40 protein-coding genes and 1 pseudogene (2 of these 41 only partly in view) are annotated in these 57,671 nt (G+C 68.6%); 21 read left to right on the top strand and 20 right to left on the bottom strand.

All coding sequences use genetic code 11. The annotated features are described in order from the left end of the window. From leuA to KPB06_RS02320, 4 genes and pseudogenes are all read left to right on the top strand, one after another. A protein-coding gene (gene leuA, locus KPB06_RS02305; protein WP_059574803.1) for a 2-isopropylmalate synthase crosses the window boundary here: on the top strand, window positions 1-147 show its end. Its footprint begins 1,563 nt before the window's first position; only the last 147 of its 1,710 coding nucleotides appear in the window; the start codon falls outside the window, past its left edge; it ends in the stop codon at window positions 145-147. An 80-nt stretch (window positions 148-227) separates the two neighbouring features. Further along, window positions 228-851: pseudogene (locus KPB06_RS02310) on the top strand (putative Na+/H+ antiporter); the annotation flags it as partial. Between the two features lie 205 nt (window positions 852-1,056). Beyond that, window positions 1,057-1,494: a cation:dicarboxylate symporter family transporter gene (locus KPB06_RS34530; RefSeq protein ID WP_143328770.1), complete on the top strand. Its 438-nt coding sequence runs from the start codon at window positions 1,057-1,059 to the stop codon at window positions 1,492-1,494. Continuing rightward, window positions 1,467-2,468 carry a glycoside hydrolase family protein gene (locus tag KPB06_RS02320; RefSeq protein WP_059574705.1) on the top strand — a complete coding sequence of 334 codons (1,002 nt, stop codon included), beginning with the start codon at window positions 1,467-1,469 and terminating at the stop codon, window positions 2,466-2,468. The genes KPB06_RS34530 and KPB06_RS02320 overlap by 28 nt, the downstream gene beginning before the upstream one ends. On the opposite strand, the gene KPB06_RS02325 is transcribed toward KPB06_RS02320, so the two are convergent. The 9 genes from KPB06_RS02325 to KPB06_RS02365 form a co-directional block, all read right to left on the bottom strand. Then, window positions 2,451-3,533 carry a hypothetical protein gene (locus KPB06_RS02325; protein WP_059574800.1) on the bottom strand — a complete coding sequence of 361 codons (1,083 nt, stop codon included), beginning with the start codon at window positions 3,531-3,533 and terminating at the stop codon, window positions 2,451-2,453. The genes KPB06_RS02320 and KPB06_RS02325 overlap by 18 nt on opposite strands. Beyond that, complete coding sequence (locus KPB06_RS02330; RefSeq protein ID WP_059574703.1) at window positions 3,523-4,806, bottom strand: polysaccharide biosynthesis protein; 1,284 nt, start codon at window positions 4,804-4,806, stop codon at window positions 3,523-3,525. The genes KPB06_RS02325 and KPB06_RS02330 overlap by 11 nt, the downstream gene beginning before the upstream one ends. Continuing rightward, window positions 4,803-5,966 carry a polysaccharide pyruvyl transferase family protein gene (locus KPB06_RS02335; RefSeq protein WP_089465907.1) on the bottom strand — a complete coding sequence of 388 codons (1,164 nt, stop codon included), beginning with the start codon at window positions 5,964-5,966 and terminating at the stop codon, window positions 4,803-4,805. Before KPB06_RS02335 ends, KPB06_RS02330 begins: the two co-directional genes overlap by 4 nt. After that, window positions 5,963-7,180: a glycosyltransferase gene (locus KPB06_RS02340; RefSeq protein ID WP_059608927.1), complete on the bottom strand. Its 1,218-nt coding sequence runs from the start codon at window positions 7,178-7,180 to the stop codon at window positions 5,963-5,965. The genes KPB06_RS02335 and KPB06_RS02340 overlap by 4 nt, the downstream gene beginning before the upstream one ends. Next, the gene (locus tag KPB06_RS02345) at window positions 7,177-9,459 is read right to left on the bottom strand and encodes a polysaccharide biosynthesis tyrosine autokinase (RefSeq protein WP_059608926.1); all 2,283 of its coding nucleotides are present in this window, start codon (window positions 9,457-9,459) and stop codon (window positions 7,177-7,179) included. Before KPB06_RS02345 ends, KPB06_RS02340 begins: the two co-directional genes overlap by 4 nt. Next, window positions 9,456-9,962, bottom strand: a complete 507-nt coding sequence (locus KPB06_RS02350) for a low molecular weight protein-tyrosine-phosphatase (protein ID WP_059574699.1) — start codon at window positions 9,960-9,962, stop codon at window positions 9,456-9,458. The genes KPB06_RS02345 and KPB06_RS02350 overlap by 4 nt, the downstream gene beginning before the upstream one ends. Continuing rightward, entirely contained in the window at window positions 9,959-11,167 is a 1,209-nt protein-coding gene (locus KPB06_RS02355; RefSeq protein ID WP_059574698.1) for a polysaccharide biosynthesis/export family protein, read from the bottom strand. Before KPB06_RS02355 ends, KPB06_RS02350 begins: the two co-directional genes overlap by 4 nt. A 127-nt stretch (window positions 11,168-11,294) precedes the next feature. Then, the gene (locus tag KPB06_RS02360) at window positions 11,295-12,683 is read right to left on the bottom strand and encodes an undecaprenyl-phosphate glucose phosphotransferase (protein ID WP_059574695.1); all 1,389 of its coding nucleotides are present in this window, start codon (window positions 12,681-12,683) and stop codon (window positions 11,295-11,297) included. 485 nt (window positions 12,684-13,168) lie between these two features. Further along, on the bottom strand, window positions 13,169-14,824 hold the full coding sequence (locus tag KPB06_RS02365) for a trimethylamine N-oxide permease (protein ID WP_059608925.1): 1,656 nt from the start codon (window positions 14,822-14,824) through the stop codon (window positions 13,169-13,171). 288 nt (window positions 14,825-15,112) lie between these two features. On the opposite strand from KPB06_RS02365, the gene KPB06_RS02370 reads away from it, so the two are divergent. After that, window positions 15,113-16,642 (top strand): catalase, encoded by a 1,530-nt coding sequence (locus KPB06_RS02370; protein ID WP_059578074.1) that lies wholly within the window; start codon window positions 15,113-15,115, stop codon window positions 16,640-16,642. An 83-nt stretch (window positions 16,643-16,725) separates the two neighbouring features. Here KPB06_RS02370 and katG read toward each other — a convergent pair whose 3' ends face one another. Together katG and KPB06_RS02380 are read right to left on the bottom strand one after the other, a co-directional pair. After that, window positions 16,726-18,912, bottom strand: a complete 2,187-nt coding sequence (gene katG, locus KPB06_RS02375; RefSeq protein WP_275905308.1) for a catalase/peroxidase HPI — start codon at window positions 18,910-18,912, stop codon at window positions 16,726-16,728. A 35-nt stretch (window positions 18,913-18,947) separates the two neighbouring features. Then, the gene (locus tag KPB06_RS02380; protein ID WP_081066550.1) at window positions 18,948-19,730 is read right to left on the bottom strand and encodes a carbonic anhydrase; all 783 of its coding nucleotides are present in this window, start codon (window positions 19,728-19,730) and stop codon (window positions 18,948-18,950) included. A 518-nt stretch (window positions 19,731-20,248) separates the two neighbouring features. Here KPB06_RS02380 and KPB06_RS02385 point away from each other — a divergent pair. Then, window positions 20,249-21,085 (top strand): peptidylprolyl isomerase, encoded by an 837-nt coding sequence (locus KPB06_RS02385; protein ID WP_059576345.1) that lies wholly within the window; start codon window positions 20,249-20,251, stop codon window positions 21,083-21,085. 133 nt (window positions 21,086-21,218) lie between these two features. Here the strand turns inward: KPB06_RS02385 and KPB06_RS02390 are convergent, their stop codons facing one another. Beyond that, on the bottom strand, window positions 21,219-21,638 hold the full coding sequence (locus KPB06_RS02390; RefSeq protein ID WP_059576363.1) for an NUDIX hydrolase: 420 nt from the start codon (window positions 21,636-21,638) through the stop codon (window positions 21,219-21,221). 407 nt (window positions 21,639-22,045) lie between these two features. On the opposite strand from KPB06_RS02390, the gene KPB06_RS02395 reads away from it, so the two are divergent. Together KPB06_RS02395 and KPB06_RS02400 are read left to right on the top strand one after the other, a co-directional pair. Next, window positions 22,046-22,363, top strand: coding sequence for a hypothetical protein (locus tag KPB06_RS02395; RefSeq protein ID WP_059576341.1), 318 nt, complete (start codon window positions 22,046-22,048; stop codon window positions 22,361-22,363). After that, window positions 22,360-23,130, top strand: a complete 771-nt coding sequence (locus KPB06_RS02400) for a glycosyltransferase family 25 protein (RefSeq protein WP_059576337.1) — start codon at window positions 22,360-22,362, stop codon at window positions 23,128-23,130. The genes KPB06_RS02395 and KPB06_RS02400 overlap by 4 nt, the downstream gene beginning before the upstream one ends. Before the next feature lie 108 nt (window positions 23,131-23,238). Here the strand turns inward: KPB06_RS02400 and KPB06_RS02405 are convergent, their stop codons facing one another. Continuing rightward, a complete protein-coding gene (locus KPB06_RS02405; RefSeq protein ID WP_059576333.1) occupies window positions 23,239-23,559 on the bottom strand; it encodes a helix-turn-helix domain-containing protein in 321 nt (106 codons plus the stop codon). Window positions 23,560-24,305: 746 nt separating this feature from the next. Then, window positions 24,306-27,341 carry an ATP-binding protein gene (locus KPB06_RS02410; RefSeq protein ID WP_059576331.1) on the bottom strand — a complete coding sequence of 1,012 codons (3,036 nt, stop codon included), beginning with the start codon at window positions 27,339-27,341 and terminating at the stop codon, window positions 24,306-24,308. 470 nt (window positions 27,342-27,811) lie between these two features. Between KPB06_RS02410 and KPB06_RS02415 the strand changes: the two genes are divergently transcribed. The 3 genes from KPB06_RS02415 to KPB06_RS02425 all read left to right on the top strand — a co-directional run bounded on the left by KPB06_RS02415 (window position 27,812) and on the right by KPB06_RS02425 (window position 39,040). After that, a complete protein-coding gene (locus tag KPB06_RS02415) occupies window positions 27,812-37,177 on the top strand; it encodes a YadA-like family protein (protein ID WP_275905309.1) in 9,366 nt (3,121 codons plus the stop codon). Between the two features lie 102 nt (window positions 37,178-37,279). Beyond that, the gene (locus tag KPB06_RS02420; RefSeq protein ID WP_059576328.1) at window positions 37,280-37,987 is read left to right on the top strand and encodes an OmpA family protein; all 708 of its coding nucleotides are present in this window, start codon (window positions 37,280-37,282) and stop codon (window positions 37,985-37,987) included. A gap of 327 nt (window positions 37,988-38,314) precedes the next feature. After that, a complete protein-coding gene (locus tag KPB06_RS02425; RefSeq protein ID WP_059576325.1) occupies window positions 38,315-39,040 on the top strand; it encodes a LuxR C-terminal-related transcriptional regulator in 726 nt (241 codons plus the stop codon). 90 nt (window positions 39,041-39,130) lie between these two features. Here KPB06_RS02425 and KPB06_RS02430 read toward each other — a convergent pair whose 3' ends face one another. From KPB06_RS02430 to KPB06_RS02445, 4 genes are all read right to left on the bottom strand, one after another. After that, a complete protein-coding gene (locus KPB06_RS02430; RefSeq protein ID WP_059576322.1) occupies window positions 39,131-39,826 on the bottom strand; it encodes a response regulator in 696 nt (231 codons plus the stop codon). Window positions 39,827-40,043: 217 nt separating this feature from the next. Further along, window positions 40,044-43,673 (bottom strand): YadA family autotransporter adhesin, encoded by a 3,630-nt coding sequence (locus KPB06_RS02435; RefSeq protein WP_059576319.1) that lies wholly within the window; start codon window positions 43,671-43,673, stop codon window positions 40,044-40,046. A 201-nt stretch (window positions 43,674-43,874) separates the two neighbouring features. Beyond that, complete coding sequence (locus KPB06_RS02440) at window positions 43,875-46,871, bottom strand: sensor histidine kinase (RefSeq protein ID WP_060010386.1); 2,997 nt, start codon at window positions 46,869-46,871, stop codon at window positions 43,875-43,877. A 67-nt stretch (window positions 46,872-46,938) separates the two neighbouring features. Continuing rightward, on the bottom strand, window positions 46,939-47,751 hold the full coding sequence (locus KPB06_RS02445; protein WP_059576313.1) for a response regulator transcription factor: 813 nt from the start codon (window positions 47,749-47,751) through the stop codon (window positions 46,939-46,941). A 445-nt stretch (window positions 47,752-48,196) separates the two neighbouring features. Between KPB06_RS02445 and KPB06_RS02450 the strand changes: the two genes are divergently transcribed. The 10 genes from KPB06_RS02450 (at window position 48,197) to KPB06_RS02495 (ending at window position 56,653) form a co-directional block, all read left to right on the top strand. Further along, the gene (locus KPB06_RS02450) at window positions 48,197-49,639 is read left to right on the top strand and encodes a sensor histidine kinase (RefSeq protein ID WP_060010383.1); all 1,443 of its coding nucleotides are present in this window, start codon (window positions 48,197-48,199) and stop codon (window positions 49,637-49,639) included. After that, window positions 49,636-50,295 (top strand): response regulator transcription factor, encoded by a 660-nt coding sequence (locus KPB06_RS02455; protein ID WP_060010379.1) that lies wholly within the window; start codon window positions 49,636-49,638, stop codon window positions 50,293-50,295. Before KPB06_RS02450 ends, KPB06_RS02455 begins: the two co-directional genes overlap by 4 nt. Before the next feature lie 107 nt (window positions 50,296-50,402). Next, window positions 50,403-51,119 carry an outer membrane protein gene (locus KPB06_RS02460; RefSeq protein ID WP_060010375.1) on the top strand — a complete coding sequence of 239 codons (717 nt, stop codon included), beginning with the start codon at window positions 50,403-50,405 and terminating at the stop codon, window positions 51,117-51,119. 175 nt (window positions 51,120-51,294) lie between these two features. After that, entirely contained in the window at window positions 51,295-52,311 is a 1,017-nt protein-coding gene (locus KPB06_RS02465; protein WP_275920322.1) for a serine protease, read from the top strand. 113 nt (window positions 52,312-52,424) lie between these two features. Continuing rightward, complete coding sequence (locus KPB06_RS02470; protein ID WP_059576298.1) at window positions 52,425-52,772, top strand: ArsR/SmtB family transcription factor; 348 nt, start codon at window positions 52,425-52,427, stop codon at window positions 52,770-52,772. Window positions 52,773-52,794: 22 nt separating this feature from the next. Then, the gene (locus KPB06_RS02475) at window positions 52,795-53,289 is read left to right on the top strand and encodes an arsenate reductase ArsC (RefSeq protein ID WP_104013174.1); all 495 of its coding nucleotides are present in this window, start codon (window positions 52,795-52,797) and stop codon (window positions 53,287-53,289) included. Window positions 53,290-53,352: 63 nt separating this feature from the next. Further along, complete coding sequence (gene arsB, locus KPB06_RS02480) at window positions 53,353-54,450, top strand: ACR3 family arsenite efflux transporter (RefSeq protein WP_104013173.1); 1,098 nt, start codon at window positions 53,353-53,355, stop codon at window positions 54,448-54,450. Beyond that, window positions 54,447-55,169 carry an arsenical resistance protein ArsH gene (arsH, locus tag KPB06_RS02485; RefSeq protein ID WP_104013172.1) on the top strand — a complete coding sequence of 241 codons (723 nt, stop codon included), beginning with the start codon at window positions 54,447-54,449 and terminating at the stop codon, window positions 55,167-55,169. Before arsB ends, arsH begins: the two co-directional genes overlap by 4 nt. 220 nt (window positions 55,170-55,389) lie before the next feature. After that, window positions 55,390-55,842, top strand: a complete 453-nt coding sequence (gene arsN2, locus KPB06_RS02490; protein WP_230951141.1) for an arsenic resistance N-acetyltransferase ArsN2 — start codon at window positions 55,390-55,392, stop codon at window positions 55,840-55,842. A gap of 148 nt (window positions 55,843-55,990) precedes the next feature. After that, a complete protein-coding gene (locus tag KPB06_RS02495; protein WP_059576287.1) occupies window positions 55,991-56,653 on the top strand; it encodes a MarC family protein in 663 nt (220 codons plus the stop codon). Between the two features lie 54 nt (window positions 56,654-56,707). Here KPB06_RS02495 and KPB06_RS02500 read toward each other — a convergent pair whose 3' ends face one another. Further along, complete coding sequence (locus KPB06_RS02500; protein ID WP_099316999.1) at window positions 56,708-57,559, bottom strand: ion transporter; 852 nt, start codon at window positions 57,557-57,559, stop codon at window positions 56,708-56,710. A gap of 65 nt (window positions 57,560-57,624) precedes the next feature. Next, window positions 57,625-57,671 carry the 3' portion of a TlpA family protein disulfide reductase gene (locus KPB06_RS02505; RefSeq protein ID WP_099317000.1) on the bottom strand. 763 nt of this gene lie beyond the right edge of the window, so 47 of the gene's 810 nt are visible here — the last part of the coding sequence; its start codon lies off the right edge, out of view; the stop codon is at window positions 57,625-57,627.

Below are 57,671 nucleotides of genomic sequence, written 5' to 3' on the forward strand. Positions count from 1 at the left end.
GCGTTCGGCGTCGGCGTCGACGCGAACCTGACGACCGCGTCGATCCGTGCGGTGATCAGCGGCGTGAACCGCGCGTATGCGCGTGCGGATGAGGTTGCGCGGGCAACGTTCTTCGACGCGGAGCGCGCGGTGACGGCCGTGGCGTAACCGCGGCAGGGGCGGACGTGCAGCCGGGCGGGTCGATTTCCGGCGTGCACGAGCGTGTGCCCGGGCTCGTGAATCGGCGCGTGATGCGTGGCGTGATGCGCGGGGCCCTGCCGATGGCGTACGGTGCGCTGGCCGGCGCGCCGGCGGTCGCGTCGGCGGCGCAGGGCGAGCGGGTGCCGGCGGGCGTGACGCTCGTTCACGTCGGTTTTCTGGTCGGCGTCGTGCTCGGCGCGCATCATCCGGCCGTGTTCATCGGTCTGCTGCTGTTCTTTCTCGGCTTCACGGCCGCGTACGAACGCTATCAGTCGCCGCTGATGCTGCGCGAGAGCCTGCTCGTCGCGTTCTTCCTCGGCGGGCTCGTCGTGCTCGGCGGCCTGCAGCAGTGGTGGCTGCAGCCGATCGTCGCATCGATGGACGCGTACGCGCTCTATGCCGGCGCGCTCGGCCTGACCGCCGTGATGGACAACGCGGCGATCACCTATCTCGGCTCGCTGATCGCCGGCATGCCCGACGGCGCGAAATACATGCTGGTGTCGGGCGCCGTCGCGGGCGGCGGCCTGACGGTGATCGCCAACGTGCCGAATCCCGCCGGGCTCGCGATCGTGCGACGCGGCTTCGCGGACGAATCGGTCAGCGTGGCCGGCCTGCTCGCCGCGGCGATCGGGCCGACGCTGGTCGCGACGGGTGCGCTGTTGCTGCTCTGAGCGACGGCGTCGCGTGAAATAGGACCTGGCTGATTCACGTCGTCGGGCCGTTACGCAATAATGAATTCGTCGGCGGCGAGTGGGCCGCCGGTGGGTGATTTGGGTTGGGCCGCCTGTCACGGGCGGCCCCTTTTTCACCGGCACGACGAGTGTGCAGGCGCGAGTGTCCCATGGCGGCCGGTGGGCGCGGCCGCAAGCCGGTTTCATGTCGGCTGCCGTTCGGAAAATCACGCTGCCAGATGCGAGCACCGGGCATTCGCGCGTGCGCGTTCGACGCGTATGGCGGCCGCCGTGCGGCCGTTTCTTCGCGAGAAGGACGCTTGATCAACGACACCATCCGTACCGAGCCGACGCCGCCGCGCCGCAGCCGCTCGGCGGCCTCTTCATTCCGTTGATCCGGATCTGCGTGATTCCGGTCGCGTTCGCGTCGCTCGCGTGCGCGATCATGTCGTTGTCCGATCTCGCCGCGAGGCGGCGGATCGCCTGGAAGCCGATCGCGATCCATGCGGCGCCGACGGCCTTCGCCGCCGGGCTCGCGACGGCCGCCGCGACGCGCCTTTTTTCCGCTTCCGCGTGTTCGTGCATCGGCACGTCGCGCTTCATCGCAGGACATCCATGCATGTCGTCTTTCGCTATCCGTTGATCGCCGCGCTCGCGCTGGCGGCCGGATGCGCGTGCGCCGGCGCGCGCGCGCATTGGCCGGCGCCGTCGCGCGACGGTGCGCCGCTCGTGGGCGTGCAGGTCAAACTGCCGTCGTTCAGCGCGGACGACGCCCGGCGCATCCGCGTCACCGGCTTCGATTTCGTGCGGATCGGCGTCTGGACCGACCGGCTGGATCGGCCCGCGTATCGCCGCGCAGTCGATGCCGCGATCGCGGCGGCGCACGACGCGCAATTGCCGGTGCTGCTGACCATCCGCACGCTCGAACCGCTCGCGCCGCGCGATGTGCCGGCCGAACGGCGCATGGCTGCGCTCGCCGAAGCGGGCGCGACGCTGGCGGACACGGTGACGCGGCTTGCCGACCGATACCGCGCGCAACTGCTGGCCATCGAGCTGTGGAACGAGCCCGACCTCGACAAATACTGGCCCACCGGCGAGGTCGATTCGACGTTCGCGCCGTTCATGCGGGCCGTCTGCGTGCGTTTGCGCGAGCGCCGCCCACATGTGCCGGTGATCGGCTTCGCATTCTCGCGCGCGCCGTTCGCCGGCTCGGTGCCGGATCGGCTGCTGAAGCCGCTCGTGCCGTCGCTGGCCGGATGCGTCGACGCGATTTCGTACCACGCGTACGGCATGGCGCCGGCGCGGATTCGCGCGGCCGCGCGCGACGTGCAGGCGCGCTATGGGCTGCCGGTTGCGATCACCGAGGACGGCGCGACGTCGGTCGGCCCCGCCGGCGACGCGCGCCAGGCGAAACGCCTGACGACTGTGCTCGCCGCGTCGAATGAATCGATGACGCCGCTGATCTCGATCTACGAATGGGCCGACACGCCGAACGGGCCGGATGCCGCGCAGCGGAACTACGGCCTCGTCCGCGCGGACGGGACGCCCAAGCCGGCGCTCGACGCGGTGGCGCGGGCGCTGCGCGATCGCCGGGGCCCGCTACGCGGGCCCGACTGACGCGGCCGGCGGCGCGGCCGGGGCCGCCGCACGAGCGGTGCGCAACGGCCACAGCACGGCGGCGAACAGCGCGACGCTCGACAGATGCCGTGTGTAGCTGCCCAGATCGGGTTCGAACAGCATCGACACCGCGACGTGCGCGAGTACCAGACACGCGAGCGTGTCGCCGCCGCGCAGCGACGCGGCGCGCGTGTCGGCCGGCGGCGCGACGCGCGGCCACGCGGATGCGAGCACGAGCGCGATGAAGCCCTGCATCGCGATGCCCTTCACGTCGAACGAGAACAGGATCGGCAGGTTGAGCCGCGCGACCGAGTACGCGTAGTTGCCGGCGAAATGCAGGAACGAATCGGGCGGATACGGATTGTAGAAGCTCGTCCGCGCGCCGAACGGCGATTCGTACACCAGGTAGTCGACCGCCACGTCGCGCGGGTGCTGAAGCAGCGTGTAGACCGAATCGGGCAGCGCGACGAATGCCGCGCCGGCCAGCAGCAGCGCGACGATCTTCAGCGGCAACGGCGCGCGGCGGAACGCCCACGCGCTGCCCGCGCACAGCACGATCAGCGCGAAATAGCTGCGGATGAGCGCCGCGTAGCCGGCATACAGCACGACGGCGATAGCCAGCGTGCGCACCGTGCCGAACCGGCGCGCGGCGAGCGCGACCAGCACCGCGATCAGCACGACGAGCGTGTCCTTGCTGGCGACGAACAGGTTGAAGAACAGGCAGGGTGCGATCAGCACGAGGTTGGCGAACAGCGAGCCGGCGCGACGCGTTTGCCGCAGCGCGAGCCAGATGAACAGCACGCCGAGCGCGGCGACGAACACGCTGGTGCCCGCGCCGCCGAGCGCGCGATAGAAGCGGCCGACCGCATCGAACGACGTGCCGTCGTAGGTTGCGCCGCCGCTGATCTGCGTATCGATCTTGTCGGCATCGCGGAAGATGAACTCGGGCAGCAGCGCCCGTGCGTTCGCATAGACCGCGAGATACAGCAGCGCGACGCACGCGGCGATCGCATCGACGAGCCGACGGCTCAGCAGCGGCCCGCTTGCCATCAGCTTACGAAGCATCGGCGGCTCCCGGTAACGCGCCGGCCGTGCGGGCACGGCGCGACGCGACGATGCACGCGAGCGCGGCCGTCATCGCGACGCTCGCGGCGAGATGGGCGTACGCCGCGCCGAGCGCGCCGAGGCCGCGAACCAGCGCGATCGACACCGGCAGGCAGGCGAGCGTCAGCGCCACCATCGCGAGCGCGACCGGCCGGCCCGCGCGCAGCGCGACGGCCGCCGCCCACAGCACGTCGGCGAGCGCGCGCAGCACGAACGACGTCGACAGGATCGCGAGGCCGGCCGTCTGCAGTGTCCCGGCGCGCTGGTGCGCGAGCTGGAAAACCGGCCCGTGCAGCGCGGCGATCGCGACGGCGGCGGCGGCCGTCAACGCGAACGATGCGCCGATCGAGCGGGCGAGTTCGCGTCGGAACGCGGCGCGCGCCGCGCCGAGCGCGCTCACGAAGCGCGGCGCGGCGACCACGACGACGGTCGCCGCCGCGACGGTCTGGATCGCATTCGCGATCGACCAGACGAACACGTACCGGCCCAGTTCGGCGGCCGGCAACGCGCCGGCCGCGACGAAGCGCTCCAGATATTGCAGGACCGACATCAGCAGCAATGCGACGAAGAACGGCAGTCCGTCGCGCCACACGGCCGCCAGGCTGCCCGCGGGCGGGCGGGCCGCGGTGCGCGACGCGGGCTGGGCGCGCGCGATGCGCGAGATGACCGCCCAGCCGATGGCGACCACCGCGACATCGGCCGTCAGCCACAGCACGAACAGCGCGTCGACCGACCCGATCGCACCGGCCGCGAGCGCCGCGATCGCGACGCCGGCCCACGCGCCGGTCCGCACGAACAGCAGCCACGACGCGACGCGGGCGCGATGCAGCGAAAACAGATAGGTATTGATTTCGAGCGCCGCGTGTTCGGCGCATGCGATGAATGCAACGAGCACGAGCGGCAGGTCGGGCAGCGCCGCGACGTGCAGCACGCGAGCCGCCCAGCCGGGCACCGCGAGCGGTGCGCAGAGCGCCGCATATACGACGCCGTAGCGCGCGAACACGCGCGTCGCGGTGCGGATCGCATTCGCCGGCGCATCGCCTGAAAGCCGCCGGTTCAGCTCGGTGCTGAAGCCGAGCCCGAGCACTTTCGACGCGACGACCGACACGGCGACGGCGAAGCCGTAGGCGGCGACGGCATCGAAGCCGAGCGTGCGCGCGACCGCGAGCGTCAACGCGAACTTCATCGCGAGCGCGGCGATGCGCAGCGCGAGCCGGGAGCCGAGCGCCGTCATCGCGCGGCCGGCCGGGACACGGCGTTACGCAGCGACGCGACGAGGGCGTCGCGCGCCGACTGCAGGCGCGTCAGTCCGCCGTGCGTCGCGTCGCGAAAGCGCGCGAGCGCGCCGGGGGCGAGCAGCGTTCGCGCGACGGCCGCCGCGTCGAAGTCCGCCGCGTTCGCGACCCAGTCGGCCACGCCGAGATCGGCGTATGCGCCGAAACCCTTGCGTTCGTAGCTCAGGTGGTATGCCGGCACGCCGTGCAGGATCGATTCGAGCGCGCCGTGCAGGCGCACCGATACGACGGCGTCGGGCGTGTCGTGCGCGAGGACATGCTTGAGTGAACTCGGCGCGTCGATGCCGAGCGTGCGGTAGTACGCGCTGTCGTCGTTGCCGCGGCCGGTGCTCTGAACCGCGAACGTCAACCGGCACGCGGGACGCAGCAGCGCGATCAGCGCGACGGTCGACGCGTGATAGCGTGCGCGCTGCGCGTCGTTCCACGCGGGCGGCTTGCGCAGCACGATCGCGATGTGCGCGGGCCGTGTGTCCGCGGCCGGGCGACGCGGGGCGACGCCGGCGTGGCGGCGCGCGAACTCGAGTACCGCCAGGTCCGGCGCGCGGCGCGTGTTCGCGTTGCCGGCGAGGAAGGCGACCGACCGGTCGTCGCGCACGAACACGTCGTCGAACGATCCGAGCATCGTCCGCAGATGCGCGGCGAGCCACGGCCGGTTCGCCGCGGGCCCGATGCTTTGCGGCAGGTAGACGGTCGGCTTGCGCGCGGCGCGCGCGAGCCGCATCTGCAGCAGGTGGCCGGCTTCGAGCTTCAGCGCTTCGATCGCGGTGCGCGCGCGCAGGTAGCCGCCGCCCACGCCGACGATCAGGTCGACGCCGTCCAGCAGGTGGCCGAGCGCGCCGAGCGAAGGATTGAGCGCGACCGGCAGCGGCGCCGCGCCTGCCTGCACGACGCGGGCCGCGCCGCGCGCCGCGAGCACCGGAGCCGGATGAACGTCGGGCAGATGCGCAAACGATGCCGGATCGGCGGCGACCACGGTGACCCGCACGTGCGGGCCGAACGCGTCACGCAGCAGGCCGATCGACAGGTCGACGAGCAGGCCGTCGCCGGAATTGCGCGTGCTGTATGCGTGCAGCAGCGCGACATGAACGGGGGCGCTCATCGGGGGGCCTCCTCGAGGCGTTCGCGGTAGACGGCGAGCGTGCGCTCGACCATCGTGTCCGCCGAGTAATGACGGGCGGCGAGCGCGCACTGCTCGCGCATGCTCGCGAGCCGTGCCGGAGAGCCGGCGAGATGCGCGAGCGCGGCGGCGAATTCGCGCGGGTCGTCGTCGTTGGCGACGCTCAGGCCGACCTGGTGGCCGTCGACGAGTTCGGCCGCGCCCGCGACGCGGGTCGCGACGATCGGCACCTGCGCGGCGACGGCCTCGATGCATACGTACGGGAACCCTTCGTAGCGGCTCGGCAGCGCGAACACGTCGAACGCGGAGAAGTAGCGCCGCGCGTTGTCGATACGCCCCGCGACGCGCAGGTTCAGCGGCAGGTCGTCCGCTTCGGCCCCCGCGGCGCGGTTGAAGTCGCCGGAGCCGATCGCGACGATGTGCAGCCGGCCGTCGTCGCGCGCGGCGAGCGTGCGCGCGATGCGCACCAGCCGGTCGACGCCCTTCTGCGCATCGAAGCGGCCGACGAAGCCGATGACGAACGCGTCGTCCGGCACGCCGAGCGCGGCGCGCGCGGCTTCGCGCGGCAGCAGCGCGGGCGGCGTCACGCCGTTCGGGATCGTGCGGATCCGGTCGCGCGCGATGCCGAGGGCGTGCAGGTGGTCGGCTTCGTCGCCGGAGACGGCGATCACCGCGTCGGAGCGGCGATTGCCGAGCCAGCGCTCGATGCCGCCGTAGACGCGGCGCTTCACGGCCGACAGCGTCGGGTTCAGCGTATACACGGCGTGCGGCGTGTAGATCTGTTTCCACGGCCCGCCGCACAGGCGCGCGAGCGCGCCGGCTTTGGAACTGTGGCTGTGGACCACATCCGGCCCGATCTCGTGCAGCAGCCGGGCGAGCGCGCGTGCAGCGCCGACGTCGTGCAGGCCGACCGAACGGCGGAACGGCAGCCGATGAAACGACGCGCAACGCAGGGGCGTGTCGGCGAGGATGGCTTCGTCGAAACGCGCGCCGCGCGGCGCGATCAGATGGATCTCGACGTTCGCGCGCGCGTGGAGGCCGGCAATCAGGTCGACGAGATGCACGGCGACGCCGCCGCCGGCCGCCTCGACCACCATCGCGATGCGCAACGGCGGCCCGGCGCGCTCGGGTGCGCGCGTGGGCGCATGGGCGGCCCCGTGTCGGGAGGCGGGCGTGGCCAGATCGGCGACCGTCATGCCGCTCTCCCGGTCAGGCGGCGCAGCGCCGCGCGCCAGCCGCGCGCGGACGCGTCCTCGGGCTCGTTCGCATAGCGGTATTCGGTGTAGCGGTAGCCGCCGTATTTCGTGCCGTACGCGCAGCGCCCGCCGCGCGCGTCGATGCCGTTCAGCACGACGCGGGGCGCCGCGCCGCCGTGGCCCGCGACGCGCTTCGCGGCTTCGGCGAGTTCGCCGGCCTTCGTCTTGCCCGCGCGCGCGACCAGCAGGATCGCGCTGGCGTGCTTGCCGAGCCAGCTTGCGTCGGCGGCGGCAAGCACCGGCGGCGCGTCGATCACGACCATGTCGTACTGCGCGCGCCATTGCCCGATCAGCGCGCCGACGCTCTCGCGCTGCAGCAGCGCGGCCGGCGCGTGCGGCAACGCGCCCGTCGCGATGAAGTCCAGATTCGGCTCGACCGCGCGATGCACGATGCCGTCGTGCGCCGCACGTGCCGCGAGCGCATCGGCAAGGCCGTTGTCGCGCGCGACACCGAAATACTGATGCAGGCGCCCCTTGCGCAGATCGCCGTCGATCAGCAGCACCCGCTTGCCGTCGGCCGCCTGCACCGCCGCGAAATTCGCCGCGACGAACGACTTGCCGGCGCCCGGCGCCGGCCCCGTGATCAGCACGACCGGGCGCGCGTCCTGTGCAAGCGAGAAATGCAGCGCGGTCTGCAGGCTGCGCAGGCTTTCGATCGCCGGCTCGTACGGCTCGGCGAGCGCGAGCAGGTGCGGGCCGGCGTCCTGACGCTCGATCGCGCGCATCATCGCGCGCTGGCCGGCGGCGGACGGCACGACCGCCAGCACCGGCAGCCCGGCGTGGCGCTCGATCTCGTCGACGCTGCGCAGGCCGCCATAGAGGAAGTCGCGGGCGAACGCGATCAGCATCCCGAGCGCGAGCCCGACGAGCGCGCCCACGCCGATCGCGACCGGACGGTTCGGCCGCACGGGATCGTCCGGCGCGACGGCCGTATCGACGACGCGCACGTTGCCGGTCTTGCCGGCCTTGACCAGTTCGAGCTGCTGGATGTTGTTCAGCAGCGCCGTGTAGAGATCGGTGCCGACCTTCACGTCGAGTTGCGCGCGCACTTCGTCGCGCTGCCGCTGCGGCAGCCGCGCGAGATCCGTGTCGAGCGCGGCCTGCCGATGCCGCAGCGTCGCGAGCTGCGCATCGAGCGCGGCCATGTCGGGATGCGACGGCAGGAACCGCCGCGACAGCTCGTCGCGTTTCTGCTGCAGTTCGAGCACGCGGGTCTGCAGGTCCGCGCCCTGCTGCAGCGCGAGCTTGCCTTCCTCGGCGAGGTCGATCGAATGCCCGCTGCTGCGCAGCGTCGCATAGCGTTGCTCGGCCTCTTCGAGCTGCCGCTTGACGGTCGGTAACTGGTCCCGGAGGAACGCCAGCGAGTGCGCGGCCTCCGCGGAGCGGCGCTCGACGTTCTGTTCGACGTAGCGTTGCGCGAGCGCGTTGAGCGTTGCGCCCAGCGCAGCCGGATCGTCGCCGCGCAGCGTCGCGACGAGCACGCCCGACTGCTTGATCTTTTCCTGCACGTCGAGCGCGGTGCGCAGCGCGTCGATCGTGTCGGCGCGGCCGTTGCGGATCAGGCGAAAGCGCGTGCCGGGCAGTGCGTCGAAGCCGGCGACCTCGATCGACAGCGGGCCATGGCGCGTGGCAAAGGTTTCCGCGCGGCCGATGTGGCCGATCGCGTCGTCGGGCAGATCCCGGCCGGACAGCCGGTAGCGCCGCGCATCGATGCGCGTGAGGCTGAACGTGTCGCCTTGCGCGCGCCTCGGCACGTCGAAGCGCGTGACGTTCGCGCGTTCCTGGCCCCATGCATAGCCGCCGATGCCGAGCAGGCCCGGCTGCACGACGCCGTCGTTCAGGCGCGACACGAAATCGCCGATCAGCGGAAAGCGCTTCGGTTTCGCGACGATGTAGCTGCGCAGATCGTCCACGGCGCGCGTCACCACGAGCCGGGACGACAGAATCTGCGCTTCGGCCGAGGCCGGCGCGTTGACGTTGAAGAACGACGCGGCGTCGCCGAGCAGGTTCTTCGCCGCGCTGTCGCCGCCGTCGTCGGTCTGGATCATCAGGTCGGCCTGATAGGTCGGCGGCGCGAGGAAGGCGTACAGCGCGCCGACGCCGAGCCCGGCGGCGGTCAGGGCGGCGATGGTCCAGCGTGCGCCGCCGAGCACGTCGAGCGCGTGAACGAGATCGAACTCGCTTTCGGCAGCGGGTTCGCGGGAAGGCGATGCGGTCATGATGAGGTCGACGGGGAAAGGGCGGCCGGCCGGTCGGGCCAGCGCGCGAGGATGAGCGGGCGCCAGCCGTCGACGGCGGCGGCGATCAGCGATGCGCAGCGCACGAAGTCGGCGCGCGTGCCGCGATAGGGATCGGGAACGTCGAAGCCGGCGCGCGTGCCGCCGGGCGCGATCGCGTGCTCGCCGAGGCGAAACACGCGGCCGCGCGTGAACAGGTGGCGCGCTTCGACATCGCGCTGCTGCGCGCGGTCCATCACGAGGATCAGGTCCGCGTACCGGCACAGGTCGGCCGTGACGGGGCCGGCCACGTGCGCGTCGAGATCGAGACCGAGCTCGCGCGCGACGGCGCGGGCGAGCGGATCGGCCGGATCGCCGGTGCGCGGCGCGAGGCCGGCGGAGCGGACCGTCGCGTGCGGCAGCCGTGCCGCCAGCAGCGCGGCGGCGATCGGGCTGCGGCACAGATTGCCTTCGCACACGACGAGCAGGGACGGGCGCGCGCTCATTTGGTTGCCAGCGCGGCGGCGGCGCCCGTGTTGACGCTCGGCAACAGCAGCGCGAGCACGCGGCTGAAGCGCACGAGGCCGTTGCCGTCGACGTAGACGGTGTCGTTCGGTTCCAGCTCGAATTCGTTCGCGAGCACCATCGCGACCGGCGAGCGCGCATCGAGATGGAATACGGTCGGCGTGCCGCGCGCATCGCCGCGGATCACGAACATTTGCGCGGCATCCGCCGTGTTCGAGTTGATGCTGCCGGCCTGCAGCAGCGCGTCGCCGAGCGTGAGGCGGCCGTTGCGCTTCGGGAGCGCGCGCAGCGGGCGGTTGACTTCGCCCATCACGTATACGCCGTTGTCGTCGCGCGCGGCGATCTTCAGCAGATCGCCGCCGCGCAGCACGATGTCGGCCGGATTGCGATGCTCGCGAATCATCTTCGCGACGTCGATGCGCACCGGCACACCGTCGCGAACGAGCGTCACGTCGCTCTGGTCGGCCGCCGGCGTGAAGCCGCCGGCGCGGGCGAGCGCGTCGGCGAGCGTCATCGGCACGTCGTTGACCGCCTGCGCGCCCGGCGCATGCACTTCGCCGTCGATATAGACCTGCTGAGAACGGTACGACGCGACGCGCAGCGTCACCTGCGGGTCGCGATAGACGCGCGCGAGCGCCTGCGTGACGCGCGCCTGGGCATCGGCGGCGCTCAGGCCCGCGACTTTCAGCTTGCCGGCATACGGAAACGTCAGATTGCCGCGATCGTCGACGACGAACCCGGCAACCGGATCGGCCGCGCGCGGCGGCGTCTGCGGCGAGCCGGGCTGGGCGGCGGCCAGCTCCGGATGGTCCCAGACGGTGATCTGCAACACGTCGCCGGGGCCGATCCGATAGCGCGAAGCGGCGGGGGCGTCGAGCGCCGACAGCGCGGCCGTCGCGGCCGCCTTCTCGGCGCGCTGGCGCTGGATCAACTGCGGGTCGATCTGCACGATGGGCACGGGCAGGCGCGCAGGCGGCGCGTCCGCGCGTGCGATGCCCGGCGCCGCATCGGGCGCGCGCGTCGCGCGCAGTTCCTGGACGAACGCGTGATCGCCCATTCTCATGCCGGGCGCGAGCGCGCACGCGGACAGCGCGAGGCCGGCCAGCACCGCGAGCGACGCCGTGCGTATCGCGTGTACCGCACGCCGGCGTGCGCCGGCCGCGGTCGAAACGTTCGAGGTCTTCATCTGACATTCCTTGATGGCGGCGCCGGGGTGCGGCGGCCGCGCGCGCTCGGCCCGGGGTAGCCGGGCGCGAGCGGGGTTCGGGTGAGTGCGCGCCGCGTTCGCTGGTCACGCGAACGCGGCCGGCCGCTCAGTAGGCGTTGGGATGCACGATCCCTTTCAGCACGGTCGCGCCGATGATTCGCAGATCGAGCGCGAACGACCAGTTGCGCAGGTAGTACAGGTCATGCTCGATGCGCGACTGCATGCTTTCGACGCGTTCGGTCGCGCCGCGCAGCCCGTTGACCTGCGCCCATCCGGTGATGCCGGGCTTGATCCGGTAGCGATGGATGTAGCCGTCGACGATCGTGCGGTACTGCGCGTCGTGCTCGACCGCGTGCGGGCGCGGGCCGACCACCGACATGTCGCCGAGCAGCACGTTGATGAACTGCGGCAGCTCGTCGAGGCTCGTGCGTCGCAACAGCGCGCCGACGGCCGTGACGCGCGGATCGTTGCGCATCGCCTGCACGACCGTGCCGTCCCGCTCGACGTGCAGCTTCATCGTGCGGAACTTGTAGATGGCGAAGGTTTCGCCGTCGGCGCCGCGCCGCTTCTGCGTAAAGAACACGGGCCCCGGCGACGACAGCTTCACCGCGACGCCGATGACGAGCAGCAACGGCATCAGCGCGATCAGCGCGACCGCGGCGAAGGTACGATCGAACGCCGCCTTCAGCATCCGCGCACGCGGTGTCAGCGGCGACACGGCGAGCGAGATGGCCGGCTGGCCGAGCACTTCGTCGGCCTGACTGCCGAACGGCGCGAGCTGGCTCACGTCGGGCAGCAGCCGCAGATCGACGAAGTCGTGACGGAATTCCTCGATCACGTCGACGATCGCGCGCTCTTCGCTCAGCGGCAACGCGATCCAGACCTCGCTCGCGCGAAGCTGCCGCGCGTGTCTCGCAAACGTCGCGAGGTCGCGGTGTACCGGAAGCTCGCCGGCGCTCGTCCCGGCGTCCGGCGAAACCCGATAGATCGCGACGAACCGGTACGGCGAAGCCATGCGCTCCACCGCGGACGTCAGTTGCGCGATGCGCTCGTCGGTCCCCGCGAGCGCGATCGCGCGATAACGCTTGGGCGCGCGCACGCGGCGGCACCGCCATACGAACAGCGCGATGCGAAACGCGATCAGCGACACCGCGACGCCCAGCGTCCAGCGAACGAACCACGCGAACGACGCGACATTGACCGCGGCCATCGCGATCATCATGACGAACACGCTGCCCTGGGCGATCAGCCATAGCGCGAGCGCGCGAAGCAGATAACGCGCGATGCGCACGCCGTTGTCGCTCAGGTCGCGGTCGATCAGGCCCAGCAGGAAGGTCGCGCACAGCACGCTCGTCGCGACGAGCACGGTTTCCGTTCGCAGCGCCGCGAGCGACATGGTCGTTTCGTCCAGCATCACGACCGCGATCGTGACGATCATCGCGATGTCGGCGACGAGCACGGCGAGCGCGCGGTTTCTGAGCAGTTTTTTCAGCATTTCACGTCGCCTCACGACATGCCGGCTTTGCCCATGCGGCCCGCATGGAGATACGCGTGTGGAGGCGCCTCGGGTGGTTCACGTCAAGTTATTCGAGATCGGACGAATGATTCGCGGTCCGAATCGGATTCGTTCGATTCATTCTATTGACGTGGAATGCGCGGGACCATCAGGCAACGGGAAGATCGGCAGCGCTTGCCGGTCGGACTGGTCCTGTTCTGTGCGGCCGGTTCGCCATGTCGTGCCGTCGCGATGAAACAGCATCGTGCGGAGATCGGTATCGTCCGCGCGTGTGGACCCGGGGGCGGGCGCTCGATGCTCGCATCTGGCAGCGTTTTGGAGCATGCAGCACGATCAGCATGTGAATCGTGACGTGGCCGCGCCCACCGGCCACCATCGAACGCCCGCTCCCGGGTCTTGTCCCGGCGAAGGTCGGCCCGGCAGGCCGCGCGTATCGCCGCCGGCCGGAAGCCGGCAGCGAATGCTCAACGGCCCCACGCGAAGTAATGGGAACCGGCGACCGCCAGCACCGCGCCGATCAGCGCCGCGTACGGCGCGAGATTCAGCCACATGCTGCGCGTCGGCACCTTGAGCTCCATGTCGCGCTGCATTTGCGCGGGGAAGCGGCCGCGGTCCTGCCAGTAGTGGCGATACAGGAACACCGGCACGATCAGCAACATCGCGATCAGCCCGTTGCGCAGCGTGCCCTCGCCTTGCAGATCGGCGCCCGCGCCCGCATAAACGAGGTTCGCGTAGCCGCAGATCGAGCCCGCGACGAGCAGCCACGTCGGGCAGCGGAACGGCCGATCCCAGTTGCCGCGATCCATCCGGTGTATCCAGCCAGACTGAAGATTCAGGAATACGAACAGCATGTAGCAGACGTTCGAGATCGACAGCACCGTCATGTAGTCCGACATCATCAGCAACACGAGGTTGAAGCCGAGGTCGGTCCACATCGCGCGCGTGGGCGAACCGTGCTCGTTTACGTGCGACAGGTACTTCGGCAACCAGCCGTCGACCGACGCCTGGTACAGCGTGCGCGACGAACCCATCATCGACGTCATCACGATCAGCAGGATCGACAGCATCAGCATCACGACGACCGCATTCGCGACCCACGCGCCGCCGCCGACGATCTTTGCCATCGCGGCTGCGACGCCGGTGCCGTCGCCGATCGCCGGATCGAGCATCGCCTGGGTGCCGAGCGCGCCCTGGAACGCCATCGGCACGAGCGTCATCACGACGAGACACAGCGCGCCCGACCAGAAGATCGCCTTCGCGGTATCGCGCCGCGGATCGCGGAATTCACGCGTGTAGCAGACGGCCGTCTCGAAACCGTACGACGCCCAGCCGGCCATGAACATCGCGCCGAGCGCCATCGTCACGCCCTGCCCGTTCCACGCGCCGAAGGTCGCGGCCGTGAGGTTGCCCTGCGCGTCGTGACCGAGCGGCAGCAGCGGGAGCAGGTTCGACATCGGCACGTCGCCGGTGACGAACGGCACGATGCCGACGATCAAGAGCGGCGTGAGCGACGCGATGCCGAGAATGCGCTGCGTGCGCGCGGCCTTCGACGCACCGCTGTGCTGAAGTTTGAACGTGATGAGAAGCAGAATCGTCGCGATGATGAACGTCGCGTTGATCCGCAAAGACAGACCGGGCTTGATGAACCCGAGATCCGCCACCTTGAGCTGCCAGTGCAGCACCGCCGCATCGGCGGGAAAGAGACTCGTGAGCGCATAGCTCGCCGCGAGGCCGCAGCCGAGCGCGAGCATCGGCGACCACGCGAGCCAGTTGCACCATACGGATACCGGCGCAATCAGCTTGCTGTAACGAACCCAGCCGATCGCGCCGTACACCGACGCACCGCCCGATTTATGCGGAAACAGGCTGGAAATCTCCGCGTAGGTCGCGCTTTGAATCAGCCCCATCGTGATCGCGGCGATCCACACGGCCCACGCCGGGTGGCCGATCGTCGCGGACACGCCGCCGATCGTGAACAGCACGCCGGCGGGCACGCCGCTCGTGACCCAGAACGCGTCCTTCCAGCTGAGGCCGCGTTGCAGCGTGTGGCCGCCGGCATCGTGCGGCGTATCGGCCGCGACGTCGGCGGCATGGCGGATGGGCGATCCTGCATCGTTCATGGTGCTTGCTCCTGAGTGGTCGAGTTCCCGGCCGGCGGGACCGGCAAGCGGATCGGGCAGGGTGCAGGCATTGTCGAATGCGCGGCTGCGTGAAATGAATCGGCCCAGTCTGAAAATCGGCCGGTGCTCGGACCGGTCCGAGCCGGCGCATATTTTTTCACTCGCCGATCGTGCCGCCGCGAACCGCGACGATAGCGATCGCCAATCGAGCCGATATGAATAAGTCAATTCACGGCCGGCTTACATGCGAATTACAGTGAGGCCCCATTTCAAACATGGAGTCGACAGATGTACAACACGCAAGCCGCATGGCGTACCGCTTTGCTGGTATGCGCGACCGTCCTGACCTTCGACGCGAGCGCATCGACACTGACACGCGACAACGGCGCGCCCGTCGGCGACAACCAGAACTCGCAGACGGCCGGCCCCGGTGGCCCCGTCGTGCTGCAGGACGTCAACCTGATCCAGAAACTGCAGCGTTTCGACCGTGAGCGCATTCCGGAGCGCGTCGTGCACGCGCGCGGCACCGGCGCATACGGACACTTCATCGCGACCCGCGACATTTCCGACTACACGCAGGCGAAGGTGTTCGCGCCGGGCACCGACACGCCGGTGTTCGTCCGGTTCTCGAGCGTGATCCACGGCGGCACGTCGCCGGAGACGCTGCGCGACCCGCGCGGCTTCGCGACGAAGTTCTATACGTCGGAAGGCAACTGGGATCTGGTGGGCAACAACCTGCCGGTGTTCTTCATCCGCGACGCGATCAAGTTCCCGGACATGGTTCATTCGCTGAAGCCGGCGCCGGACACGAACATCCAGGATCCGAACCGCTTCTTCGATTTCTTCTCGCATCAACCCGAAGCGACGCACATGCTCACGCGCCTTTATTCGGACTACGGCACGCCGAGAAGCTATCGCGAGATGGACGGCAACAGCGTGCACGCGTACAAGTTCGTCAACGCGCGCGGCGACGTGCACTACGTGAAATTCCACTGGAAGAGCTTGCAGGGCGAGCACAATCTCGACGCGAAGGAAGCCGAGCGCATTCAGGGCAAGGACTTCAATCACATGACGCGTGATTTGCAGGCGGCCATTGCCGCCGGCAACTTCCCGAAATGGGATCTGTATATCCAGGTGCTGAAGCCCGAGCAGCTCGCGCGCTTCGAGTTCGATCCGCTCGACGCCACGAAGATCTGGCCCGACGTTCCCGAGATCAAGATCGGCACGATGACGCTCGATCGCAATCCGGCGAACATCTTCCAGGAAACGGAGCAGGCCGCGATGGCGCCGTCGAATCTGGTGCCGGGCATCGAGCCGTCGGAAGACCGGCTGCTGCAAGGCCGCCTGTTCGCGTATGCGGATACGCAGCTGCATCGGGTGGGCGTGAACGGGCTGCAATTGCCGGTGAATCGCCCGCGCGCCGACGTGGCGAACCACAACCAGGACGGCGCGATGAACGGCGGCATGACCAAGGGCACCGTGAACTACGAGCCGAGCGCGGCGAAGGATCTGTCGGCGGATGCGCGGTACAAGTACAGCCGGCTGCCGCTGACCGGCACGACGCAGCAGGCGCCGATCGCGCGGACGCGGAACTTCGCGCAGGCCGGTGCGTTCTATCGATCGCTGCCGGAGAACGCGCGCAAGGATCTGATCGCGAATCTCGCGGGCGATCTGGGGCAGGTGAAGGACGAGAACGTCAAGTACACGATGCTGTCGTATTTCCAGAAGGCCGATCCGGAGTACGGCCGCAGGATCGCGCTGGCCGTCAATGCGGATCCGCGGCGCGTCGAGGCGCTGGCTGCGCGGCTGGCGGACTGACGCAAGGTTGAACCCATGATGAAAACGGCCAGTCGCGAGACTGGCCGTTTTCGTTTGCTACGTGAGCGGCGTGAAGCCGTCGGTCACGCGAGATCGAAGCGGTCGAGGTTCATCACCTTGTTCCAGGCGGCGACGAAGTCGCGCACGAACTTCTCCTTCGCATCCGCGCTGCCGTACACCTCGGCCAGCGCGCGCAACTGCGAGTGCGAGCCGAAGATCAGGTCGACGCGCGTGCCCGTCCACTTGACCGCGCCCGTCGCACGATCGCGCCCCTCGAACACGTCGTTCGCGCCCGACACCGGCTTCCACTCCGTACCCATGTCGAGCAGGTTCGCGAAGAAATCGTTCGTCAGCGTGCCCGGACGATCGGTGAACACGCCGTGCTTCGAGTCGCCGACGTTCGCGCCAAGCACGCGCAAGCCGCCGACCAGCACCGTCATCTCCGGCGCCGTCAACGTCAGCAGCTGCGCCTTGTCGACCAGCAGCGCCTCGGCCGGCGTCTTGTACGCGTGCTTCAGGTAGTTGCGGAACCCGTCCGCCACCGGCTCGAGCACGGCCATCGCGTCGACGTCGGTTTCTTCCTGCGACGCATCCATCCGGCCCGGCGCGAACGGCACCGTGATCGCGACACCCGCGTTCTTCGCCGCCTGCTCGACGCCGGCCGCGCCGGCCAGCACGATCAGGTCGGCCAGCGACACCTTCTTGCCGTCCGTCTGCGCATCGTTGAACGCCTTCTGCACGCCTTCGAGCGTTTCGAGCACCGCCGCGAGCGCTGCCGGCTGGTTCACTTCCCAGTCCTTCTGCGGCGCGAGACGAATGCGCGCGCCGTTCGCGCCGCCGCGCTTGTCCGAGCCGCGGAACGTCGCCGCCGACGCCCATGCGGTCGACACGAGCTGCGACACCGACAGGCCGGTGGCCAGCACCTTCGCCTTCAGCGCGGCGACGTCGGCGGCGTCGATCAGCGGGTGATCGACGGCCGGGATCGGGTCCTGCCACAGCAGGTGTTCCGCCGGCACGTCCGGGCCGAGATAGCGCGAGCGCGGGCCCATGTCGCGGTGCGTGAGCTTGAACCATGCGCGTGCGAACGCGTCGGCGAACTCGGCCGGGTTCTCGTAGAAGCGGCGCGAGATCTTTTCGTAGGCCGGGTCGAAACGCAGCGACAGGTCGGTCGTCAGCATCGTCGGGCGATGCTTCTTCGACGCGTCGTACGCATCGGGAATCACTTCGCCGGCATCCTTCGCGACCCACTGGTGCGCGCCGGCCGGGCTCTTCGTGAGCTCCCACTCGTAGCTGAACAGGTGCTTGAAGAAATCGTTGCTCCACTGCGTCGGCGTCGACGTCCACGTGACTTCGAGGCCGCTCGTGATCGTGTCCTTGCCCTTGCCCGTGCCGAACGTGCTCTTCCAGCCGAGACCCTGCTCTTCAAGGCCCGCGGCTTCCGGCTCGGGGCCGACGTTCGAGGCCGGGCCGGCGCCGTGCGTCTTGCCGAACGTGTGGCCGCCCGCGATCAGCGCGACCGTTTCCTCGTCGTTCATCGCCATGCGCGCGAACGTCTCGCGGATGTCGTGCGCGGCGGCGACCGGGTCGGGGTTGCCGTCCGGGCCTTCCGGGTTCACGTAGATGAGGCCCATCTGCACCGCGGCGAGCGGGCTTTCGAGCTCGCGCTTGCCGGTGTAGCGGCTGTTCGGGCCGCCGCTCAGTTCCAGCCAGATCTTTTCCGAGCCCCAGTAGACGTCGTCCGGCTCCCACGTGTCGACGCGGCCGCCGGCATAGCCGAAGGTCTTGAAGCCCATCGATTCGAGCGCGACGTTGCCGGTCAGGATCAGCAGGTCGGCCCACGAGATGTTGCGGCCGTACTTCTGCTTGATCGGCCACAGCAGGCGGCGGGCCTTGTCGAGGCTGACGTTGTCCGGCCAGCTGTTGAGCGGCGCGAAGCGCTGCTGCCCGCCGCCGGCGCCGCCGCGGCCGTCGGCCGTGCGGTAGGTGCCGGCGCTGTGCCACGCCATGCGCACGAACAGGCCGCCGTAGTGGCCGAAGTCGGCCGGCCACCAGTCCTGCGAGGTCGTCATCAGCGCATGCAGGTCCTGCTTCACCGCGGCGAGATCCAGCTTCTTGAACGCTTCTGCGTAGTCGAAATCCGGGTCCATCGGATCGGACAGCGCCGAATGCCGATGCAGTACGTTCAGGTTCAGCTGATTCGGCCACCAGTCCTTGTTCGTCGTGCCGCTGCCTGCGGTGTGGTTGAACGGGCACTTCGATGGGTTCGACATGGACATTCTCCTTGGATGAGCGATGTTGTGTGGGTTCAGTGCCGCTGGTACTTCAACAGCGGGCGTCCGTTCAGCGGCTGCGTGGCGCGCGCGTTGTGCGAGTAGTGCCGCGTGAACGCGTCGATGTCGGCCGCGGACAGCTCCATCGTGTCCTGCAGCACATACCATTCGACGTTCTCGGTGAGCGGGGGCGTCGTCAGCGAGCCGAGGTAGTGGTAATAGCTGTCGAGATCGTCCGGCATCAGCGCCGCCACGTCGAACGACGCCAGCGGCGACGCGACGCCGCGCCGCGCCGCGCGCACGATCGACGCGAACTGCGCGTTCTCGTTGCCGTCGCGATAAAGCACCGCGACGACGGCAAGCCGGCCGTCCTGCGCGCGGAACACGAAATGGCCTTCGAGCGGATAGCGCCGGCCGTCGATCGTGTGCTCGGCCGGCGCGTGGAAGTGCGCCTGAAGCAGCCGGAAGTGACGGCCGCGGATGATCACGTCGCTTTGCTTCGGCACGACCTGCACGGTGTGGCCGTTGTCCACGACGGTCGCGCCGCCCGTGGCGACGTGCACGACGATCGCGTCGTTCACGCCGGGCATGCGTTCGGCCTGCACGACGGTGCCCGACCGGATGTCGATCGGCGATTGCGAATCGCCCGACTCGATCTGCCAGGCCTGTTGATGCGCGTAATCGAAGTCGCGCTGGTTCTGCGTCGGTGCGGCGGCGGCGGCCGCGGTCGCGCCGCTCGCGATTGCCGCGGCGAACACCGGCAGCGTCGCACGCCGGACTGCCGTGACGACCTGCGTCAGGTTGATTCGATGATTCAAACGGGATCCTCGATACGGGAAGGTGAAAGGAAATCGCTCGCGGCCGGTGCGAGATGCCTGCGCGACCGAAAGCCGGGATCAATTCATTATTCGTATCGGCCCGATGCGTTCCAATCAGACTCGTCTGATTCAAGCGCCATTCATGCGGCGCGTCGCGATTCGTGTGGATCGTGCGGATCGAGCGTGCGACGCAAACGTGCGCCGATGTAGGACCAGGCCGATTGTGTCGTCGTCTGCGTCTGCCCACAATGTGCCGGTCGAACGGTTGCATGGTGATCCGTTCGATACCTCGTATCCGAAGCTCGTCTTCGTTCCGAACGCCGCCCGAGGTGGGGCGGCGTCCTTTTTCCGTGTTCGACGCACGGCAACGAACGTGGCGCGCCGCGGGCAGACAGGGAATACGCGCGACGTCGTCGACGATTTCGATACACCCTCGAGCGCCGACGCCGTCGGCGCCATCACGCTTCATCGTTCATACGCGCAGCCTTCGTGCGCGGTCAATTATCAAGGACTCCATCATGAAGACTCGTATTCAAGCCATTCCCGCCGTGATCGCACTCGTCTGCGCCACCGGCATGACGGGCGCGGTCGCCGCCGAAGCCGGCGCGGCCCCGCTGCCGAAAGGCATCGTCGCGGTCGTGAACAACGCGCCGATCGTACAGAGCGACGTGGACACCATCGTGAAGGCGTCGGGCCAGCCCGATACGCCTGCGTTGCGCGATGCGGTGAAGCGCGACCTGATCGTGCGGCAACTGATCGAGCAGGCGGCCGACAAGGCGAACTACGGCAGCCGGCCCGAAGTCCAGGGCATCGTGTCGCGCGCGCGTGCGAGCGCGGCCGCCGATCTGTATCTGCGCGATGCGTTGGGCGCGCAGCGCGTGACCGATGCGCAGGTGAAGGCGCGCTACGACTACATCGTCGCGAATGCCGCGCAGTTCGAATACCGCGCGCAAGTGGTGGCCGTGGCCGATGCCGCGAAGGCGAATGCGGTGGCCGCCGAGCTGAAGCAGGGTGCGGCCTTCGATGCGGTCGCGAAGAAGTACAACACGACCGCGAACGCTGGCGTGGCCGAGTGGAGCGAACTGAAGACGCCGCTTGCCGAAGGCCACACGGCCGGGCTGCCGATGCCGCTCGCGCAGGCCATGACGTCGCTGAAGCCGGGCGCGGTGTCGGGCCCGGTGCAGATCGGCAATGCGTATGCGTTCGTGAAGCTCGCCGACAAGCGCCCGGTGGTCGTGCCGAGCTTCGACAAGGCCAAGCCGGTGCTGCGACAGCAACTGGAGCAGCAGGCGCGACAAAACGCGATGGCCGCGCTGGTCGACAAGCTGGCCGCGCAGGCGACGATCGAGCAGTAACAGGCGCCGAAGAAAACGAGGCTCGGCCGGCTGTGAGCCCGCCGAGCCTTTTTTGTTCCGTGCGTCGTTTCGCCGGCAATCGGCCGCCTTTTTCCCGTCACCGGAACCGCGCCGTGCGCCAATCGCAACGACGTCATCCCACTGCGGTCTCCGCTTCGACGTGAATCATGAAGGCCACGGGCCCGGCGACGCGCGTCCCGTCGAGTGCGAGTTCGACGATCGCGGGCGTCGGCCCGCTGCAATCGATCGACGCCATTTCCATCCGGTCGAACCACGCGCAGTGCGCGACTTCCGCGGACGGACGCGCTCGCGCGTGCGCATCGAGATCCGCCAGGAACACGTGATGCAGCTTGTGCTTGCCGGCCGCGCGAAACAGGTAGCGCAGGTTCCGGCAGACGAGCCCGGTTTCTTCCGCGAGTTCGCGGCGAGCGGCGTCGCTCAGCGATTCGCCCGGTTTGGGTAGGCCGCCGGGTAGTGTCCAGCGGGCGTGCGGTCGGGCGACCAGCAGAATCCGGTCGCCGCGCCGGCACAGGACGGTGGCGCGTTGTTTCATGATGGTGTCGTCCGATGGCATGCGGCGAATGCCGCGGTTGGGAAAAAACGTCGCTTCGGGGAAGCGCCGTCAAGACGTTCGTGTCGAGACGTTTCCGATGCGAGGGCGTCGCGGGCGTCATGCCGGTTGCGGCGGACAGCCTTGCGCCGTGACGCGTTCCACTTTATGGACACGCTGTCGGCCACTCAATCGGCCCAGTCTTAAAAGCGTCGACAGATGACGCTTGGCGGGCCGCCGGCCGGGAAGCAGGCCACATAGACTCCGGTACGCCGTGTAGGCCTCGTCCGATTCCTTCGCCCCGCCGCCGGACAATAAGACCCGTCCGATAGAGATTCGCGTCCGACTCGCCTGTAATACGCAGCATCCGCCGATATCAAGCGGCATGAACTGGCGATGGAGGACAATCGATGAGTGATGCAGATAATGTGGTCAAGGGCGCGGTGGTCGGCACGATCGCGAGCGCGGCGACCGTCGCGCTCGTGCACTTCGTGATCGAGGCCGGCACGCGCTGGAGCGCCGGCGGCCTGGCGGTGACGCTGATCTCGGCGGTGCTGATGGCGTTCGTGCTGCTCGTGCCGCCAGCGTTCGCCGCATGGCGCAACCGGATGAACGCAATCGATCCGTTCTTCGAGCCCGAGGCGTTGAAGCCGATCCTGCAAGGCCGTGCGGTGGGTATCGTGCTCGGCATCGTATTCGGCATTTCGGTCGTGACGGGCTGGCAATGATGGCGACGAACGCGCCCACCCTGCTTGCGGCGGACCCGGCCGTGCGCCCGACCGTCAAGGTCATTTCGCTGCGCCGCAGCCACGCGCGCCGGCACGCGTTCCGCGCGAACAACCCGCATCTGGATTTCGAATTCGTCGACGCGATCGACGGACACGCACTCTCGGACGCCGCAATCACCGCATCCGGCCTGTTCGCGCCCGGGTTGCCGTACACGCGCGGTGCGTTCGGCATCGCGATGACCACGCATCGGCTGTGGAGCGACATCGCGTCGGGCCGCGAGCGGGTAACGATCGCGGAGGACGATGCGATCTTCCGGCCCGATTTCCACGACGCCACGCTGCAATTCCTGCGTGACGATCGCGGCCGGCACGATTTCATCGCATGGGGCTACAACTTCGATTCGATCTTGCGCGGTTCGATCTTCAACAGCCGCGCGCCGGTGACGATGCGCTTCGACGAAGCGGCGCTCGACGGCGCGATCGGCGATTTCCGGAACGACCGCGGCCCGGTGCTGGTGATGAACCTGCTCGAGTTCTACGGGATCTGTGCGTACACGATCTCGCCGGCCGGCGCGCGCTTCCTGCTCGATCGCTGCTTTCCGCTGCGGCCGGAGACGCTCTACTCGTACGGGCTGGGCCGGACGCTCGACAATTACGGCATCGACATCGTGATGAACAAGTTCTACGGCGCGATGCATAGCGCGGCCACCTTTCCGCCGCTCGCCGTGACGATGAATGCACGCGAGACGTCGACGATTCAGGCCTGACCCGATCGGACGCGACAACCGGCGACGTTGAATCGAAAGGGGCGCTTGCCTCGTACGTGCACCGGCACGCTTCGGCTGCCGCCCCGTTCGTCGTTGCGCGACGCGCGGTCAGACCGTCGCCGTGATACCGGCCGGGCCCGATTCCCCCGCGGCCCGCACCACGATTTCCACATGCTGGCCAAATGCCGCCAGCGTCAGCATCAGTTGATCCAGCGAAACGTTCCTGAGCCGCTCGCGCTGCTCGGGCGTGACCACCGGCCGGGCCATTTCCGCGAGCGCCGCGGCATCTTCGTCACTCAGGCCGCGCGACGCAATCAGCGCGTTGAGCTTCAGCGCAAGGACGGACTTGGCCTCCAGCTCCCCGACGTCGTAGAAATCGAAATCGGCCGGCACGGCGCCGGTGTAGTCATCCTGATCGTCGTAATTCATCGTGCTTCTCCCGTGATCGCCGAACACTGCGCGGCATCGAGCGGCGCCCTATCGGCGAGCCTGACATGCGGAACGACGCGGCGAGATTGAATGGATGTTTGCGTGTTGACGAAGCAGTCCCGGAAACGAATGGGTGCGCTATGATTCGCGTCAGCCATGGTCAACTCCTCTGTTGAGTTGGTGGTGGTCAGCGGCCTGCAGGTGTTTTACCCACCCGCAGGCCGCGCTCGTTGACGCGGCGGATGTCGATCGTTACTTCATCCAGGCGAAAACGTGCAACTACTTTAGCCAAGATTGAACGGCCGCGGGCAACGGGTGCGCGCGGTTTCAGCCGCGTTGACCATCAGGTCAGTGCCTCGCGTCCTTGCTGCTCAACGATTTCGCGGCGGCTGCGTCGGCTGGCCGATTCGTCGTTTCTTCACCGATGTGTTGAAAAGCGTGTCGATCGGCCGCGTCGAGGCACCCTGACGAACCGTTTTCACCGACGGGAAGAAATCCCAGCACGAATCGGTTCAGTCCTATTGGATGCAGGGTCCAATGACGTTAAGCTGGGTTTGCGCGGTGCCGTGGCATGGATTCGACGGCGGTCGCTGGGCCCGGCCGTTGCGCGAAGCTACGTTGGTTGTAGCACTACTCCTCACGCTGCCTTATGCGAGCGTCGAATCCCCGCCGGCGGTTGCCGCGCACTTCTTCCGCTCATCGTTCAGATGACGCGAAGCAAGCCGTCCTCCCGCTTCGCGCCTCCTTCATGCTCCATGCTTCACTCCGGCCGCAAGCGGATCGCCACGCTGCTGCGCGTGGTCGCCGGCGCGCCGCGCGAGCGCGGCTTGCGCGCAGCCGCGGTATTGCTCGAACTCCCGCGCGAACGCCACCGCGTCGCCGGCCAGCGCCAGCGCTTCCAGCGACGCGCAGAGGCCCGACACATCGCGCTCGCCGATCATCGCGAACGCGCCGCGCATACTGTGAATCTCCGCACGGGCGGCCTTCAGGTCGCCGTATTCCAGTGCACGCACGATCGCGGCATTGGCCCGGTTGGTCGCATCGACCAGCGCCGCGCACAGGTCGCGCGGCAGCGGCCCGCGCGTGCTCGCGGGCGCCGCCGCGATCGCGCGGCCCGGCCGCCACGGGCCCGTGTATTTCGCGATCGCCTGTTCGAGCGAGCGCAGCGACGTCGGCTTCGTGACGATCTCGTCGATGCCGGCTTCCTTCGACAGCCGCAACTCGTCCGGCTCCGCATGCGCGGTCACGGCCAGGATCGGCAGCGCGCGGCCGCGTTCGCGCAGCATCCGGGCGAGCGCATAGCCGTCGAGGCCCGGCATGTTGAGGTCGGTCATCACGATCGCGTAGTCGTGCCGTTCGACGAGATCGAGCGCCTGCGCCACGCCGGACGCGACGTCGGCGCGATAGCCGAGCACGTCGAGCTGATCGTGCACGAGCGAGCGGTTGACGGGGTTGTCGTCGACGAACAGCACGCGCAGGTCCGGCGTGTCGCCGCCGGCCGGCGCCGGCTGCATCCCGTGCTGATGGTCGAGCGGCAGCGGCAGCGACACGACGAAGGTCGAGCCGACGTTCGGCACGCTGTCCACGGCGATGCGCCCGCCCATCGATTCCGCGAGCTTGTTGCTCAGCGGCAGGCCGATGCCCGTGCCGCCGAAGCGGCGCGCGATCGATTCGTCGGCCTGCGCGAACGGCTCGAACACGCGTTCGAGCTGCGCGGGCGTCATGCCGATGCCGGAATCGCTGACGCGGATCATCACCGGCGTGCCGTCGGCCACCGGCGCCGTCACGGACAGCGCGACGGCGCCGCGATCGGTGAACTTGATCGCGTTGCTGACGAGATTGACGACGATCTGCCGCACCCGCAGCGGATCGCCGACATACGGCCGCGCCGCCTGCGCATCGACGTCCACGCGCAGCGCGACGCCCTTTGCACGCGCGACCGGCTCGAACAGCTCGGCGATGTCGCGCGCCAGCTCGTCGATGCGGAAGCTGGTCGCCTCGAGCGTCATCCGGTCGGCTTCGATCTTCGTCATGTCGAGCACGTTGTTCAGCATGTCGAGCAGCATCCGCGCGGCCGACGTGACCGCGTGCAGCCGCGACTTCTCGCGATTGCGGTCGGGCGCCTTGTCGAGCAGTTCGAGGTTGCCAAGCATCGCGTTCAGCGGCGTGCGGATCTCGTGGCTGATCGTTGCCAGGAACGTCGATTTCGCGCGGTTCGCGCTGTCGAGCGCGCGCTCGGTGTCGGCGCGCGTCGTGATGTCGGAGAAGCCGCACAGCAGCGTGTCCTTGCCGCGGTAGCGCACGCGCACGAAGTTGACGAGCAGGTCACGCGCGCGGCCGTCGTCGAGCGTCACCGGGAATTCCACGTCGAGCTGCACCGGTGCGCTGCCCGTGCCGTGCCGGTAGCGCGCGAGCAGGCGCTCGTGCAGCGGCGGCTCGCCGGCCGCGCTTTCGTACAGCTCGTGCATCCGGTTGCGCAGCAGCACCGCGTCGGTGTCGAGCGACACGAGCACGATGCCGAACGGCGACGTCGCGATGATCGCGCGGCTCATTTCATCGGTCTCGAACACGCGGCGCGAGCGGCGGAACACTGGCGCGAACACCTTCAGGTCGAATGCGATCACGAGCGCCCACAGCACGGCCAGGATCAGCGCGGCCACGCCGGTTTCGCGCACGATCGTCGGCCAGATCGCGATCGCGATCGTGCGCCACGAGTACGCATAGACGATCGCGAAGCCCGTGTCGGCGATCCGGTCGCTGATCGTGAACACGCCGTGCAGATAGCTTTCGTCGAAGCAGTCGAGGCCGCGCCGCCAGCCGTTCTCGGCGAGCGCGTGACGCATCAGCGCGGCGCCGTCGATCGACGCGCGCGTGCGGTCCTCGTCCAGCAGCACGCGGCCGGCCTGGTCGACCAGCATTACCACCGCGTCTTCCGGCGCCTGCTTGAGCCGGTCGTCGAGCACGTTCACGTCGAGATCGCTGACGAAGGTCATGAAATGCCGCGGGCCGTCGAACGCCGGCTCGACGAGGCGGAACACCTTCTTGCCCGTGAGCGGGTCGATCGCGGGCGGCTCCCACGCGATGCGCCGCGTCGCGCGCCAGTAGCGCGCGACGGCCGGGTTCGACCAGTCGGCGACGTTGAACGCGAGCCGGTCGATCAGCGCGCGCGTGTCGGCCACGCCGATGCGCTCGAGCACGTCGCGATAGGGCATCGACGGCGGCGGCGTGATCGCGAGCACGTTGCGGTCGGGGCTGTACGCGTAGCCCGACAGCGGCATCCCTGATTGCCGTTCGGCGGCCGCCACCGAGATCGTGAGCCGCTCCATCAGTTGAACGTATTCGTCGGTTTCGTTGCCGGCCAGCGCGTCGGGCGTCACGGCGACGAAGATTTCGCTCACGTTGCGCAACGGCGACAGCACGACGTGGCCGTCGCGCGCGAGCGCCTCGGCCGCGCTGTGCGAATGGCGCGGATGGCTGTTCCACAACAGCTCCGCATTGATCACCGAGCGCCGCACCGACGCCTGTTTCGCGTCGATCTCGAGTTCGACGAGCGCCTTGTGCGTGGCGAACAGCTCGCGCCGCTTCGCGATGTAGTCGCGCACCGAGCCGTCGAGCAGCACGCTCGTCGCGAACAGGATCACGAGCGACAGCACCGCGGCCCCGCCGTACAGCGTAAAGCGCTGGTAGCGGTGCAGCAGGCTCAGGTCGCGCGCTTCGCCGTCGATCGACGCGAACGGCGCGTTGGCGTCCGCCGGGGACGCGAACAGGTGTCGGATGGGCATGGGACGAATACCGTGAAATCAATGCGCGAATCGGGGCCGCACGCGAGACGAACGGCGAGAGCCGTCGGCGGACCGCGCGCGTAGCGATATCCGTAAGCCGTGTGGAATGGCGGGCGATTGCACTGCCGGCTCGGGGAACGAGCCAATTATCGTGATGGCAGGGCCGCCGGTATGTAGGGCAGTCCGAAGCAATTCGGCAACGGCGGTAGGACTGGTCCTAATTGTCGAGGCGAGCCTGCGCGCTGCGTTTATACGGTGCGAGCGGCGCGCATGTCAAACGATCGCGCGTTTCGCGGGCGTGCCGTGTCGCGTTTTCCTCGCGGAAGTGTCAGGCATCGTCATATTCGGACCAGTCTGAGTAAATAAGTTTTGTCGCGTCTGGCTGTCTGATTATCGAAAGGCGTTGCGAAAAATATATTGGCTCACGTAGCTCGAATCTCGTCTCACACTTTCGTATAGAGGCAATCAACGTGAACAAGACATACCGCACCGTCTGGAATCCGACGACGGGTACATGGGTCGCGGCGGCCGAAACGGCGCGCTCGCAAAAGAAATCGAACTCGACGATGCGTTCGTCGGTAACGGCTGCGGTCGCGGTCATGGCGGGCGTGGGCGGAAGCGCGATCGCGATCGATGCCGGAGCGCAGACGGCGAACGGGAATGGCGCGCTGAACCTGTGCGGGGGAGCGAACGGGGGGGTTGGCCATACGTTCGGCTACTCCGGCGCAACGACGAACGCAAACTGTTCGGTGATTGGTACCAACAATCCGGTCTACCGGGGGCATGCGCCTTCCTTTGTGCTGGGAAATGGTGGTGATCTGAATGGTGCGGCCGGGGTCGGCTCGACGGCGAGCACCGCATCGGTGGCCGGCAGCCGGGACGGTCATGTGATGATTTACGGTGCCAACGGCGTTCACATCACCGGCACGACGGATTTCGCCAACGCCGTCAGCATGACGAATAACCGCATCCAGAACCTGGCTGCCGGTACGGCGGGCACGGATGCGGTCAACTTGAATCAGCTGAATGCCGCGATCGCGGCGACGGATGACAAGTTTGTGGCCATCAGTACCGGAACGTATGCGGCCGACGTGGCCGCCAGCGCTGCCAGCAGTGCAACCGCCATCGGCGCGAACGCAAGCGCTGCCGGCACGTCGGCAGTGGCACTCGGCGGCAATACTACGGCTAGCGCGACGAATGCCGTGGCGCTCGGGACGCTCGCGCGTGCAACCAGTGCCGAAACGACCGCGGTTGGCGTAGGCGCGGCGGCCACCGGGCAGAACGCGTCGGTGCTGGGGCGCGGCGCGTTGGCGAGCGGCGGAAATTCGGTCGCCCTCGGTGCGTTCTCCGTTGCCGATCGGGCAAATTCCGTGTCCGTCGGCACGGCCGCGAGCCAGCGCCAGATCACGAACGTCGCGGCCGGCACGGTGGGTACGGACGCGGTCAACGTGAATCAGCTGAACGCCGCGATTGCCGCGAGCGATCCGTATTTCATGGTCAACAGCACCAGCGCCAATCACGCAAATGCGACGGGCGCCAATGCGGTTGCCATCGGACAAAACGTGACGTCCAGCGGCTCCAGTTCCGTGGCGCTCGGATCCGCAACGGCAGCCGGCGGCTTTCACTCGGTCGCGATCGGCGCGTCGGCGAGTACGGTCGGCGACAGCAACGTGGCGCTCGGCGATGGCGCCGCGGTCGCGCAGAGCAACCGTTTCGTTCCGACGAGCGGCGTAGCCATCGGTACCAACGCTCGAGTCATCGACGGCGACATTACCGGCGCGACCGGCTCGATCGCGATCGGCAATAGCGCGACGGCCGGTGGAACGGGCACGATCGCAATCGGTACCAATGCGCGACACACCGGATCGGGTGCGACGGTTCTGGGCTCCAACGCCAGCGCGATGGGCGGGGGTGCAGGCGTCGCAGTGGGCTCGGGCAGTTCTGCCGCGGGCAGCTCGTCGGTCGCGACGGGCCCGAACGCCACGGCCACCGGCACGGGCTCGGTTGCAATCGGCAGTTCTGCCGCAACCGCGGGCAACAACAGCGTGGCGCTCGGCAATACCGCTGCCGGCAGCGCGATCAATACCACCGCGATCGGCAGCAACGCCAAGGCGACCGGCACCAACGCGACCGTGCTCGGCCAGAGCGCGTCCGCGAGCGGCCTGTCGGCGGTCGGCATCGGTTTCCGTGCGAATGCGCAGGCAGACAACTCGGTCGCGCTCGGCATGGATTCCGTCGCGAACCGGAACAACACCGTTTCCGTCGGTTCGGCCACGCAGCAGCGCCAGATCACGAACCTCGCGGCCGGCACGGCCGGGACCGACGCGGTGAACGTCGCCCAACTGAACGCCGCGATCGCGAACGTCGGCGGCAGCAATCCGTACGTCAAGGTGAATGGCGCCGGTGACGGCAGCGATGACGCCAGCGCCACCGGCGTCGGCTCGGTGGCCATCGGCTCGAACGCGAAGACGCTGGTCGACGGCGGCGTCGCGGTCGGCCGCAGCGCCACGGCTGGCATGGCCAACAGTGTCGCGATCGGTAATGACGCGGTCGCTTCGCAGGATGGCGTGGCGATCGGTCGGGATGCCCGTGCGCAAAACGCGAACGCGATTTCGATCGGTGCGGGTTCGGCGGCCGGCCAGAACGGCACGTCGCTCGGCAATAACGCGCTTGCCGGTTCGAATGCGCTTGCGTTGGGCACCAATGCATCGGCCACCGGCAACAATTCCGTCGCCCTGGGTAACGGATCGGTCGCGCTGGCGGACAACACGGTATCGGTCGGTAGCGCCGGCAACGAACGCAAGATCGTGAACGTGGCGGACGGTACGCTGTCGGCGACGAGCAAGGACGCGGTAAACGGCGCGCAACTGTTCGCGACGAACACGCGCGTCGGTTCGCTGGAAGATTCGCTCGCGAGGGGTGGCGTGATCGACCCGGTGACGGGTGAATCGCTGGCGGTGGTGTACGACGGCACCGCGAAGGACAAGGTCACGCTGGGCGGCGGCACGGCCGGCACGACGCTGTCGAACGTGAAGGCCGGCGTGGCGGACAAGGACGCAGTGAACGTGAGCCAGTTGAAGGGCTCGGGCCTGGTCGGCGACGACGGCAGCGCGATCGCCGCGGTCACGTACAACCGCAACGCGGACGGCACGCCGAACTACGACGCGGTGACGCTGGGCGGCGGCAAGTCGACCGGCCCGGTGACGCTGTCGAACGTGGCGGACGGTGTGAACCGCAATGACGCGGTGAACCTCGGTCAGTTGCAGGATTCCGGCCTCGTTGCGCCGGTCGATCCGACGAACCCGGGTGCGGGTGTGACGTCGCTCGCGGTGACGTATGGCAAGAACGCGGATGGCTCGGCGAACTTCGACGAAGTGAAGTTGAAGGGCACGAACGGCACGACGCTGGCCAACGTGAAGGCCGGCGTTGCCGACACGGACGCAGTGAACGTGAGCCAGTTGAAGGGCTCGGGCCTGGTCGGCGACGACGGCAAGGCGATCGCCGCGGTCACGTACAACCGTAACGCGGACGGCACGCCGAACTACAACGCGGTGACGTTGGGCGGCGGCAAGTCGGCCGGCCCGGTGACGCTGTCGAACGTGGCCACGGGTGTCGCGGCGACCGACGCGGTCAACGTGCAGCAGTTGCAGCAGACCGTGGCCAACGGCAACCCGTATATCGGCGGGCGCGGCACGGGTGTCGCCGCGCAGGCGACGGGCCTCAATGCCATCGCGCTGGGCCTCGGCTCGGTCGCGGACGAGATCCGCACGGTTTCCGTGGGTAACAGCGCAACGGGCCTGCAACGTCGCATTACGAACGTGCAGAACGGCGAGGCCGACAGCGATGCGGCGACCGTCGGTCAGGTCAACGATCTGATGGGTATTGCGTCGACGAACGCGCAGGCGGCTATCGACAACGTCAGCACGACGACCACGCAAGCCATTCAGGACGTGAACAGCCGACTGGATGCGATCGGCACGCTCGCGGGCACCGATCCGTATGTTCAGGTCGACGGTCTCGGCGACGGCAGCGACAACGCATCCGTTCGTGCGGGCACGTATGGCGTGGCGATTGGCGCGGAAGCCAGCGCCACCGGCGATACGGCGATCGCGATCGGCGCACAGTCGCGTTCGACGGGCTCCGGTTCGGTCGCGCTCGGCGCGGGTGCCTCGGCAACGGGTACGGGCGCTGTCGCGTTCGGAAGCGGCGTGGCGACCGGCACGAGCGCGCTCGCGCTGGGCAATGGCACGAACGCGTCGGGCAACAACGCGGTCGCCGCGGGCTTCAACGCGCGAGCCGCGGGCGTCAACGCCCTCGCGCTCGGCAATACGGCGCGCGCCAACGCGGCCGACTCCCTGGCATTCGGCACGGGTGCGCAGGTCGATCCGCTCGCCACGAACTCAATTGCGATCGGCCGTCAGTCCAGCGTTACCGGAACGGCATTGAACTCGGTCGCGCTGGGCGCGAGCTCGGTGGCGGATCGGCTGAACTCGGTCTCGGTGGGTTCGACCGGGCAGCAGCGTCAGATCATTTATGTCGCGCGCGGTACGGCCAACACCGATGCGGTGAACGTGAGCCAGTTGAAGGACGCCGTGGCGGCCTTCGGCGGCAATGCATCGGTGGGCGCGGACGGCTCCATCGTGAACCCGACGTACACCATCGGCGGCACCACCTATCGCAACGTGGGCGATGCGCTCGACGCGCTGGCCAATCTGGGCGGCGGGGGCGGCGGAACCGATCCGCTGGCCGTCACCTATGGCAGGAACAGCGACGGCACGCCGAACTTCGAAGTGGTCACGCTCAAGGGCACGGACGGCACGACGCTGTCGAACGTGAAGGCCGGCGTTGCGGACAAGGACGCGGTGAACGTGAGCCAGTTGAAGGACTCGGGCCTGATCGGTGGTGACGGCAAGGCGATCGCGGCGGTCACGTATGACCGTAACGCGGACGGCTCGCCGAACCTCGGTTCCGTCACGCTGGGCGGCGGCGCGAATGGCACGACGCTGTCGAACGTGAAGGCCGGCGTTGCAGATAAGGACGCGGTGAACGTGAGCCAGTTGAAGGGCTCGGGGCTGATCGGCGACGACGGCAAGTCGATCGCCGCGGTCACGTACGACCGTAACGCTGACGGCACGCCGAACCTCGGTTCGGTCACGCTGGGTGGCGGCACGGCCGGCACGACGCTGTCGAACGTGAAGGCCGGTGTTGCGGACAAGGACGCAGTGAACGTGAGCCAACTGAAGGGCTCTGGCCTGATCGGCGACGACGGCAAGGCAATTGCCGCGGTCACGTATGACCGTAACGCGGACGGTACGCCGAACTATCGTTCGGTGACGCTGGGTGACGGCACGAACCCGACGCAACTGAAGCATGTGGCGAACGCAACCGAAGACAGCGACGCGCTGAACCTCGGTCAGTTGAAGGACTCGGGCCTGGTGGGCGACGACGGCAGCGGTAACCTGACGTCGCTGGCGGTGACGTACGACAGCGCGACGAAGGACAAGGTCACGCTGGGCGGCGGCACGGACGGCACGACGCTGACCAACGTGAAGGCCGGCGTTGCAGATAAGGACGCGGTAAACGTGAGCCAGTTGAAGGGCTCGGGCCTGATCGGCGACGACGGCAAGGCGATCGCCGCGGTCACGTACGACCGCAACACGGACGGTACGCCGAACTACCGTTCGGTGACGCTGGGCGACGGCACGAACGCGACGCAGCTGAAGCACGTGGCGAACGCAACCGAAGACAGCGACGCGCTGAACCTCGGTCAGCTGAAGGACTCGGGCCTGGTGGGCGACGACGGCAGCGGTAACCTGACGTCGCTGGCGGTGACGTACGACAGCGCGACGAAGGACAAGGTCACGCTGGGCGGCGGCACGGACGGCACGACGCTGGCCAACGTGAAGGCCGGCGTCGCGGACAAGGACGCGGTGAACGTGAGCCAGCTGAAGGGCTCGGGCCTGATCGGCGACGACGGCAAGGCGATCGCCGCGGTCACGTACGACCGCAACACGGACGGTACGCCGAACTACCGTTCGGTGACGCTGGGCGACGGCACGAACCCGACGCAGCTGAAGCACGTGGCGAACGCAACCGAAGACAGCGACGCGCTGAACCTCGGTCAGCTGAAGGACTCGGGCCTGGTGGGCGACGACGGCAGCGGTAACCTGACGTCGCTGGCAGTGACGTACGACAGCGCGACGAAGGACAAGGTCACGCTGGGCGGCGGCACGGACGGCACGACGCTTGCCAACGTGAAGGCAGGCGTTGCGGACAAGGACGCGGTGAACGTGAGCCAGTTGAAGGGCTCGGGCCTGATTGGCGACGACGGCAAGTCGATCGCGGCGGTCACGTACGACCGCAACACGGACGGTACGCCGAACTACCGTTCGGTCACGCTGGGCGATGGCACGAACCCGACGCAACTGAAGCACGTGGCGAACGCAACCGAAGACAGCGACGCACTGAATCTCGGTCAGTTGAAAGACTCGGGCCTGGTGGGCGACGACGGCAGTGGGAACCTGACGTCGCTGGCAGTGACGTACGACAGCGCGACGAAGGACAAGGTCACGCTGGGCGGCGGCACGGACGGCACGACGCTGGCCAATGTGAAGGCAGGCGTTGCGGACAAGGACGCAGTGAACGTGAGCCAGTTGAAGGGCTCGGGCCTGATCGGCGACGACGGCAAGTCGATCGCCGCGGTCACGTACGACCGTAACGCGGACGGCTCGCCGAACTACCGTTCGGTGACGCTGGGCGACGGCACGAACGCGACGCAACTGAAGCATGTGGCGAACGGTACGGATCGTCAGGACGCTGTGAACCTCGGTCAGTTGCAGGATTCGGGCCTCGTTGCGCCGGTCGATCCGACGAACCCGGGTGCGGGCGTGACATCGCTGGCGGTGACGTATAGCCAGAACGCGGACAATTCGGCGAACTACGACGAAGTGAAGCTGAAGGGCACGAACGGCACGACGTTGACGAACGTGAAGGCCGGTGTGGCCGACGCGGACGCAGTGAACGTGAGCCAGCTGAAGGGCTCGGGCTTGATCGGCGACGACGGCAAGGCGATCGCCGCGGTCACGTACGACCGTAACGCGGACGGCTCGCCGAACTACCGTTCGGTCACGCTGGGCGACGGTACGAACCCGACGCAGTTGAAGCATGTTGCGAACGCAACCGAAGACAGCGACGCGCTGAACCTCGGTCAGCTGAAGGACTCGGGCCTGGTGGGCGACGACGGCAGCGGCAACCTGACGTCGCTGGCAGTGACGTACGACGGCGCGACGAAGGACAAGGTCACGCTGGGCGGCGGCACGGCCGGCACGACGCTGACGAACGTGAAGGCCGGTGTTGCCGACGCGGACGCAGTGAACGTGAGCCAGTTGAAGGGCTCGGGCTTGATCGGCGACGACGGCAAGGCGATCGCCGCGGTCACTTACAACCGCAACGCCGACGGCTCGCCGAACTACGACGCGGTGACGCTCGGCGGCGGCAAGTCGGCCGGCCCGGTGACGCTGTCGAACGTGGCGGACGGTGTGAACCGCAATGACGCTGTGAACCTCGGTCAGTTGCAGGACTCGGGCCTCGTTGCGCCGGTCGATCCGACGAACCCGGGTGCGGGCGTGACGTCGCTCGCGGTGACGTACGGCAAGAACACGGACGGCTCGGCGAACTTCGACGAAGTGAAGCTGAAGGGCACGAACGGCACGACGCTGGCGAACGTGAAGGCCGGTGTTGCCGACGCGGATGCGGTGAACGTGAGCCAGTTGAAGGGCGCTGGCCTGATCGGCGACGACGGCAAGGCGATCGCCGCGGTCACGTACGACCGCAACACGGACGGCACGCCGAACTACAACGCGGTGACGCTGGGCGGCGGCAAGTCGGCCGGCCCGGTGCAGTTGAAGAACGTCGCGGCCGGCACGGACGGCACCGACGCGGTGAACGTGGCGCAGTTGAAGGACGCTGGCCTCGTCGCGCCGGTCGATCCGACGAACCCGGGTGCGGGTTTGGCATCGCTCGCGGTGACGTACGGCACGAACGCGGACGGTTCGGCGAACTTCGACGAAGTGAAGCTGAGGGGCGCGAACGGCACGACGCTGACGAACGTGCAGGCCGGCGCGGTGAACGCGGCGAGCACGGACGCGGTGAACGGCTCGCAGTTGTACGGCGTGTCGAAGAGCGTCGCGGATTCGCTGGGCGGCGGCTCGGCCGTCGACGCCAACGGCAACGTGACGGCGCCGACGTATTCGCTGACCGATCCGGCCAACGCCGCGACGAAGGTCGACTACCGCAACGTCGGCGACGCGCTCGACAACCTGGATGGCCGTGTTGCGACCAACACGCAGAACATCACGGTCATCAACAACCAGCTTGCCGATTCGGGCCTGGTGGATCCGGTGACGGGTCAATCGATCGCCGCGGTGACGTACGACCGCAACGCGAACGGCACGCCGAACTACAACGCGGTGACGCTGGGCGGCGGCAAGTCGGCCGGCCCGGTGCAGTTGAAGAACGTCGCGGCCGGCACGGACGATACCGACGCGGTGAACGTCGCGCAGCTGAAGGACGCTGGCCTCGTCGCACCGGTCGATCCGACGAATCCGGGTGCGGGCGTGACGTCGCTGGCGGTGACGTACAGCCAGAACGCGGACGAATCGGCGAACTTCGACGAAGTGAAGCTGAAGGGCACGAACGGCACGACGCTGACGAACGTGGCCGCGGGTGCGGTGAACGCGACCAGCACGGACGCGATCAACGGCTCGCAGTTGCACGGCACCGCGCAGAGCGTGGCCGACACGCTGGGCGGCGGCACGACGGTCGATGCGGACGGCAAGCTCGCCAACGCGTCTTTCGAGGTCAAGGGCAACCGCTACTCGACGGTCGAGCAGGCGATCCAGGCCGCGGCGGCATACGGCGCGACCGATTCGCTCGCGGTGCGTTACGACCTGAATGCCGACGGCACGCCGAACTACGGCTCGGTGACCCTCGGCGGCACGGGTGCGGCGCCGGTGAAGCTGACGAACGTCGCGGACGGCACGAGCCAGTACGACGCGGTGAACTTCGGGCAGTTGAGCGCGCTGAACGACAAGATCGGCGATCTCGACGACCGCGTCGGCGGCCTCGAGCTGCGACCGGGCAACCCGGGTGACGGCAACGGCGGCGGTTCGGGCACCAACCCGTACTTCGGCGCGACCGACCAGACCGCGGGCGGCTCGTCGGCGGCGAACCCCGGCACCGGCACCGGCAACGTGGCGGCAGGTTCGGGCTCGTCGGTCGGCACCGGCGTGAACGACGGCACGGCCATCGGCTCCGGCTCGAAGGTGGCCGCCGGCGGCGGCACGGCGATAGGCGCGGGCTCGGCCGCGAACGGCGAGAACGCGACGTCGATCGGCCACGGCTCGAACGCGACCGGCAGCGGTTCGGTGGCGATCGGCTCGGGCGCCGTGGCGAACGAGGCGAACACCGTTTCGTTCGGCGACGGCACCGACACCGGCAACCGCCGCGTCGTGAACATCGCGGACGGTATCAACGCGAACGACGGCGCGACGAAGGGCCAGCTCGACCGTGCGGTCGGCGGTCTGTCGGGCCAGATCAACGATGTGTCGAGGAACGCGTACTCGGGTATCGCGGCAGCCACCGCGCTGACGATGATCCCGGGCGTGGATCCGGGCAAGACGCTGTCGTTCGGTGTCGGCGGCGCGACCTACAAGGGCTATCAGGCGGTGGCGTTCGGCGGCGAGGCTCGCATCACGCAGAACCTGAAGATGAAGGCCGGCGTGGGTCTGTCGAGCGGCGGCAACACGGTTGGCGTGGGCGCGTCGTACCAGTGGTAAGGCGCGGGGCGGGGCCGTGCGCCCCGCCCGTGCGGGGCCGTTCCGATTTTCAACCCTCTCAGACAAGTGCGGCCGCCCGCGGGCGGACGCCATTTCAAGACCATGACTTCAAAGCTTTTGCGCGTCGCGTCGATCGGCGCGTTCGCGATGGCGCTCGGTGCGTGTACGACGCAATCGGGGCTCACTTATGACATTCGCGCGGTATCCGTGCCGGGCAAGCCGGACAACATCTTCCGCGTGAGTTGCGACGGGCTGCTCGGCAGCGCGAATGCATGTGCGCGCGCGGCCGAAGAGTTCTGCCGCGGGCAGGGCTTCACGCCGCTCGAGATGATCGACCGCGTGTACAGCCGCGCGCCGATGAAGGATCCGCGCGAAATCACGTTCATCTGCGGCAAGCCGCAGCCGGTCGCGCAGCCCGCGCCCGCGCCGGCGCCGCAGCAGCCGGCGCCGCAACCGGTTCAGCAGCGCCAGGTGCTGCTGCAGGGCGACGCGAATTTCGCGACCGACAGCGCGGCGCTGACCGCGCAGGCCCGCAACGATCTCGATCGCTTCATCGTGGCCAATCGCGGCGTGGAATTCGCGCGCGTGTCGATCACGGGCTTCACCGATTCGACCGGCGGCGCCGCGCATAACCGCGCGCTGTCGGAAGCGCGGGCGCGCACCGTCGTCGAGTATCTGCGCGCGAACGGGCTGCAGGCCCGTTCGTTCGTCGCGGAAGGCCTCGGCGCGGCCGATCCGGTTGCATCCAACGCGACCGCAGCCGGTCGCGCGCAGAACCGCCGCGTCGAGATCCGCCTGGACGTGAAATGACGCATTGACGTATCGCGCGGCGCCGGTTCGCCGGCGCCGCAGGGCCTTCGTCGGTCACGAGCCGATGGAGGAGCGGGGTGCGATCGACCGCCGCACCCCGCTGTCCCGGCAGGCATGCCAAGCCGCCCGCTCTCACCGAGCCGGCGGCTTTTTTCATTGGCGGCGCGCCGCGCGGCGGGCTGCTCCCGTTCGGCCTTGGCGGCCGGCCCCGGTTTCATGCGAAACTAGCGCCCAATTACGATCCAGAAAGAACGGCGCGCACGCGCCGTCGCCGGCCATCGGGCAGCCGTTCGGCCGCCCGCGACAGCGGTGAACACTCGGACGACTATGGGAAGCTATCAGATACGTGTGGTACTGGCCGACGACCACCCGGCATTGCTCGTCGGCGTTCAGCATGGGCTTTCGTCGGTGCCGACGATCCGGCTCACCGGCACGGCCGGCAATTCGACCGAGCTGATCGCGCTGCTCGATGCGAACGTATGCGACGTGCTGGTATCCGACTACGCGATGCCCGACAACGTGCACGGCGACGGCATCGCGCTGTTCTCCTACCTGCAACGCAACTATCCGGCCGTCAAGCTGGTCGTGCTCACCATGCTCGACAACGCGGCGGTGGTCGGCGCGCTCGTGCGGCTCGGCATCGCGTGCATCGTCAGCAAGTCGGATGCGATCGATCACCTGATTCCAGCCGTGCATGCGGCCGCCACGGGCGGCACCTATTATTCGCCGTCGGTCGAGAAAGTCGTGCGCACGCTGTCCGCGCATTCGGGCGCGCGGATCGTCGACCAGGCGCCGAGCCTGAGCAGCCGCGAGATCGAGGTCGTGCGGCTGTATGCGTCGGGGATGACCGTCAACGAGATCGCGGACAAGCTCAGCCGCAGCAAGAAGACGATCAGCACCCAGAAGGCGCGCGCGATGCAGAAGCTCGGCGTGGAAAAGGATATCGACCTGTTGCGCTACGCGATGGAGAACGGGATCGTCGCCGCGTCGGGCGGCGAGGGCAAGGCGGCGGAGCAGGTGGGAGAGGAGAAAGGGCGCGCCGAGCCCGACTGACCGGAGCGCCTCGCGCATCGGCAGAACCCGGCGCGCGATCATCCGAGCCATGGGCGTGGCCGGCCGTGCGCCGGAATGGTGGTCGTACCGTCAGCGCGGATGGTCGTCGAGGGCCGGCAGCGTCGTCGCGTAACCGTAATCGGACACGAGCCCGCACGAAATCGCGTAGCGGACCAGATCGACGTCGCGCTCGATCCCGAGTTTCTGCATCGCCGAACTCTTCTGCGTGCTGATCGTTTTCTTGCTGCGGCTTAACTGATCGGCGATCGCGTTGACCGACAGGCCCGACGCGAACAGGCGAATCACTTCCAGCTCGCGCGCGGACAACGCCGGCGCCTTGCCGCCCGTGTTGCCGGCGGCGCGCAGGATCCGGTCCATCGAAGGCGACAGATAGCGGCCGTTCGTATAGGCCGCGTGAATCGCCATCGTCAGGTGGCTCGTCATATCGGATTTGCTGACCACGCATGCGATGCCGAGTTCGATCAGCGCGCGCAGCGCCACCGCATTCTCCATCATCGTCATCACGACGATGCGCAGATTCGGATGTCGCTTCAGGATCGCGGTGAACATCGCGAGGCCGTCGCCGAATTCGGCGCCCGGCATCGCGTAGTCGGAGACGAGCACGTCGCATGGTTGGCTCGCGAGCGCTTCCATCAGTTCCGTCGAGTTGCCGGCGGTCGCGACCACCGCGAGCGTATTCGTCGCGGACAGTTCGTAACGTGCGCCGATGACGACCGCCGGATGGTCGTCGGCGATCACGATGCGAATGGGGAAATTTCCTGGCATGTCGGTGTACCTGCATGTTGCGGCGCGCAGTGGGCGCCGCGCGGTGGAGATCGGTGCGTACGGCTGCGCGTGCGGCGTGCAAGCCGGCGGCACGCGAAGCCGTTGCGCCGACGGCCGGTGGCGGCTCGTGCGGAACCGTCACCGGCCGTCGGCCGAACGAGCGGGGGATCGCTCCCCCGCTTCGGGTCGAGGCTCCGCGCGACGCGGAGCCGTCCGGTCAGAACTCGTAGCCGACCTGCGCACGCACGCCTGCGTCGCCCGTCGACGTGACGGACACGGCGCCGTTCATCAGCCACTTGCCGTCGCGCGTCCGGTAGGTCGCGCCTGCCGCGATCGCCGAGCCGCTCTTGTAGTTCGCGGCGCCGGCCGCGACGACGGTCTTGCCCGGCTGCGACGGCGTCAGGTTCGGCATCGCCATCGCCGCCGCGACACCGGCGTACGCGTTCTTCGCGACGTCGTTGATCATCCGGTTCGTTTCGCCGAAACGCTGATCCAGCTGACGCACGTTCACGGCGTCGGTCGGTGCGGTGCCGTCCGCGACGTTGGTGATCTGGCGTTCGTGACCGGCCGAGCCGACCGATACGCTGTTGTCGCGATCCGCCACGGAGCCCGCGCCGATCGCCACCGAACCGTTGCCGGTTGCTTTCGAGCCCTGGCCGATGGCCGTGCTGTCCGAACCCGATGCGACCGAGCCTTGGCCGATGGCCGAGCTGTTCGAACCGCTGGCCGCCGAACCCTGGCCGAACGCCGAGCCGTTGTCGCCCGACGCCACCGCGCCCTGGCCGACCGCCGTGCTGTTCTCGCCCGACGCAACCGAGCCGTCGCCGACCACGAGTGAGCCGTCGCCGCCCGTGCCGCGGCCGACGTTGTCGTTGCCGCCACCACCGCCGCCGCCCGAACCGCCACCGGTTTCGAGGTCACCGACCCGGCCGTCGAGTCGTGCGTATTCCTGCGCGAACCGCTCCTGGAGGTCGTGCAGTTGGCCGCCGTTCACGGCTTCCATGCTGCCCGCCGCGATCAGGCCCGGCGCGACGTTGAGCAGCTTCGTGCCGCTCGAACCGCCGAAAGTCACGCTGCCGAGCGAGATGTCGTCATACGTGACGGCTGCGATCTCCTTGCCCGTGTAGTCGATGAGGCCGGTTGCCCTCAACTGCGCGATCGTCACCGCATCGTCGTCGTTCACGCCGTTCGCGACGCCCGACAGCTTGCGTGCGCCGGCCGTGCCGATGAAGCTCACCGCCGCGCCGTCGGTGTTCGCGCCGACCGTGATGTTCGCGCCAGGGCCCGCCTGCTGGACGAGGCCGACCGTGCCGTTGCCGATCTGGTCGGCCAGCGACGCGACCGCGCCTTCGTTGACGGTGACGCGACCATCGAGGTTCGTCACCGCGTCGCCGACCGAGTGAACCGTGGTCGTGCCGCCGCTGCCGTCACCGACCGTGAAGCTCGGCGCGGAGATCGAGCCGTCGGCGTTCACGGTGGAACCGCCGCCGATGGCCGATGCGACGCTGTCCGACACGCCGTGCAGTTGCGAGCCGTTCACCGCGTCCTTGCTCGCTGCCGTGACCGCGCCTGCGTCGACGCCGGTCAGCTTGCGCGCGCCGGCCGTGCCGGTGAAGTCGACGGCCGCGCCATCGGTGTTCGCGCCAACCGTGATGTTTGCGCCCGCGCCGGCTTGCTGGACGAGGCCGACCGTACCGCTACCGATCTGGCTGGCCAGGTCGGCGATGTCGCCCGTGTTGCGTGCGATGTTGCCTTCGTTGGTGGTGACGCGACCGTCGAGGTTCGTGATCGCACCGCCGACCGACGTGACCGTGGTCGTGCCGCCGCTGCCGTCGCCGAGTGTGAAGCTCGGTGCCGAGATCGAACCGTCGGCGTTCACGGTCGAGCCGCCGCCGATGGCCGATGCCACGCTGCTCGACACGCCGTGCAGTTGCGAGCCGTTCACTGCGTCCTTGCTGGTGGCCGTGACCGCGCCTGCTTCGACGCCGGTCAGCTTGCGGGCGCCTGCCGTGCCGGTGAAGTCGACGGCCGCGCCGTCGGTGCTCGCGCCGACCGTGATGTTCGCGCCCGGGCCGGCCTGCTGGACGAGGCCGACCGTGCCGTTCGAGAGACCGTCGAGCCGGGTGTTGATCGTCGTGATGTTGCCGTCGAGTGCGCCGAGCGCACCGCCGACCGTCGTTTGCGTGCCGCCGTTGGCGAGCGTGTACCTCGGGCCGGTCACGGCACCCGTCGTGGGGTTGATGGTGGCGCCGCCGCCGAGTGCGGTCACGACGGGCTGAAGCTGGCTCACGTTCACAGCGTCGGTCGCTTGCGTACCGGCTGCGACGTTCGTAATCTGGCGTTCAAGTCCCGACGAACCGACGGACACGGAATTGTCGCGATCGGCAAGGGACCAAGTCCCGAGCGCAACCGAATTGTTGCCGCTTGCCAACGCACCGCGCCCCAGCACGGAGGTGTTCGCTCCGGTAGCCGCGGCCCCTACGCCAACCGCGACCGCGTTGTTGCCGGTTGCGCGCGAGAGCGTACCGATGGCTACCGCATTCGCCGCACTGGCCGTCGTATTGCCGCCGAGCGCGACAGCCGATTGGCCCGTGGCGCTTGCGTTCGCGCCGACGGCGGTCGCACTGTCACCGGCGCTGGCGGCCACGTCGGCCGCATACGTGCCGGTGCGAATGTCGACATACTTGTCGGCCGCCGTGATCGCGGCGTTCATCTGCTCCACGTTGACCGCATCCGTACCCGCCGTGCCGGCCGCGACGTTCGTGATCTGACGCTGTTGCGTGGCCGAGCCGACGGAAACGGTGTTGTCGCGATCCGCGACGGAATCCATGCCGAGCGCGACCGAGCGGTCCCCCTGCGCATTGGCACGGAAACCGATGCCGACCGCCCCCAGGCCGCTTGCGGCACCGCTCTGGCCGAGCACGGTCGCGTTGTCGCCCGTTGCCCGGGCGTTTCCGCCGATCGCGGTGGTATTGATCGCGCTGCCGGAGGCCGTATTGCCGATCGCCACGCTGTTGTTGTTCGTGGTCGCGGCCTGGCTGCCGATTGCAACCGAACCCGTGCCGGTGGCCGTGGCGTTCGGGCCCGTTGCGACCGAGCCCGCACCCGCCGCAGCACTGCTGTTCCCGATGGCCACGCCTGAACCGCCGCCCATTGCGCTCGCGTTGGCGCCTACGACCGTCGCGCCGGAGCCGGAATGGCGCGTGCTTGTCCCGATCACGATCGAGCCGGTGCCGCCGGCCGATGCGCTATTGCCGATCGCGATCGAACCCGTGGCGCCGGTTACGCCGGCGTCGGATACATTGGCGCGAGTACCGATTGCAATGGCGTTCGTCGGCGGGGCGGTGAGCGTCGATACCGTTGCGCCGTCGCCCACGGCCAGGTTGCTGTTGCCCACGACGCGCGACGATGCGCCGAGCGCCATCGAATGAAGCCCGTCCGCCGAGGTGCCCGAACCGATTGCCACGGAACTGGATCCGCTGGATGTCACCGACTGGCCCATCGCAACGGCGTTGGCACCCGTAGCGGCCGCCACGGGTCCGGTGCTATTGACCTTGATGTAGTCGTCGGTGAGCGTCGCCGTCGTGCCGATCGCATCCGTGCCGATCGTGCGCGAAGCCGTGACCTTGCACACGCCGGCCGCATCGAGCGAACCGCCTTTCCCGTCCTCGGTCGTGCACGCATCGGCCGCGAACGCGCCGCCGATCGATGCGCTGCCCAGCGCGAGGACTGCCACGGCCTGGCGTGCCGCGCGCGCCGAGCCCTTCGAGCGCGAGCGCGCCGTTTCGGCCACGGCCGTCCACGTGCCCGTCGCCGTGTTCCAGATGTTGCGATACGTCTTGTTCATTGACCCACTCCTTTCAGTTCGTCAGGTTGATGAGTCCATGGTATGGATCGGCCTCGTCCGAATCTGTCGTCCAAAACCTATTCGAGATGCGATGTTTGTAGGGCGTGTCCTACACGCGTGAACGCACGAACGGGCCGCCGCGACGGGTGGTCGTGAAAGGAGCCGAGAGGGAAGGAAAGACAGCCGCCGGACGGCGGCCGATCAGGCTTGCGGCGCTTGCGCCGCGCGCCGCCGGAGCGTGTCGCGCGCGAGGCGCTCGGTGCGGTCGACCAGCGGGTCGAGCGCGGCCGGATCGCCGGCCTGCACGGCATCCTGCATGTCGCGCACCGCGTCGGCCACCGCATGCTCGTGGATCGTCGCGAACGCGCCGCGCAGCGAATGCAGCTCCGCCCGCAGCGCGGGCACGTCGCCGCGCGCGAGTGCATCGCGAATCGCCGCGAGCGAACGCTCGAGCGTGTCGCCGAACAGTTCGTGCACGTCCGGCGGCAACGGGCCTTCGGCCAGATCGACCAGCGCGTTTTGCGCGGGCCGGCTTGCGGCCGCACCCTTCGCGAAGCGCCGCACGGTGCGGTCGATCATGTCGAGCAGCACCGGTTTCACCAGCACCGCGACGATCCCGGCTTCCGCGCAGCGCGCATGCTCGGCCGCGCTCGCATGCGCGGTGACCGCGACCACCGGCAGGCCCGGATACTGCGCGCGCAGCACGCGGGCCAGCGTATAGCCGTCCATGCCCGGCATGTTCAGGTCGGTCATCACGAGGTCGTAGCGCGTATCGGTACAGCACCGCAGCGCGGCCGCGCCTTCCTCGGCCGCGTCCGCCGCATAGCCGAGCGTGACGAGCTGCCCCTGCAGCAACTTGCGGTTCACCGGATGATCGTCGACCACCAGCACGCGCGCGGCGACGGCCGGCAACGCGGCATCGTCGGCGCGCGCCGCGTCCTGCGCGGCGATCTGCTCGCTCGTCGCCGCCCGCAGCGGCAGCGTGACGACGAACGTGCTGCCGTGGCCGGCTTCGCTCTTCACGTCGATCGCGCCGTGCATCATCTGCGCGAGCTGCTTCGTCAGCGCGAGCCCGAGGCCCGTGCCGCCATAGCGCCGCGTGATCGACGTATCGGCCTGCGTGAACGGGCGGAACAGCGTCGCGCGCTGTTCGTCGGTCATCCCGATGCCCGTGTCGCTGACGCCGATCGCGATCGGCGACGCGGGATCGGCGTCGTCGCGCAGGTACACCTCCAGCGTGATCTCGCCGTGGTTCGTGAACTTGATCGCGTTGCCGACGAGGTTCGCGGCGATCTGCCGGATGCGCGTCGGATCGCCGAGATAGCGCGGCGCCAGCGCATCGTCGACGAACACGTCGAATTGCAGCCCCTTCGCGGCGGCCAGCGGCTCGAACATCGCGCCGGTCTGCCGGATGGTGTCGGCGAGATCGAACGGAATCGCCTCGATCGTCATCTGGCCGGCCTCGATCTTCGACAGGTCGAGGATGTCGTTGATCAGGTCGAGCAGCACCGACGACGCGCCCTCGACCGTATGCAGCCGCTCGCGCTGCGTGTCCGCCAGCGGCTCGCGGCCGATCAGTTCGAGATTGCCGAGGATCGCGTTCAGCGGCGTGCGGATCTCGTGGCTCATCGTCGCGAGGAACGTGGATTTCGCGCTGTTCGCCGCGTCGGCCGCCTGCCGCGCGTGGTCGAGCGCGCGTTCGACGTTCTTCTGCGACGTGATGTCGGAGAAGTTGCACAGCACGACGTCGGCGTCGCGATAGCGTGTGCGCACGAGGTTGACGAGCAGATCGACCGCGTTGCCGTCGGCGGTGGGCAGCGACACATGCAGGCCGGACTGCCACGCGTCGGTATCGGCCGAGCGGTCGAAGCGCGCGAGCAGCCGCGCCGGCAGCGACGGACCGCCCGCGCGGCGCGCGTCGTAGTCGCGCATCGTGTCGTTCTGCAGCAGCACCGCGCCGTCCGCGAGCGACAGCAGCGCGATGCCGGACGGCGCGGCCTCGACGATCGTGCGGTTCAGGTTCTCGCTGTCGATCACGCGGCGGCGGCGCGCTTCGTCCGGCTTCAGCACGCGGCGGTCGAACCGCACCAGCAGCCACCAGACGAGCGCGATCGCGGCGAGCATGATCGCCGCGTAGCCGCCCGCGCGCACGCCGATCGCCGCGAGCAGCGAGCGCAGCGAGAACGCCTGCACGAGCGTCCAGCCGGTGTCGGGGATCGGCTGGCTCAGCGCGAACAGGCCGTCGCCGTAAGCGGCGCGCGTGCCGTTGCCGTTCGCCGGGCGCGTGCGGGCCGCGAGACGCTGGAGTGCCGCGACCGTCGCCGCGTCGTGCTCGGCGGCGCCGACGCGCAGCAGCGTGTCGCCGTGCGCATTCGCGATGATGGCCGCGTTGGTCGGGACGTCGGTCGTGAGCCGCGCGCGCAGCACGTCCACAGGCAGCGTCGAGACGAGCACTTCGAGCGGCACGCCGTTGTCGTACGCGGCGCCGACGATTCGGAACACGTCGCGGCGCTGCACGGGGTCGTAGGCCGGCGCATGCCACACGAACCGGCGCGGCGCGGGCGTATCGAGATCGGCGGCGACCTGGGCCAGCAGCGCCGACGCGGGAGCGGGCGCCGGTTCGGCCGGGGCCGTGCCCGGTTCCGGGCTCGGGATCACCATCGCGAAGCGGCGGTCGGGGCTGTACGCGTACCCGGCCACGGGCCGGCCGGCGTCCTGCTTCGCGACGTACGCGCCGACCCGGTAGCTCATGTCGCTCGCCATCGCGAGATAGCGCGCATAGGACGCGGCCGGCCGCTCGGGCGACAGGTCGGCGAGCACGAGCATCGACGGGAATCGCGGGTTGTCGCGCAGTTCGAGCCGCCCGTTTCCGGCGGCCAGCGCGGCGACGGCGGCCGGATCGGCCGCGCGCGTGTGCCACACGCTTTCGTCGTGGGTGGTGAGCATGTCCATGCCCGTCGTGCGCAGCTTGAATTCGAACTGGACGAGAAAATGCCGCACGCCGAACCCCGTATAGCGCTCCTGGATCGCTTCCCTCGCCATCGTGTACAGCATCAGCCCGCTGGCGAGCAGGATCGCGACGGTCACGGCGGCGCCGCCGGCATACAGCAGCGCGCGCTGGCGGCGGCCGGCCGGCGTGGGATCGGCGGACGGGCCGGCGGCGAGGCGGGATCGATCGGGTGCGGCGCGGTGGTCCATCGGGGCGGGGCGGTCGGCCAAGGTGCCCCCATGATAATGGAGTCCGATCGGTACGCAACGCTGCCCGTCAGGGTTGCGCGGCGCGCGTGCCGTCGGCCCGGCGCGGGTCCGGCCCGGGCGGATCGTCCGGCTCGCACGTGACGAGCCGGTATCCGAAGCCGTACATCGTCATCATCCGCACGCCGTGCCGCCCGTCGAGTTCGAGCCGGTCGCGCAGATACGCGACGTGCGTGTCGAGCCGCCGGCTTTGCGACGCGACGAGCGAGCCCCACACGAGCTGGCTCACGTGCGCGCGATCGAGCGCACGGCCCATGTTCAGGAAGAACGCGGTCGCGATCTGGAAGTGCTTCTCGGTCAGCACGTGCTCGCGGCCGGCGACGGTCACGCTGCGCGCGGCCGTATCGAACTCGAACTGTCCGATCCGCCAGTGGCGATGATGGATCGCACGGTGATGGGACCAGCGCAGCCACGTCGCGATGCTGCCGATCAGCGCGTCGGGCGACGCGGCGTAAGGCAGATGCTCGTTCGCACCCGCCACGAAACACGCCGATTGCGCGAGATCCGCATCGCGCTGGCTGATCGACATGATCGCCACGGTGTCGGCGAAACGCGCGCGCAGCGCGCGGATCGCGTCCGTCGTGCGGCGGCAGGCCGTTTCGCATTGCACGATGAAGAGATCGAACGCGCGCGTGTCGCAGGCCGCGAGCAGATCGGTCAGATATTCGAAGCGCAACGGCCGGTAGCCGGCGCGGCGCAGGATGTCGTCGATGCGCAGCCGATCGTAGCCATGGCCCGCGCGGCGCAGCCGGTCGTCGAACATGCCGCGGCTCGGATGATCGATCGTTAGGATCGCGATCGCGGTCGAAGGGGCGTCGGTCACGGTGCGAGCGGGCGAAGCCGGTGCGGCGCGGTGGCGGCGTGCGTTCGCGACCGGAGGGAAAGAAGCGGGATCATGGCCGGAAGGCTCCGGGCAGGGAGTGGCGTGATGCCGTCCAAAAAAAGTCCCGCCGGAGAAGGCGGGAAAAGTATCGACTATGGAGCCTGATCTCCTGGAGACGGAGAACAAGCAGGCCGATTGTGGTCGTTTCGGAGTCTGAAGAAAATCAGTCCAGTCCGAAACTGCGCGTCGCTGCCACGGAAAGCGCATGTTTGGGACCGGTCTGACAGGAAACATAACGGCATTCGGACCACAGGCCATGCGGAGTTGCCGACAATGGAGCGCATCGCGTGCGGCGTCGCGACCGCTTCTCCGCGTTCGCCGCATCGCGCGGGCCGTGCGCCGCGCTGCGCGCCATCCGTCATCCGTTGCCGAATCCTCGTTGCCCATGAAACCTTCCGTCCGACTCGTCGCGCTGCTGGCGTGGCTCGCGCTCAGCCTGGCCGGCACCGCGTTCGTCGTGTCGCGCGCGGTCGCCGACGCGTACAACCGCTTCTTCCAGGATTCGAGCATCACGATCCGTCTGCTCGCGCAGAAGGCCGCGCAGCACGAGGCGATCCTCGCGACGCTCGGCGCGTCGTCGCTGGCCGCGCCGCCGGCGCACATGCTCGACAGCCTGCGCGAGCGGATGCCGCAGGTCGACGGGCTCGCGTACTGGCGCGCCGGCGCGGGCTGGCAAACCGACGGCGGACCGGCGCCGGCCGAGCCGCCGCGGCCGACGCCCGGCAAACCGTTCGCGATGGTGTTCGACGGCGCCGCCGCGTACTGGCTCGTGGCGAATTCCGGCTGGGCCGTGCGTGTCGATCCGCGCCAGATGATTCCGGCGGGCGACTGGTCGTCGGCGATTTCGTCGGCGGCGCTGGCGGTGCGCGATCGCCGTATCGACTTGCTGTCGCGTGCTTCCGGCAGCCCACTGCCCGGCTGGACGGTGCGTCTGGAGAAGCGCTTGCCCGCGCAGCCGCAGGCATTCGTGCTGCACACCACGCGCACGCTGACGGCCGCCGATCTGCCGTGGCTGCCGATCGCGTTGTGGAACGCGGTGGCCGCGCTGCTCGTCGCGGGTGCGCTCGTCGCGTGGCGGCTGCGCGAGGCGCGGCGCCGCGAGGATGCCCGCGCGCGGCTCGACCGCTTCGGCCGGCTCGATACCTTCGGCGAAATGGCCGCGGGCCTCGCGCACGAGCTGAACCAGCCGCTCGCGGCGATCGTCAGCCACGTGCGTGCGGCCGAACGCCTGCTCGATCAACCCGACGAGCGCGACAGCGTGCGGCGAGCGCTGCAGACGAGCGTCGCGCAGGCGAAGCGCGCGGCCGCGATCCTGGAACGCATGCGCGAAGCGGTCGCCACCGCGCATGGCGGCGAGCGCCGCGCGCTCGATCCCGACGCGATCATGCACACGCTGCTGTTCCTGTACCGCGACGAATGCGCGCGCGAGCACGTCGCGCTCGGCTGGCACAACGCGGCGCCGCGCGAGCGGCCGTTCGCCGAGCCGATCGCGGTCGAGCAGATCCTGCACAACCTGATCCGGAACGCGCGCGATGCGCTGGCCGGTACCGGGGCCGGCACGTCGCGCGGCGAGATCCGCGTGAGCGGCGCGCGCGTCGGCCGGCATTACCGCTTCAGCGTCGTCGACAACGGCCCCGGCGTGCCGGAAGACGCGCTGCCGCGCCTGTTCGAACCGTTCTTCACGACGCGTGCGCGCGGGCTCGGCCTCGGGCTGCCGCTGTGCGACACGCTCGCGCAGCGCCAGGACGGCGCGCTGACGGTGCGCAACCTGCCGTCGGGAGGTGTCGAGGCCGTGCTGTCGTTGCCGCTGGCAGAGGAGGCCGCATGAATGGCTCGCCTTATTCGGCGCCCGCCGCAGCGGCCGTCGCGATCGTCGACGACGACGAAGCCGTGCGCGACGGGCTTGCGTTGCTGCTGCGCACGGTGGGCGTGCCGACGCGCTGCTATCCGGACGCGCCGGCGTTTCTTGCCGATGCCGACGACCCGGCGCTCGGCTGCGTGCTGCTCGACATCCGGATGCCGGGGATGAGCGGCCTCGACGCACTCGACGCACTGCGTGCGCGACGCGACCTGCCGGTGATCGTGATGACGGGACACGGCAACGTCGATGCGTGCCGGCGCGCGTTCAAGCGCGGCGCGCTCGATTTCCTGCGCAAGCCGGTGGACGACGACGAGCTGATCGATACGGTTCAGCAGGCGCTGCGCCGGCAGGCGGCACAACGCGGGCAGGACGATGCGGGTCAGACGCGCGCGGCCCGCATCGCGACGCTGAGCGCGCGCGAACGGGAAGTGCTCGACGGAATCGTGCGCGGCTGGAGCAACAAGGAGATCGCGCGCGTGCTCGGGCTGTCGCCGCGGACCGTCGAGACCTATCGCGCGAACGTGTTCGACAAGCTGCGGGCCGCGTCGCTCGTCGAACTCGTGCGCGATTACGCGGCGCTCGCGGGCTCGGCGCTTCCATCGCATCGCATGGCGCCTCCGTAGCGCTACGGAGGCGCAACCCGTAGCCGAACGGGTTCAACGATCGCGGCGCGATTCCTACGATGGGGGCTTCTCCGACCAGTCATCCATCGTCAAGGATTCGATTCATCATGATCAAGCGCTTTGCCGTGCCTTCCACGCTGGCCCTGCTGTTCTCGGGCGCCGCTTTTGCCGATACCGTCGCCGCGCCGGAAACGAAGAAGACCGCCGAACTCGCCGACGCCGGCTACTACGCGACGGGCCGCGTCATCGGCGCGTTCGACAACGCGGTGAACATGGAGCTGACGAGCCCGCGCGTCACGAGCCGCGTCGGCGGCCCGGAGACGGGCTCGAACGTCACCGGCTCGCTCGGCCTCGGCTACCAGTTCGGCAACGGCTGGCGCGCGGAAGGCGAATACGTGTTCAAGCGCACCAACAACTTCACCAGCTACTGGGCGCCGTTCGACGCCAACGCGAACGAATTCCACGTGTCGGCGCAGCGCCTGATGCTGAACGGCTTCAAGGACTTCGATCTCGGCCGCGGCTTCTCCGTGTACGGCACGCTCGGCATCGGCGTCGCGATCGTGTCGGCCGACGGCTGGCAGACCAACGACACGCGCCGCTTCGCGTCGAAGACGCAGACCAATCTCGCGTATTCGGCCGGCGCGGGCGTGAGCTATGCGATCAACAAGCGCTTCTCGATCGACCTCGGGTATCGCTATGTCGACATGGGCAACGTCGAGACCGGCTTCAACACGTTCGCGAACCGCATCAACGCGCGCGACGAACAACTGAAGTCGAAGCTGTCGTCGAACGAGGTGTTCATCGGCTTGCGCGGCCGGTTCTAAGTGCCGTCCGCCGGGCCGGCCGCGGATCGGTAGGACCAGGCCGACTACGGTCCGGATCGAAGGTAACGCAGTCCGATTTACCGAAACCGGCGCGACGGCGATACTCGGGGTCATTCGTTCAACTACGGGAGCACGGATTGCCGCGGCGGATGTCGCGCAATGCGTCGTCGACATCATGAGCATGCAGGACATCACCGGCCATTACGCGATTCCGCTCGCGCATCCGTTCTCGGATGTGCCGCCGCCGTACGGCCGGCGGCGCCGGCCGTTCGTGGCGAGCCGGCGGCCGAAACCGAACGTGTTCGACCTGAAGGGCACGCGCCGCGCGGCGATGCCCGCGGCCGGGCAAGCCGATATGGTTGTTCACGCAACGAAGTCGCGCAAAGCCGAGAAGGCGGTGCGTGCGGAGGATTTCGGCTCGGATAACCGGGCATGGGTCCGGCCGCACCCGCTGCGCCGCCACTGGCGGCTCACGCTGATGGCGTGCGCGCTGTTCGGCGCGACGTGCGTTTTCGCGACGCATTTCGTCGATGAACGTCAGCACGCGGCGGAGCATGGCGCCGTCTATTCGGCGGCGATCCTGGCGGCGCCGACGGCGGCCGTTGCCGCGACGCAGGTGGCGCAGGCGACCGGCAGGGCGGCCGAAGTGGCGATCGTGCCGGCCGATCGTGCGACGGCCGCGGACGGCGAGGTTGCCCGTCCGGCGGCTGTCGCGGTGGAAGCGGCGGAAGCGGCATCCGCGGCATCGCGTGCGCTGCATGCCGGCCGCGCGCCGTCGGGCGATGCGCCGGTGGCCGTGGCGATGGCGATCGCATCGGATGCCGTCGTGGCGCAAGCCGCGGCGCCGGATGCCGAACCCGCATCGCCGGTCACCGCGAAGCCGGTTGCTGCCGCCGCGCGTTCGGCGGCGAAGCCTGCCGCCATGTCGCGCGGCAAAAAGGCGCCGGACGCGGCGTCGAACGCGCCGGCGGCCCCGCCATCTCGTGGTGCGGCAACGCATGCGCAACGGGCCGCACACGCGGCAGGCGAGCCGGCGGGCACGCCCGCATCGAGTTCGGCCGAGGCCGTCGGCATGACCGCCGCCGAATTCGCGCAATGGCTTGCCACGACGCGTGACGTGTCGCGGCCGGCAGCGGGCGACACCGATCTCACGGTCGCGTTGCCGAGTCACACGCGGCTGATCGGGCGCTGACGGCGCACGTCGCGCGCAGGCACGGCGCGCGTCGTCTTGGGGGCAGACCATTCCGGCGACGCCATGGTTCGGCGTCGCTTTCCTGGTTTCCATATTTCGATTATTATCGAACAATGGAAACGAACCAGACCATTGCCGCCCTTGCGGCGCTCGCGCATGAATCCCGGCTTGCCGTCTTTCGCGCGCTCGTGCAGGCCGGGCCGCAAGGGATGCCGGCCGGCCGGATCGCGACGCTGCTCGACGTGCCGCCATCGTCGCTGTCCTTTCACCTGAAGGAACTCGCGCATGCGCAGCTCGTCACCAGCCGCCAGGAAGGCCGCTTCGTCTTCTACTGCGCGAACTTCGACACGATGAACGGGCTGCTGGGCTATCTCACGGAGAACTGTTGCGGCGGGAATCCGTGTTCGCCGGTTTCCGTCTGTTCGCCGTCGGCAAAGAGCAACCGCAACCGGCAATCCTGAAGCGCATTCGCGTGCCCCGCCCATGACCACGAACGTCCTGATCCTCTGTACCCACAACTCGGCACGCAGCGTGCTGGCCGAGGGCATGCTCAATCACTGGGCCGCGAAGCTCGGCAAGGATGTGCGTGCCTACAGCGCCGGCAGCGCGCCGAGCGGTCGCCTCAATCCGTTCGCGCTGGAAGCGCTGACGAACGCCGGCGTCGACGTGGCCGGATACCGCAGCAAGAGCTGGGACGAGTTCGTTGGCGACGGCGTGCCGGAAATGCGCGTCGTCATCACCGTGTGCGACGGCGCGGCGGCGGAAACCTGTCCGTACTGGCCCGGCAGCCCGGTCAAAGTCCATTGGGGTTACGCCGATCCGTCGAATGCGACGGGCGGTGACGAAGGCAAGCGCCGCGCGTTCGAACTCACGCGTCAGGCGATCGGCTATCGCATGCTGCAGTTGCTCGCGCTGCCGCTGGACCGCATGAGCCATGCCGAACTCCAGACGGCGTTGACCGCGATCTCGCAAACCTGATCATTTGCGCGGCGGTCTGCCGAAACGCGCGAGCGCCAACGACTTCGAGGCTGAACCTGTCCGATGAACACATCCAACGTCGCCCCGCCGGGCAAGGCTGTCGCAAAGCCTTCCATCAACTTCTTCGAACGCTACCTGACGATCTGGGTCGCGCTGTGCATCGTCGCCGGCATCGCGCTCGGCCAGGTGCTGCCCGACCTGTTCCAGCGGATCGGCCGGATGGCGTACGCGCAGGTCAATCTCCCGGTCGGGCTGCTGATCTGGGTGATGATCGTCCCGATGCTGGTCAAGGTCGACTTCGGCGCGCTGCACGAGGTGCGTCGGCATGTGAGAGGCATCGGCGTCACGCTCGTCGTGAACTGGCTCGTCAAGCCGTTCTCGATGGCGTTTCTCGGCTGGCTGTTCATCCGCCATCTGTTCGCGCCGATGCTGCCGGCCGACCAGCTCGACAGCTACATCGCGGGCCTGATCCTGCTGGCCGCGGCGCCGTGCACGGCGATGGTGTTCGTATGGAGCCGGCTGACGGGCGGCGACCCGCTGTTCACGCTGTCGCAAGTCGCGCTGAACGACAGCATCATGGTGATCGCGTTCGCGCCGCTGGTCGGCCTGCTGCTGGGGATGTCGGCCATCACGGTGCCGTGGGCGACGCTGCTCACGTCGGTCGTGCTCTACATCGTGATTCCGGTGATCTTCGCGCAGCTGTGGCGCAAGATGCTGCTCGCGAAGGGGCAGGCGGCGTTCGACGCCGCCATGGCGAAGGCCGGCCCGTGGTCGATCGCCGCGCTGCTGGCCACGCTCGTGCTGCTGTTCGCGTTTCAGGGCGAAGCGATCCTGCGGCAGCCGCTCGTGATCGCGCTGCTCGCGGTGCCGATCCTGCTTCAGGTGTTCTTCAATTCGGCGCTCGCGTACTGGCTCAATCGCGCGGTGGGCGAGAAGCACAGCGTGGCCTGCCCGTCGGCGCTGATCGGCGCATCCAACTTTTTCGAGCTGGCGGTCGCGGCCGCGATCAGCCTGTTCGGTTTTCATTCCGGCGCGGCGCTGGCTACCGTCGTCGGCGTGCTGATCGAGGTGCCGACGATGCTGCTGGTCGTGCGTATCGTCAACCGGTCGAAGGGCTGGTACGAGTGCCGGGCCCGAGATCACGAGAGAACCGCCCCATGACCGACTCCCTGAAAGACCTGCCGCAACTCGACGCCACGCTGTTTCACGTGCCGGACGTCGCGCACCTGCGGCCCGCGGCGCCGTCGACCCATTCGCCGAGGTTCCTGCTTCTGTACGGGTCGCTGCGCGAGCGTTCGTTCAGCCGCTTGCTGGTCGAGGAAGCTGCGCGCCTGCTCACCGCGATGGGCGCCGAGGTGCGCATGTTCAATCCGAGCGGATTGCCGCTGCCGGACGATGCGCCGGAGAGCCACCCGAAAGTGGTCGAGCTGCGCGAGCACGTGATGTGGTCCGAAGGCATGGTGTGGTGCTCGCCGGAACGGCACGGCGCGATGACCGGCATCATGAAAGCGCAGATCGACTGGATTCCGCTGTCGACGGGCGCCGTGCGGCCGACGCAGGGCAAGACGCTCGCGGTGATGCAGGTGAGCGGCGGCTCGCAGTCGTTCAACGCGGTGAACCAGATGCGCGTGCTCGGGCGCTGGATGCGCATGCTGACCATCCCGAACCAGTCGTCGGTGGCCAAGGCGTTCATGGAATTCGACGAAGCGGGGCGGATGAAGCCGTCCGCGTATTTCGATCGCGTGGTGGACGTGATGGAGGAACTGGTGAAGTTCACGCTGCTCACGCGCGACGTCGGCCCCTATCTGGTCGACCGGTACAGCGAGCGCAAGGAAAGCGCGGAGGAACTGTCGAAGCGCGTCAATCAAGCGCGTATCTAGGGTCTGTTGACATACGGAACGCGACGCCCCGAATACTCGACGTATCGCCAAGGCGCACAACGCGGCGAGCGGGCATTCGCATGTGCATTCCGCATGTAAATGTAAACAGATTGCCATTGAATGGACACCCGGGCGCATCGCGCGCATTCCGGCGCGGCGCGTCGGATTTGCGCGAGTGTGCTGGATTCGGGGAATGTCACGGCAAACCGGGAGTGGAACCATGGTGTTTCTTCGTCAAGCGACCGAATCCGATCTGACCGCGATCGACGCGCTGCTTCGTGCCAGCGGTTTGCCGACTGCGGGCGTTGCCGTACATCTGCCGCATTTCGTCGTTGCCGACGCGGCGTCCGGCATCGTGGGGTGTGGTGGAATCGAGTTCCACGGACGCCATGCGCTCATTCGTTCGATCGCTGTCGTCGAACACGCGCGTCGCGCCGGCGTCGGGCGGATGCTGGTGGCTCGCCTGCTCGCGGAATGCCGCGCGCGTGCCGTCCAGTCGGTCGCGCTGCTGACCACGACGGCGGAAGACTACTTCGTCACGCAAGGCTTCGTCCGTATCGCCCGCGAGGCGGTGCCCGCGCCGTTGCTGGCGTCCAGCCAGTTTCAGGGCGTCTGTCCGGGGTCGGCCGTCGCGATGCTGATGATCTGCGACGCAAAAATCGGACGTGGCTGATTTCCTTCCCGGTTCATATTCCCGACAATTCAGGTTCTGCGGCCCGGCACACCCCCGTGTGCCGGATCATGGAGATATCTCCTCTTCGCGGCTGGTCTTCCCGACTGGCCGCTTTTTTATTCCTGTTCGTTACCGGAGAGTACGATCGATGCAGCTCGACCGTCTGATCCCTGAAATCCTGTTCGGCTTCACCGGCCTGATCGGCATCATCAATCCGGTCGGTATGGCATTCGTGTTTCTCGAGCGCACGCAATCGCTGACCGAAGCCGAGCGCGCGATTCTGTCGAAGCGGCTCGCGACGAACGTCTTCGCCACGCTGCTCGTGATTTTCTTCGCCGGCGCGCCGGTGCTGAATTTCTTCGGAATATCGATGGAGGCGCTGCGGATCGGTGGCGGCTTCGCGGTGGCCGTGGCCGGCTGGTCGATGCTGAACGCGCCGGACGTACCGGCCGGCGGCGACGCCGCCGCGCACGGCGATGACCTGCACAAGCTGATGTCGCGCGCGTTCTTTCCGCTGACCGTGCCGCTGACGATCGGCCCGGGCTCGATCGCGGCCGGCATCGCACTGCACGCGAACCGCGCGCATACGGCGAGCGACTATCTGTTGTCGGGGGTCGTATCGGCGGCGGTCGCGGCGCTCGTCGCGTTCGCGATCTGGCAGATCTACAGCCGCGCGACGACGCTCGCGCGCTATCTCGGCAGCGAAGGGACGAAGGTCGCGATGCGCGTCTCCGCATTCCTGCTGCTGTGCGTGGGCGTGCAGATCATGCTGACGGGAGTGGCCGCGTTCGTGCAGACGCTGGGCGGGTAGGCGCGATGAAGGGGCGTCGTCGTGGCCTGCTTTCGAGGCCGGCGGCAATGTCGGCTACGTGTCGTTTCGATGCACATCCGCGCGCCCGCGCGGTGCCGCATCGGTTTCCCCATGCGACGGGAGCGTGGCGCCGCAATGCGGGCAACAGGATATGTCGCCCTTGCCGGCCCGCTTGTGCTCCAGCGCCGACGCGACCAGCTCCGCGCCCATGATCCCGGTCGGGAACGCGATGATCCCGTAGCCGAGCAGAATCGCGCACGACGTGATCAACCGGCCGAGCGGCGTGACGGGCGTCAGGTCGCCGTATCCGGTCGTGCTCATCGTCACGGCCGCCCAGTAGACGCCCACCGGAATGCTCGTGATCCCGTGCTCCGGCCCTTCCACGAGAAAGATCACGGTGCCGAGAATCACGACGAGCACGAACATCCCGCCGATGAACACGAAGATCTTGCGCCGCGCACGCGTGAGCGCGCGGATCAACATCTGCCCTTCCTCGAGATAGATCGACAGCCCGAGGATGCGGAACACGCGCAGCAGCCGCAGCAGCCGCACGTCGATCAGCGCGTGCAGGCCCGGGAAGAAGAACGCGAGGTAGGTCGGCAGCACCGACACGAGATCGACGATGCCGAAGAAGCTGCGCGCATACGCGGCCGGCTTCTTCGCGGTGCAGAGGCGCAGCAGGTACTCGGCGGAAAACAGCAGCGTGAACGCCCATTCGGCCGCGTAGAGCGCGTGGCCGTATTGCTGGTGCAACTCCTGCACGCTGTCGGCCATCACGACGAGCACGCTCGCGACGATCAGCGCGAGCACGGCGATGTCGAGCTTGCGCAGGAACGAAGGGCGGCGCGCGACGTGCGCGACCGCATCGCGCGCCGTATCGAAGGCGGACTGGATCAGCGAAATCATGGGCCCGAGTGTACGGGCCGTGTATCGCCCGGCCTATCGGACAGGTCTGATTCCTGCGTTGCGGGCTACTGCGCGAAGCGCTGCGTAATGGTGTCCTTCAACCGGGCGGGGG

Source organism: Burkholderia semiarida, assembly GCF_029268935.1.
Classification (GTDB): domain Bacteria; phylum Pseudomonadota; class Gammaproteobacteria; order Burkholderiales; family Burkholderiaceae; genus Burkholderia; species Burkholderia semiarida.

Bases quoted from the DNA above. Each gene is read 5' to 3' on its own strand.
- KPB06_RS02420 (WP_059576328.1), top strand. From the start codon at position 37,280: ATGACTTCAAAGCTTTTGCGCGTCGCGTCGATCGGCGCGTTCGCGATG.
- KPB06_RS02455 (WP_060010379.1), top strand. From the start codon at position 49,636: ATGAATGGCTCGCCTTATTCGGCGCCCGCCGCAGCGGCCGTCGCGATC.
- arsN2 (WP_230951141.1), top strand. From the start codon at position 55,390: ATGGTGTTTCTTCGTCAAGCGACCGAATCCGATCTGACCGCGATCGAC.
- KPB06_RS02435 (WP_059576319.1), bottom strand. From the start codon at position 43,673: ATGAACAAGACGTATCGCAACATCTGGAACACGGCGACGGGCACGTGG.
- KPB06_RS02400 (WP_059576337.1), top strand. From the start codon at position 22,360: ATGATGGCGACGAACGCGCCCACCCTGCTTGCGGCGGACCCGGCCGTG.
- katG (WP_275905308.1), bottom strand. From the start codon at position 18,912: ATGTCGAACCCATCGAAGTGCCCGTTCAACCACACCGCAGGCAGCGGC.
- KPB06_RS02410 (WP_059576331.1), bottom strand. From the start codon at position 27,341: ATGCCCATCCGACACCTGTTCGCGTCCCCGGCGGACGCCAACGCGCCG.
- KPB06_RS34530 (WP_143328770.1), top strand. From the start codon at position 1,057: ATGTCGGCTGCCGTTCGGAAAATCACGCTGCCAGATGCGAGCACCGGG.
- KPB06_RS02385 (WP_059576345.1), top strand. From the start codon at position 20,249: ATGAAGACTCGTATTCAAGCCATTCCCGCCGTGATCGCACTCGTCTGC.
- KPB06_RS02345 (WP_059608926.1), bottom strand. From the start codon at position 9,459: ATGACCGCATCGCCTTCCCGCGAACCCGCTGCCGAAAGCGAGTTCGAT.
- KPB06_RS02475 (WP_104013174.1), top strand. From the start codon at position 52,795: ATGACCACGAACGTCCTGATCCTCTGTACCCACAACTCGGCACGCAGC.
- KPB06_RS02395 (WP_059576341.1), top strand. From the start codon at position 22,046: ATGAGTGATGCAGATAATGTGGTCAAGGGCGCGGTGGTCGGCACGATC.
- KPB06_RS02470 (WP_059576298.1), top strand. From the start codon at position 52,425: ATGGAAACGAACCAGACCATTGCCGCCCTTGCGGCGCTCGCGCATGAA.
- KPB06_RS02360 (WP_059574695.1), bottom strand. From the start codon at position 12,683: ATGCTGAAAAAACTGCTCAGAAACCGCGCGCTCGCCGTGCTCGTCGCC.
- KPB06_RS02350 (WP_059574699.1), bottom strand. From the start codon at position 9,962: ATGAGCGCGCGCCCGTCCCTGCTCGTCGTGTGCGAAGGCAATCTGTGC.
- KPB06_RS02340 (WP_059608927.1), bottom strand. From the start codon at position 7,180: ATGACGGTCGCCGATCTGGCCACGCCCGCCTCCCGACACGGGGCCGCC.
- KPB06_RS02460 (WP_060010375.1), top strand. From the start codon at position 50,403: ATGATCAAGCGCTTTGCCGTGCCTTCCACGCTGGCCCTGCTGTTCTCG.
- arsB (WP_104013173.1), top strand. From the start codon at position 53,353: ATGAACACATCCAACGTCGCCCCGCCGGGCAAGGCTGTCGCAAAGCCT.
- KPB06_RS02500 (WP_099316999.1), bottom strand. From the start codon at position 57,559: ATGATTTCGCTGATCCAGTCCGCCTTCGATACGGCGCGCGATGCGGTC.
- KPB06_RS02335 (WP_089465907.1), bottom strand. From the start codon at position 5,966: ATGAGCGCCCCCGTTCATGTCGCGCTGCTGCACGCATACAGCACGCGC.
- arsH (WP_104013172.1), top strand. From the start codon at position 54,447: ATGACCGACTCCCTGAAAGACCTGCCGCAACTCGACGCCACGCTGTTT.
- KPB06_RS02440 (WP_060010386.1), bottom strand. From the start codon at position 46,871: ATGGACCACCGCGCCGCACCCGATCGATCCCGCCTCGCCGCCGGCCCG.
- KPB06_RS02330 (WP_059574703.1), bottom strand. From the start codon at position 4,806: ATGACGGCGCTCGGCTCCCGGCTCGCGCTGCGCATCGCCGCGCTCGCG.
- KPB06_RS02430 (WP_059576322.1), bottom strand. From the start codon at position 39,826: ATGCCAGGAAATTTCCCCATTCGCATCGTGATCGCCGACGACCATCCG.
- KPB06_RS02355 (WP_059574698.1), bottom strand. From the start codon at position 11,167: ATGAAGACCTCGAACGTTTCGACCGCGGCCGGCGCACGCCGGCGTGCG.
- KPB06_RS02450 (WP_060010383.1), top strand. From the start codon at position 48,197: ATGAAACCTTCCGTCCGACTCGTCGCGCTGCTGGCGTGGCTCGCGCTC.
- KPB06_RS02405 (WP_059576333.1), bottom strand. From the start codon at position 23,559: ATGAATTACGACGATCAGGATGACTACACCGGCGCCGTGCCGGCCGAT.
- KPB06_RS02495 (WP_059576287.1), top strand. From the start codon at position 55,991: ATGCAGCTCGACCGTCTGATCCCTGAAATCCTGTTCGGCTTCACCGGC.
- KPB06_RS02425 (WP_059576325.1), top strand. From the start codon at position 38,315: ATGGGAAGCTATCAGATACGTGTGGTACTGGCCGACGACCACCCGGCA.
- KPB06_RS02325 (WP_059574800.1), bottom strand. From the start codon at position 3,533: ATGCTTCGTAAGCTGATGGCAAGCGGGCCGCTGCTGAGCCGTCGGCTC.
- KPB06_RS02390 (WP_059576363.1), bottom strand. From the start codon at position 21,638: ATGAAACAACGCGCCACCGTCCTGTGCCGGCGCGGCGACCGGATTCTG.
- KPB06_RS02320 (WP_059574705.1), top strand. From the start codon at position 1,467: ATGCATGTCGTCTTTCGCTATCCGTTGATCGCCGCGCTCGCGCTGGCG.
- KPB06_RS02365 (WP_059608925.1), bottom strand. From the start codon at position 14,824: ATGAACGATGCAGGATCGCCCATCCGCCATGCCGCCGACGTCGCGGCC.
- KPB06_RS02465 (WP_275920322.1), top strand. From the start codon at position 51,295: ATGAGCATGCAGGACATCACCGGCCATTACGCGATTCCGCTCGCGCAT.
- KPB06_RS02370 (WP_059578074.1), top strand. From the start codon at position 15,113: ATGTACAACACGCAAGCCGCATGGCGTACCGCTTTGCTGGTATGCGCG.